Below are 48,934 nucleotides of genomic sequence, written 5' to 3'. Positions count from 1 at the left end.
AGCAAACTGTGGCCATAATGATGGTTATACAATGCAATGGTATGCAGACCAGGTAAAGAAAACAAAAGAAAAGATAATTAACAAACGAGATAAAAAGATACTCGGAATGAAGGCATTAAATATAAATGGTTTAACTGTTTTATTTGATGAATAGAGGTAGAAGAAATGGCGTATAGTGATAAAGTATTAGAACATTATGAGAACCCTCGTAATGTCGGTAAATTAGATAAAGATAGTCCTAATGTAGGTCATGGTATGGTAGGGGCACCTGCTTGTGGTGATGTATTGTCTTTAATGATAGAAGTGGACGATAACGATAAAATTATTGACGCTAAGTTTAAGACTTATGGATGTGGTTCAGCAATTGCTTCGTCAAGTGAACTCGTAGATATGCTGCTAGGTAAGACTTTAGAAGAAGCTAAAGAAATAAAAAATAAAGATATTGCTGATGCTCTAGATCTTCCTCCTATAAAGCTGCACTGCTCGGTATTAGCTGAAGAAAGTATTCATCAGGCAGTAAAGGATTACGAGTCTAAACTTTAACTTCCATTAGATTAAAAAATGTCTTCTAGTAAGCCGTTATCTTTTGATCCTAATTCATTCTCTTTAACGGATGAGGCTGTTCTTCATTTTCAAAAAAAACTTATAGATCAAGAAGATGCTATAGGAGTTAGATTCTCTGTAAAAGAGAATGATGGTTGCTCAGGTTATAGTTATGAAATGGATTATGTTAAAAAAGCGCAAGATGGAGAAGACTTTGTCTTGGATTGTAGTTCTTTTAAGGTCTTCGTAGACAATAATTCTTTTAAATATCTAATGGGCACAAAGGTTGATTTCTTAATTGAGGGAGTTAATCAAGGTATTATCTTCAATAATCCCAATGTGACAGCAGTTTGTGGTTGCGGTGAAAGCTTTGATATTTCTTAGTTCATTTCGATAAATATACATAAATGACCAAGGTTAGAATATTACCTCATAAAGAGGCATGCCCTAATGGTATGGAGTTAGAAGTTAAAGATGGAGACAGTCTATGTGAAGCATTGCTTAAAAGTGATGTACCCATAGAGCATGCTTGTGAACTCTCTTGCGCCTGTACAACTTGCCATGTAATAGTTCGTAAGGGATTTCATTCTTTAGAAGAGGCATCTGACAAGGAAGAAGACATGCTAGATAAAGCTTGGGGATTAGAACCAAATTCAAGATTAAGTTGTCAACTAATTGTAAAGGATGAAGAGCTTGAGATTGAACTTCCTAAATATACTATTAATATGGTTTCAGAAACAAACTAGAAAGATATGATTTGGACTGATATTCATGATATTGCAATTTCATTATCAGAGATTTATGAGGATGTTGACCCAAGATATATACTTTTTACAGACCTCATGCAAAAAGTACTTGAACTTGAAGACTTTGATGATGATCCAAGTCGTGTAAATGAGCAGATACTAGAAGCTATCCAAGCAGCTTGGATAGAAGAACTTGATTAACTCTTTTCTTATATTAAGTATAATGCCGCGCTATTAATAAAATAAGAGAATTAATATGTCAATACAGAAAACACTTTCAATCATTAAACCTGACGCGATATCAAAAGGCTATAGGGATGATATTTGTAAGAGAATTGAATCTAATGGACTAAATATAATAGAAAAGAAAGAAATTCTTTTAACTCAAGAACAAGCTGAAGGTTTTTATGCTGAGCACAAAGAAAGATCTTTTTTTGTTGATTTAATTAAATTTATGACTTCTGGTCCTGTGCAGGTGCAGATCCTAGAAGGAGAAGAAGCAATCTCAAATTATAGAGAACTTATGGGGAATACTAATCCTAAAGAAGCAGCAATAGGCTCAATTAGGGCTGAATTTGCTGACTCTATTGATGCAAATGCTGTCCATGGCTCTGATTCAGAAGTTTCAGCTGCTAGGGAAGTTGAATATTTTTTTCCTAATTCATAGATCTTTTAAAGCTTAACTAATTCTATGAGTGAAGGTCTTGAAAATTCTGAATCAAGCCTTTTAAGAGTAGAGAGAGAGAAACAGAACCTCAAAATTAAGGATTTGTCTAAAGAGTTAAAAATATCTGTTTCATTTTTAGAAGCCTTAGAGTCTAGAGAATATGATAGTTTACCAGGCCCAACTTACGTAAAAGGCTATCTAAGAGCGTACTGTAAAAAATTGGATCTTGATCCAGATAAGATCTTAAAATCTTACAATAATTATTTATTTTCAAAAAATATCTCGGAAAAAAAAGACGAGAATTTATCAAAAAAAGATATATTTTATAATTTAAAAAAATACAAATATTGGCTTTTTCTTTCTTTTCTTTTCATATTGTTAGCTATCTCTAACTTATTTAAATCAATGAATTTTAAAGAAAATAAGGTGGAGCAGATAGACATTGTAATCACAGATCAAGAAAAGGATATCAATACTGGCATCATATCTAAGGAGAAAACATTGATGTATGCACAGGATGAAGGATTAATTTCTTTGCAAGAAGAAGATCTTAATATTGGTGAATTTATAAGTTTAGTAGATAAATTATCAATGAACTTTATTGGCGAAAGTTGGGTAGAGGTGTCAGATGGAAATAAATCTATAGAATATAGCTTAAAAGAGAAAGGGTCTTCGCTTAATATAGAAGTAGAGCTCCCGGTAAGAGTTTTAATCGGTAATGTTAATAACGTTGATTTGTTTTTTAATGAAGAAAAAGTTGATTTAATGAAATCTTACAATAAGACAACTAATGTTGCTTGTATTGTATTACCTTCAGGAACATGTAATGAATTCACCATTTCAAGATAAGAGAAGAAAAACTAAAAAGATCATGGTAGGAAATGTGCCTGTGGGAGGAGATGCACCTATAACTGTCCAAAGCATGACAAATACCAAGACGCCTGATGTTGATTCAACCGTGCATCAAATTAAAAGATTGGAGAAGGTTGGTGCAGATATTATTAGAGTTTCAGTGCCAGATGAAGAATCTTTAGAAGGTTTTAGAGCCATCAAAAAACAAGTTTTAATTCCTTTGGTTGCAGACATTCATTTTGATTATAGCTTGGCAATTAAGTCAATTAAAGCTGGAGCAGATTGTATTAGAATTAATCCAGGAAATATCGGTAATAAGAGCAAGGTCAAGGAAATTATTTCTTGTGCTAAGGATAATAGTATTCCTTTAAGAATTGGTGTTAACGCAGGCTCATTAGAGAAGAAGCTGCAAAAGAAATATGGAGAGCCTAATCCAGACGCTTTAGTAGAGTCAGCTATGAATCATGTGGATATCCTGTCCTCCTTGAATTTTGACGATTTTAAATTAAGTATTAAAGCGTCAGATGTTTATATGACTATAGAAAGTTATAAAAAAATATCTAACTTGATAGATCAACCCCTTCATCTTGGAATAACAGAAGCAGGCGGGTTTAGGTCAGGCACTGTTAAATCATCAGTTGGTATCGGCTCATTATTAATGGAAGGTATTGGGGACACAATAAGAATTTCTTTAGCTTCTGAACCGGAAAATGAGATTAAGGTAGGATTTGATATTTTAAAAAGCTTAAGATTAAGGTCAAAGGGGATAAATTTTATTGCTTGTCCGAGCTGTTCTAGAATGAATTTTGATGTTATTGGTACAATGAATCAATTAGAAAGTAGACTTGAAGACATTCAAGAAAGTCTAGATGTGGCAGTTATAGGTTGTTATGTTAATGGGCCGGGAGAATCTAAGCATGTTTCAATTGGCGTTACTGGAGCTTCACCCAAGAATTTAATTTATATAGATGGGAAACCTGATCACAAAATAGATAGTGAGTCTTTGGTTGATCACTTCGAAAGACTAATAAGAAGAAAGATCAAAGAGCCCTCCAACAAAAAAACTGATGAGGTTATTATTAAATCAATAAAATAATTAACTATGATCAAAACTAAAACTATAAGGGGCATGCAAGATATTATTCCAGCTGAAATACAATCTTGGCAATTAATAGAAAATCAAATAAGAAATGTATTTAGTTCTTATGGGTATGAAGAAATTAGATTCCCATTATTAGAATTTACTGAATTATTTGATCGCTCTATAGGAGCACAAACTGATATTGTTTCGAAAGAAATGTATACTTTTTTGGATAGAGGAGGAGACAGCATTTCATTGAGGCCTGAGGGTACAGCAGGCTGTTTAAGGGCTTGTCTTGAAAATGATCTTATTAGAACAGATAGCCCTAGACTTTGGTATATGGGGCCAATGTTTCGACATGAAAGACCCCAAAAGGGAAGATTTCGACAATTTCATCAAGCTAGTGTTGAAGCTTATGGAATGAAGACGCCCAATATTGATGCTGAAGTAATTATGCTCTCAGCTAGACTCTGGAGGGCAATAGGGATAAACGATGGTATAAAGCTTGAAATAAATAGTCTAGGTAATGAAACTTCGAGAAAGAAATATACTTTCGAATTAAAAAGTTATTTAGATAATTTTAAATCAGATTTCAATAAAGAAATTATAACAAGAATTGAAAAAAACCCACTTAGAATTTTAGATTCAAAGTCTTCAGAAATTCAAGATATTCTTAAAGATGCTCCAAAAATATATGACTTTTTGGATTCGCAAAGTAAAAATTACTTAAGCGAAGTTTTAAATTTACTTGAAGATAGTGGTATAAAATTTGAATTGAACTCAAATTTAGTTAGAGGCTTAGATTATTATAATGATACTGTTTTTGAATGGAAAACTAATCTATTAGGATCCCAAGATTCTATTTGTGGAGGTGGAAGATATGATGGATTGGTTCAAAAAATAAGTGGAAAGGAATCTTTTGGAGTAGGTTTTTCCATAGGACTAGAAAGAGTTATACTTTTATTAGATCAAATGGATAACCAATCTACTGATAAATTTAACCAATTGGATGCATATTTTATCTGCATAGGAGATAATAGTTTTTCTGTTGCTCAAAAATTAACTGAAGAAATACGAGATTCTCTTCCTTCGTTAAAGATTAAGCTTCACTTTGGACCTGAAAAATTAGCTACGCAATTAAAGAGAGCGGATAAGGAGGGATCAAGGTTGGCATTAATACTGGGAGATAATGAACTACAGAAAAAAAAGGTTTCCATTAAAGATCTTAGAAATCAAAAAGAACAAAAAGAAGTTTCTTTTGTAAATCTAGTAAAAGAAATTAAAACTTATATAAATTAGTTATGTCTAATAATTTTTCAGAAGACGAGCAGTTAGAAAAAGCAAGAGAATGGTGGGATAAGTATAAATATCTCTTATTGACTATTTTAGTATTATTTTCAATCGGGATTCTAAGTTGGGATTATTTCAAAAATTCTTCCTTAAAAACCTCTATCAACGCTTCAAATGACTTTGAAAAATTTACTGGTTCATACATTGAAGGAGAATTGCCTTCGGATGAGATGATAGATGAGGCTCTAAGGATAAAAAATCAATATTTATCTTCTGGCTATGCAGACCTTTTAGCCCTTTATTTAGCAAAATACTATGTTGCTAAAGAAGACACTATTAGTGCTGAGAAAGAACTGAGATGGGTTCTGAACAGGGCTTCTGATACATGGTTCTCTGAAGAGAAGCCTCTTGCAGAGATATCTAGAATAAGATTGATTAAGCTATTATTAGAAGATAGGCCTCAAGAAGCAATTGACTTAGCAGAAAGTGCATCGATTATGTCTGCAGAATTATTCGAATTAAAAGGCGATGCCTTAATTAAATTAGGAGACTTAGAGGGCGCTAAAATAAATTATTTAGAGGCATTAAATCTATACCAAAGCCAACTTTTACGGAATATAATTTCTATGAAAATAGCTGATCTAAAAGATGAGAAATGAGAAATTTTAATCCCAAATTTCTTTTATTTTCTGTACTAATTATTTTGATCTCCGGATGTGCAAACTTTTCTAGTCTTTCTGGGCTTAAATTTTGGGGCGATGATGAAGAAGAGATAGAACTTCCTGCTGAATTACAGGAATTTAATAACAAGACTAAAGTTACAATCCTTTGGAAGAAGAAGATAGGTCCAGAAATAGGATTTGGTTCTAATATACCAGTCATTACTAATGATTTTATTTATTTTGCTTCTAGTGAGGGAGAAATTGTATCCTTATCTTCAACTACAGGAAAAGAAATATGGGTTAAAAAAACTCGTGATTATATTTCTGCCTCCACTGGATTTGGTTACAAGAAAATTTTCATTGGAACCTTAGATGGAGAAATTGTGGCTTTTAACTCTAAGGATGGGATTCAGTTATGGAGAACTCAATTAACAAGCGAAATTCTATCTCCTCCTGTTACAGATGGTTCTATAGTGATAGCTCAAACTTCTGATGGAAAAGTTACAGCTCTTGATTTTAAAAGTGGTGCAATTGATTGGGTTTACTCCTCTAAAGTTCCAAATCTAAGTCTAAGAGGAACTTCTACTCCGCTAATAGCAGGAGGTCAAGTAATAGCTACTTTTGCAAATGGTAAAGCAGTTATGATTTCTTCAGACTCAGGTTCGGTTAGATGGGAATTGCCGCTTTCAATTAACGAAGGTAAGTCAGAACTTGAAAGAATAGTTGATATAGATGGGCAGGCTGTCATAGATGGAAAGTTCTATGTGGCTGCAAGTTACCAAGGAAATATTACTTCTATAGATTTAACAAATGGTAGGCCTGTATGGCAAGAAAAGTTTTCAACCACAAAAGATTTAACTAATGTAAGGTCTAGAATAGTTGGTATAAACGCCAAAGATATAATTGAAGGTTTCGGTTTATCTACAGGAATAACTCTTTGGCAACAAGCTGGATTAAAATTAAGAGGATTAACGTCGCCCGTTAACTTGCAGAGTAATATTATTGTAGGAGATTCAGAAGGATATATTCATATTCTTGATTCGAAGAATGGAGATTTGATAGGTAGAAAGAAGATCTCTGGTAAGGCAATAGATCATATAGTAACTTTTTCCAATTCTATCCTTGCAACTGATAAATCGGGCTTATTAATATCACTATCAGTGAATTAATTTATTATAATCATACAAATCCATTTCGAGGTTTTGCATGTCATCAATAGTTGCCCTTATTGGCAGACCAAATGTTGGTAAATCAACAATCTTTAATCTTTTAACTAGATCTAACTCATCGGTAGTTGCTGATTATCCTGGATTAACAAGAGATAGAAAGTATGGCAAATTAAGAGATTCGTCGATTGTTTTGATTGATACAGGGGGTATAGGCGCTACTGGAAATTTAAGTCAACAGATTTTAGAGCAAACTGAATTTGCTATAGATGAAGCAGATACTTTTCTTTTAATTTTAGATGCTAAAGAAGGCCTACAACCTTTGGATACTGAAATTTCTAATAAACTAAGAAAGGCTAATAAAAAAATAATTCCGGTTGTAAATAAAATAGATTCAGTCTCTGATAATTCTGAAGTTAATGAATTTTCCATCTTAGGCTACGATGAAGTTCTATATATTTCAGCAGCACATAATAGAGGTATAGGAGATTTAGGCGATATTCTGAGGGAGTCAGATATATCTGAAGACGAAGACATAGGATCTAAAAATATGACAGTCACTATTATTGGGAGGCCAAATGTAGGTAAGTCAACTTTATTAAATAAATTATTAGGAAAGGAAAGGGCGGTAGTTTCATCTGAAGCAGGCACAACAAGAGATTCTATAGAAGATGAATTTGTATATAGAGGTAAAAAAATTTCCATAGTAGATACAGCAGGGATGAGACGAAAAAGGTCAATTCAAGAGTTTAATGAAAAGTCTTTTGTTAGAAAATCGATTTCTGCAATTAGAAATTCTCATTTAGCAATTTTATTAATTGATGGCTCTGAAAATATTGTAGATCAAGATATTACTTTAATAAGTCTGACATTAGCTATGGGAAAATCTGTAATTTTAGGTATTAATAAGGTTGATATCTTGAAAGCTGAGGATAAGAAGGATCTGGAAATTCAGATAGAAAGAAAACTTAGATTTTCTCCTTATATAAGGCGTGTTTTTATTTCAGCCAAAGAAGGAAAGGGGATAGGTAAACTCTTAAAAGTTTCCCTCGAGACTTATAAGGCAGCTAATCAAGATTTAGATACTTCTGAGATGAATTCACTATTAAGACTAGCTATAGAAAACCAGCCTCCAACTATGTCAGGTAGATTTAGACCTAAGTTGAAGTATGCCCATTTGGGAGGTAAAAACCCTTTAACTATAATTATTCATGGCAATAATACTTCTTTACTTCAAGCCTCTTACATTAAATATTTAGAGAATTTTTTTAGGGCACATCTTGATTTATCTGGAAGTCCATTATCTATCAGGATGAAAGATAGTGATAACCCTTTTAAAGATAAGAAGAATTTGCTGACCGAGAGGCAAAAGAAAAAACGTAGGCGCATTATTAAAAAAAGAAGTAAATAAAATTGAATACTTCAATAAGATATTTCTTTTTTCTGTTAGTCTTTGCATCTTCTCAGGTCTTTACTTCTTCTAGTGTAAAAGAAAATATGAAAAATACTGCTCCAAATCCAGAAAAGATCCCTTTTGTAATGCAAGCTCATGGCGTTGAAAGGATAGATAACTATCATTGGATGAGGGATGATTCTAGAAAAAGTAAGAAAATTATTAGTCATTTGAAGAAAGAAAATGTATACACAGAGAAGTGGTTTAAATCTGATCTTGATTCTAGAAAAGAATTATTTGATGAAATTGTTTCAAGGGTTCCAAGAAAGGAAGATTCGGTGCCAATTAGGATGGGCTCTTTTGAGTACTTCAGGAGATATAAGCCCGAAAAGGAACATCCAATATATGTAAGAAGAAAATCTAAGAATAGCAAGGAGAATGTAATTTTAGATGTAAATGAACTTGCATCAGGATCTGAGTTTTATCAAATAGCAAACTGGAGTATTGCACCTTCTGAAAATATTATTGCCTATGCTCAAGATGTGTCGGGCAGGAGAGAGTATGAAATATTTTTTCGTGACATTGATTCGCAAAAAGAATCTGAGATATCTCTAAAAAATACATCTGGAGATATGGCGTGGTCTGCAGATGGAAATTTCTTTTTTTATGTCCTTAGGCATCCAGAAACTTTATTACCTTATAGGTTGTACAGGCACTCTATTGGAGAAAATCAAAATCTGGATGAACTAGTCTACGAGGAGAGAGACGATACTTTTTATTTGTCGGTAGGAAACTCTAGATCAAAGAAATATATAGAATTAGATATAAGTAGTTCTAATAGTTCAGAGGTTAGGTTAATGGAGGCTGATAAGCCTCTATCAAAGCTTTTAGTAGTTTTACCAAGAGAAGATGATCATATTTACTCTATTGAAGATGATGGAGATAGATTTGTTATATTGACTAACTGGAAGGCAAAGAATTTTAGGATCATGGAGTCAAAAATTAGTGCAGTACATAAGAAAAATAAATGGAAAGAGTTAATCAAGCATAACAAAGATCAACTAATACAATCATTTTTAACTTTTCCTTCTAATTTGGTGATTAAAAGAAGAGTAAAAGGTCTTAGCCAGATATTAATTTTCGATCCTCAAGCAAAAAATCAAAAGACACTAAAGTTCAATGATCCGTCTTATAGTTTATATTTATCTGCTAATCCAGAATATGAGACAAGTAAGTTAAATATTGGATATAGCAGTCTAAGAGTACCAGATAGCATATATTCAGTTTCTTTGAAAACGGCGAGAAAAGTCCTTTTGAAAGAGGCTGAAGTAAAGGGTAATTTCGAAAAAAATAATTATCTTGTTAAGAGATTAAATATAAAAGTTCGCGATGGAACCTATGTTCCCGTGTCATTAGTGTATAGAAAAGATAAGTTTGTAAAAGGTGTGAATCCATTATTCATTTATGGTTATGGGTCCTATGGCCACTCAATTGATGCAAGCTTTAGTTCAACTCGACTTTCTTTACTAGATAGGGGATTTGTATATGCCATTTCACATGTTAGAGGTGGACAAGAGCTTGGAAGGGCATGGTATGAAGATGGTAAAATGTTCAAGAAGAAAAATACTTTCTATGATTTTATTGATACCACAAAAGAACTAATAGATTTAGGTTTTGGTTCTCCAAATAAAGTTTATGCAGGAGGAGGAAGCGCTGGTGGTTTATTAATGGGTGCCGTTATAAATATGGAACCAGAACTTTTTAAAGGCATAATTTCTAATGTTCCTTTTGTTGATGTAATAACCACTATGTCTGATCCTTCTATCCCTCTTACAACTGGAGAGTACGAAGAGTGGGGAAATCCAGAAAATAAAGATGAGTTTAATTATATGCTTAGTTACTCTCCTTATGACAATATCAAAGCATTATTTTATCCAGCTATATTCGTGACAGCCGGATTTTGGGACTCCCAAGTTCAGTATTTTGAGCCAGCAAAATATGTAGCCAAACTAAGAGATTATTCTACATCTTTGAACCCCATTATTATGAAAATGAATCTAAAGGCAGGTCATAGCGGGGTTAGTGGAAGATTTGCTAGTCTCAATGAAGTAGCAATGGAATATGCATTTCTATTGAGACTGGATAAAGAGAGTGAGTAATATAATTTCTCAAAGTCACAAAAACTCAGATAGAATTATCTGGGTTCTTATGATGGCTATTGTTTTTATAAGCATGGGCCAGTCAGTATATTGGCAAATCATGCCTATCCTGGGAAGGGAATTTGGATTTACTGAAACTCAAATAACATCAATCATCTCCACTTCTTCTTTAGTTTTTTTGGTGTTAACTCCTTCTTGGGGAAGATTGAGCGATAGAGTAGGAAGAAAAAAAGTTTTATTATTGGGTTTGATTGGGTATGTTATTACTACATTGTTGTTTTCATTTATTGTCTACCAAGGCCTTACTAAGACTTTTTCTTTTATTTTTATTTTCTCGTTAATTTTATTTGTAAGGATCTTGAATTCTTCTTTGGTAGCTGGTCAGCGCCCTGCTACTGGAGCTTATATCGCAGATATAACTTCAGAAGAAGAAAGGTCTGCAGGGATGGGTAAGTTTGGAGCAGCAAATAATTTAGGAACTATTTTAGGTCCCGTTCTGGTTGGAACTTTAGTAGGTTTTAGTTTTTTTAGTTCAGACACGCCATCATTAAGTTTACTGACTCCTATTCTAATAATGACTCTCATTACATTATTAATATTTATTGTAGTATTTATTTATTTACCTGAATCTGAATTGAAGGCAATAGATCTAGCTGGACAAGAAGATTTCAGTAAAGTACTAGATAAGAACTTAAGATTACTGATGGTAATTGGTACGCTTGTTTTTATCTCTTTTGCAATTATTCAATCAGTCACTGCTTTTTATCTTCAAGATAGATTTAACTTTGATTTCTATCAGACGGCCTCTTATTCTGCTGCATCACTTGGTTCTATGGCAGCGGCTTCTATCTTAGTACAACTAACTTTTGTTCAAAAATACATTGGACCATCGATTAATTTGTTGAAGTATTCATTACCTTTTTTTGCTGCAGGATCATTATTAATAGTTTTTTCACCTAATTTTTTGATTATCGTTTTTGGGATGTCGTCAATAGGTATTGCAATGGGTCTTGCTTCACCAGGGTATACAGCAACAGCTTCTTTGAATTCGAGTTCTAAAAATCAAGGCGCTGCTGTAGGCTTAGCCATGGTTGCTCCTGGACTTGGCTTTACTATAGGGCCTTTAAGTGGTGGTTTTTTATACGAAATTTCTAGAGACCTGCCATTTATGATGATTCTACCTATTTTAATCTTAATTTTCTTACTTTTACCAAGTTTAAATCTCGATAAATAGTCATTGCATTAACCTTTACTCAATCTATAATTAACTCCTCGTCGCGCCTAAGACCTAAAATAATTCAAAATTAATACAGTGATTGAAAAAGATACTAGACCTGTAAATTTAGATTTAACTACAATGCATTTGCCTATAAGTGGTGTTGTATCAATATTACATAGGATATGTGGAGTAGCTATCTTTTTTGGTTTTTTATCTTTTGTTTGGATTTTAGATCGTTCATTAAGCTCTAAATCAAGTTTTCAATCTCTACTTGTCCAACTTGAAACACCATTTTTAAAAGTTTTTATGATACTTATGGTGTCAGCTTTTCTCTATCATCTCCTGGCTGGCATAAAGCATCTATTAGCAGATTTTTTTGGAATAGGAGAAACTCTTCGATCTTCCCAAATACTAAGTTGGGTAACTCTTTTTTTATTTATGTGCTCTCTTTTATTATCCATAGTATTTTTATGGTAGACATGAAAGGAATATTAGGTTCAGGAACTAGAGACTATATATGGATTAGAATTTCAGCAATTATTCTTGCAGCTTATTTTCTGGTTGTAAGCTCAATTCTTATTTTGAATTCTCCTATTAGTTTTGATTTTTGGAATCAATTATATAATTCCTTCTGGATGAAAATATTTACTTCCCTTAGCACTATGGCTTTTTCTATTCATGCATGGTTAGGTACTTGGGTAGTCGGCACTGATTACTTGACTCCGCGCATGTTAGGATCATTTTCAAGATATATTTATGGAGGTTATAGATTAATTTGTGCTCTAATTATTTTAATAATCCTGATTTGGTCACTTTTTATTATTTGGTAAACAATTATGTTAGTAAACGAAACTATTACGGCTAAAGATCTTCCAGTTAAAGATTTTGATGGGATTATTATTGGAGGAGGGGGTGCGGGTATGCGAGCCTCCTTGCAGCTTGCTCAATCTGGCCTTAATACTGCCGTCTTATCTAAGGTTTTTCCTACTAGATCTCATACTGTCTCGGCACAAGGAGGCATTACTTGTGCTATAGCCAGTGATGATCCGGATGATGATTGGAGATGGCATATGTTTGATACTGTAAAAGGGTCAGACTATATAGGTGATCAAGAAGCAATTGAATATATGTGTAGCGTTGGCCCAAAGGCAATTTTTGAATTGGAGCATATGGGATTACCATTTTCAAGAACAGAAGAAGGAAGAATTTATCAGCGACCTTTTGGTGGCCAATCTAAAGATTACGGAAAAGGAGGTCAAGCATCTAGGACTTGTGCAGCTGCAGATAGAACCGGTCATTCTTTACTTCATACTTTGTATCAAGCCAATTTAAAAGCGGGAACAAGTTTTTTAAATGAGTGGTTTGTCGTTGATCTTGTTCTAAATGTCAATAAAGATGTGGTCGGAGTTGTTGCTTTTGAGATAGCAAGTGGAGAAATATGTTTTATAAGATCAAAAGCAACAGTTTTAGCTACTGGAGGAGCGGGAAGGATATATGCTTCTACAACAAATGCTTTAATTAATTCTGGAGATGGAATAGGAATGGCTTTAAGAGCAGGCTTGCCAGTACAAGACATTGAAATGTGGCAATTTCATCCTACAGGAATCTATGGAGCAGGTACTTTGGTAACTGAGGGATGCAGAGGGGAAGGCGGTATCTTGATAAATAAAGATGGTGAAAGATTCATGGAAAGATATGCCCCAAACGCAAAAGATCTAGCTGGCAGAGATGTTGTAGCAAGATCTATGGCGCTAGAAATTATAGAAGGAAGAGGTGTGGGACCAAAGGCAGATCATATATATTTAAAGTTAGATCATTTAGGACCTGAAGTGGTGCATAAGAGATTGCCAGGAGTAACTGAACTTTCTAAAACTTTTGCAGGTGTTGACCCTGCAGTCTCCCCTATCCCAGTTGTACCCACTTGTCATTATATGATGGGAGGAATCCCTACAAACTTAAATGGTGAGGTTTTAACAAGGATTAATGGAGAGGATACTCCAGTGAAAGGTCTATATGCAGCTGGTGAGGTAGCTTGTGTCTCGGTTCATGGTGGAAATCGACTAGGTGGTAACTCTTTATTAGATCTAGTTGTATTTGGAAGAGCAGCAGGAATCCATATAGAAAAATCGATGAAACAAGGTATAGAATTAGCTAAACCAAATGCTGATGACATAGAAAAAGCAGCAGAAAGACTTAATAAACTTAATGAATCTTCTCAAGGGAAGCAAGCTAGCGAATTAAAAAAAGAGATGCAGGAAAATATGCAAACGAATTTTGGTGTATTCAGACGAGAAGATCTTATGCAAGTTGGGATAAAAGAAATTGAAAATATGCATGAGGATGTAGATAATATTTTTATGCCAGATAAATCGTCAGAGTTTAATACAGCTAGAATAGAAGCATTAGAGATGCAAAATCTATTCGAAGTTGCAGAAGCAACTGCTATCACAGCAAACGAAAGAAAAGAAAGCAGAGGAGCTCACGCCAGAGATGACTTTCCTGATCGCGATGATGAGAATTGGTTAGCACACTCTATCTATTTTTCTTCAGATAAATCCGTTTCAAAAAGAGAGGTTAATTTTAGACCCAAAACAGTCCAAGCTTTTCAACCAGCAGTAAGGTCTTATTGAGATGAGCTCAACTATACCTCTAGAGTCCATTCCTTTTACGGAATATAAAACAGTCACCTTAAGCGTTTATCGTTATCAAGAAAAAGATGATAGGGATCCTTACATGCAGGAATTAGAAATAGATGTGCCTGCTGAAAAAGATATTATGGTTTTAGATCTTTTACATTTAGCGAAGGAGAAAGAACCTTCACTTGCCTATAGAAGGTCATGTAGAGAAGGAGTGTGTGGTTCAGATGGTATGAATATAAATGGAAAGAATGGATTGGCTTGCGTGACTCCTCTATCAGAAGTTTTAAGAAATAATAAAATAATTTTAAGACCTTTACCTGGCCTTCCTATAATTCGAGATTTGATTGTTGATATGAAGCAATTTTTTGATCAATTAGAAAAAGTAAAGCCATATCTAATTACAGAAACTAATGCTCCAGAACAAGAAAGAACTCAGTCTCCCGAAGAACGTGAAGAGTTAGATGGTTTGTATGAATGTATACTTTGCGGTTGTTGCACGACAGCTTGTCCTTCGTTTTGGTGGAACCCAGATAAATTTTTGGGCCCAGCTGCTTTATTACAATCTTGGAGATTTATAGCTGACACAAGAGATGAAGCTACTGAAGAAAGGTTAGATAATTTAGAGGATGCTTTTAGTGTTTATCGATGTCACGGAATTATGAATTGTACTTCTGTTTGTCCTAAAGGGTTAAATCCTACAAAGGCAATATCAGAAATTAAAAATAAATTGGTACAAAGAAAGAAAAAAGTATAAAAGGAGGAAGTATGTCCGATCACTACGATGTAATTATTGTAGGCTCAGGTCCAGGTGGTTATGTAGCTGCCATAAGATCCGCACAATTAGGACTTAATGTTCTTTGTATTGAGAAATGTGGATCTGAAGAAACAGCAATTTTAGGGGGAACTTGCCTTAATGTGGGATGTATACCTTCGAAAGCTTTGTTAGATAGTTCCTATCATTTTAGAAATGCTTCATCAGATTTTTCAATACATGGTATTGAATTAGAAAATCTAAAGATGAATATTGAATCTATGATGTCTCGGAAAGACAAGATTGTTTCTGGATTGACATCAGGAGTAGCAGGACTCTTTAAGTTAAATAAGGTCAATACCTTAATGGGAGAGGCTATTCTTCAGGATTCAAATAAGGTACTAATTAATCTAAAAGATGGCTCAGTTAAAGAGGTTTTTGGAGATAAAATTATAATAGCAACAGGATCTAAACCAATAGATTTGCCGGGATTGAATATAGATCAAGAAATAATTCTTAATTCTACTGGAGCACTAAGATTAAAGAAAGTACCAGGAAATTTAGGAGTAATTGGCGCAGGAGCAATTGGTCTTGAATTAGGAAGTGTATGGTCAAGATTAGGCTCTAATGTAGTTATACTGGAAGCTTTAGAAGAGTTTCTTCCTATGGCTGATACCCAGATAGCTTCCGAAGCAAAAAAAATATTAGAAGGTCAAGGTTTAGAAATATTATTAGGCTCTAAGGTAGAGACTGCCATTATAGAGAATAATAAAGTAAACCTTTCTTATGTAAATGCTAATGAAAAAAAATCTATTATTTTAGATAATTTAATAGTTGCTGTAGGTAGAAAACCTTCTTCTGAAAAAGTCTTAGGACCAGATTTAGGATTGGAAATTGACGAAAGAGGATTTATTAAAGTTAACGAATTTTGTGAAACTAATCTTAATGGAGTTTATGCTATTGGGGATGTGGTTAGGGGTCCCATGTTAGCTCACAAAGCAAGTGAAGAAGGTGTTATGGTAGCTGAAATTCTTGCAGGAGATGGAGGGGAAATCAATTATGGAAGAATACCTTCAGTTATTTATACTCATCCGGAAATAGCTTGGGTGGGATTAACTTCTCAAGAAGCAGAAGCTAGTGGGATTGATATAAGTTCAGGCGTTTTTCCCTTTCAGGCAAGTGGAAGAGCTCTGGCAGCAGATGAGACTCAAGGATTTGTTAAAGTTATTACCGATAAAAAAGATGATTCAATACTAGGCGTTCATGTTATTGGTCCTTCGGCTGCTGATATTGTCCAGCAAGGACTCATTTCAATGGAGTTTGACTCTACAGCCGAAGATCTGGGTTTGGTAATGTTTAGCCATCCTACTTTTTCAGAAGCTTTGCATGAGGCAGTATTAGCTTCGAGAGGTAATGCAATTCATATTGGCAATAGGAGGAGATAGCTTTGAATTTACATGAATATCAAGCTAAGGCTCTTTTTAAGGAATTTAATATCCCAGTTACAGAAAGTTATGTAGTTAATACTCCTGAAACAGCTATTGAGTTAGCCAAAGAATTAAATGGGAATAAGTGGGTGGTAAAAGTACAAGTTCATGCTGGAGGTAGAGGTAAAGCAGGAGGTGTGGAAGTAGTAGATTCTTATGAATCTATAGAAAATTTCGTTAATAAATGGATACGTAACAATATAGTTACATTTCAAACAGATGATATTGGCCAGCCAGTAAACCAGATTCTCATTGAATCTTGTTCAGATATAACTGATGAATTATATTTGGGAGCAGTTATTGATAGAGCATCTCAGAGATTAGTTGTAATGGCTTCAAGGGAAGGTGGAATGGATATTGAAGAGATTGCTTCCAAATCTCCAGAAAAAATATTTCAAGTAGCTGTTGATCCAATTGAGGGACCAAAAAGTTCTGATGCAGAAGAATTAGGAAAATCTCTTGATTTAGATTTAAAACAACTAAATCAATTTATAGATTTATATTTAGGTTTGGTAAATCTTTTTATATCAAAAGATTTAGCTTTATTAGAGATCAATCCTTTAGCAATCACTACAGAAGGTAATTTATTATGTGTGGATGCAAAAATTAATGTAGATTCCAATGCGCTTTATAGGCAAGAAGAGATTCTTGCAATGAGAGATATTACACAAGAGGATGAAAGGGAGGCAAAAGCCTCTAAATGGGATTTAAGTTATGTAGCTTTAGAAGGAAATATTGGATGCATGGTGAATGGTGCAGGATTGGCTATGGGTACCATGGATATTATCAAGATTCATGGTGGGTCTCCAGCTAATTTCTTAGATGTAGGCGGAACTGCTGATTCAAAAAGAGTTGCTGAAGCTTTCAAGATTATTTTGTCAGATAATAAAGTGCAATCTGTGCTAATAAATATTTTTGGTGGAATAGTTCGTTGCGATATCATTGCCGAAGGCATTATTTCAGCTGTTGAAGAAGTTGGTGTTGAGATTCCCGTAGTTGTTAGGTTGGAAGGTAATAATGCTAAATTAGGATCAAAACTTTTGAATGATAGTGGTTTAAATATAATAAGTGCTGGAAGCCTAGAAAAGGCTGCAGAATTAGTTGTGAATTCTTCGATATAAATTATGAGTATTTTAATAAATAAGGATACAAGAATTATTTGTCAAGGCTTTACGGGTTCTCAGGCCACAATGCATTGCCAACAATCCTTAGACTATGGCACTAACTTATTAGGTGGAGTTACACCAGGAAAAGGAGGTAAAATCCATTTAGGTTTACCTGTTTTTGATAGCGTTTTAGAAGCCATTAAAGAAACTTCAGCTACAGCCAGTCTTATATTTGTACCTGCACGATTTTGTAAAGCTTCAATCATAGAAGCTGCTGAATCAGGTATATCCTTAATAGTTTGTATTACTGAAGGTATACCAACCTTGGATATGTTGGAAGTAAAAGTTAGATGTGATCAACTGGGAGTAAGGTTAATAGGTCCAAATTGTCCAGGCATTATTACTCCTGGGGAAAGTAAGATGGGTATTATGCCTGCAGAAATACATCTACCAGGAAAAGTGGGGATCATTTCAAGATCAGGTACTTTGACTTATGAAGCGGTTAAACAAACCAGTGACTTAGGTTTCGGTCAAAGTTCTTGTGTTGGGATAGGAGGAGATCCTATTCCAGGATCAAGTTTTGTAGATATTCTTAAACTTTTTCAAGAAGATAGTCAGACGGAAGCTATAGTTATGGTTGGTGAGATTGGAGGTACAGCAGAAGAAGCAGCAGCCCTTTATATTAAAGATCATGTGACTAAGCCTGTAGTATCTTACATCGCAGGAGTCACAGCTCCTGCTGGTAAAAGAATGGGGCATGCCGGTGCAATTATCTCAGGCGGAAAGGGGACTGCAGAAGAAAAGTTTACTGCACTATTAGATGCTGGAGTTCACACTATTAAAAGTCCTGCAGATATTGGAAAAGGAGTTGCTGAGGCAACAGGTTGGAACTAAGATTTTATCTAGGTTTAGTTTCTTTTCTGATAATAAAACTAGAAAATTCTGATTTAATTTTTTTATCGATTAGGGTATGACCTAGAAAGTCACAAAATTTCATAACATCTCTCTCTGTTGAAGGATCAGTAGATAATAATTCTATCAAATCTCCCTCGTTAGATTCTTGAATACCTTTATGTAACATCATTATTGGTTCTGGGCAAATTAGTCCAGTTGCGTCTATCTTCATCTATAGTCTATTTTAACTGAGATATGTGGTGTAATCTCCAAGGCATTAATATAGATGCCACAAAAAGTCCTAAGGTCATTCCTATCCACATACCAGAAGCTCCAAATTTAAATGACCAGAAGTCTGTAACAGCTAGACTATAACCCATAGGTAGACCAACTACCCAGTATGCAATTACCATTATAAACATAGGTCCCAATGTATCTTTATAACCCCTTAAGCTTCCCATGGAACACATCGTTACTGCATCCGCTATTTGAAATAATGCTGCAAAAAGAAGAAGTACTACAGTAATTGAAATAATATTTGGATCTGAAGTGTATATAGTCATTACAATCCATTTAGAGCCAAATAAGAGTATTAAACAGGTTATTAAACCAAATATAACCCCAAGTTTAATTGCGGAAAAAGCAGAATATTTAGCACTCAAAAATTCTTTAGCTCCTACTTTATTCCCCACTCTAACAGCAGCTGCTAAACCAATACTTAGAGGTATCATAAAAGCTAAACTAGCTATATTGAGAGCTATGCCATGTGCTGCAATAACATCACTTCCTAATTTTCCTAGTATTAGGGAAGCGCCGCTAAACATGCTTAATTCAATAAAATTAGAAGCACCAACGGGAAGTCCTCCTTTTAATATTTCAGTGATTTTAGGGATTGAAGGCATATCAAAGCGTAAAAATAAACTACCTTTTTGATAAGATATATTTATCTTAATATAAATTAAAGTAATAATTAAAGCTGACCAAGTACCTATTGCTATAGATAAGCCAGCTCCTTTAGCTCCTAATTCAGGTAACCCAAAGTTTCCAAATATCAGGCAGTAGTTCCCAAAAACACTTATTACAAGTGTAATATAACTAATTAAAGTAATTGGGAGTGGTTTTTTGATTCCTTCGCTAAAGGATCTTAAAGGTTGCATTAGTAAGATAGCAGGAATAGCAAAAATTAAGCCACTTAAGTACTCTCTTGCAGATAAAATTACATCTTCGGCTACATTCATTGCGACTAGAATTTGTGGTGCTAAAGAAAGAATCATATAAATGATAAAGAATAAGGGTATGCATAACCAAAGAGCTTGTCTTATCAAAGGGCCTATCTCAAAGTCTTTATCTGCCCCATGAAGTTGAGCAACCATTGCTGTGACATAGAATATCATTCCTCCCAAACCTAAGAAGGTTGGAAACCAAATGCTATTTGCTATTAAAGCTCCAGCCAGACTCTGCGAAGAGTATAATCCTAATTGAATAATTGCTGAAAGACCCATTAACTGCCCAGCAAGATTTGAAAGGAACATTGGAACAGCTAATGAACTATAACTCTTAAATTCTACTATAAATTTATCAGGCAGCGAGAACCTAAATTTTAATTTTTTTAATTCTGTCTGTTCCATTGAGGTCGCGTATCTTATCATGTTATAAAGTAAGAAATTAGGGTAAAAAAAATTAGAAGAAACAATCAACCTTATTGGATTAAAAAGCTTACAGCTAAATCTGTAAGGTTTTATGTGGACCATTATTTAAAACCTCAATTTGAAAGTCTTGGACAAAGACCTGCTGTCATGGGAGCGCGGTATTTAGAATTATTTGGGACACAAATTAATGTAGGGAAATCAGCTACATTTGTTGCGACTAAAGATAGTAAAATAAGATTAACTACCTGGAACTTAGGTGATCATGATGGAAAGATAGAGGCTGGAGATTTTTGTCTATTTACCCCTGGCGTCAGGATAGCTGCAGCAAAGCATATCAAGATCGGTGATGGGTGTATGTTTGCTAATAGTTGTTATGTTTCTGATGCAGATTGGCATGGAATATATAACAGAGCAGAGCCTGTTGGTAATTCTAAACCTATAGAATTAAAGAATAATGTTTGGATAGGTGACAGAGCAATAGTGGGCAAAGGAGTAACTATAGGGGAGAATAGTATTGTTGCTGCAGGTTCAGTAGTTGTGAAAGATGTTCCTCCAAATGTCATAGTAGGAGGAAATCCAGCAAAAATTATTAAGGATTTAGACCCGACTGAAGAAGCATTTACTAGAATAGACTTATTTCAAGATCCAGAAGCTTTAGAAAATCTTTATGATTCCTTAGACCGTCTAGACTTAGGTAGTAATTCAAGCTGGAATTGGATAAAAAGTATCATTTGGCCTTCAAAGAAAAATTGAATTGAAAATGTTATAGTGACTTATTGTTTGTACATAATTATCATTTATATTTGATAATTTAAAAGTATTGCAAGGAAGAACATCAATGACTACTTATGGGGAGTCTACGGAGAAAGCTGTTAATGGAGGAGGACTTCAGGCACAAGGAGCAATTTATGGAGAAATTGTAAGTTGTGGCAGCACTAGGATGTATGCAGATAAAAGAGTAAGATCAAGGAATTAATAGATTCTCACTATTTAAAAAGTTGCCGCTAAATAGCGGCCTTTTTTTAAATAGCTTTCCTTATAGGTTCATCACTAATAAGAGTGTATTGTGATAAAAATTTTTAAAAATGGAGGGGAAATTTTGGAAACTCAAGTCAGGAGTTTGAGTTTAAAAGTTAAATTTGGTTATGGAGTTGGAGATACAGCTATATGCTTCTACTGGGGAGGAGTAGGTCTTTATCTCCTATACTTTTATACAGATGTTGTAGGTATTTCTCCTGCCCTTGCAGGAATTATATATGGTGTGGGGATGCTTTGGGATGCATTAACAGATCCATTTATGGGCTTCTTAGCAGAAAAGACAAGAACAAGATGGGGAGTCTATCGTCCCTACTTATTATTTGGAAATATTCCTTTGGCTTTGTCTTTTATTCTTCTTTTTTGGGTTCCTCCTTTTGATGGGTTCTTTTTATTTGTGGTATTAATTTTTATTAATATATTACATAGAACATTTTTTACTATTGTGAGTGTTCCTTTTTCATCACTGACTCCTAAAATAACTTCTGATAGTCAAGAAAGAACAAACCTAACAGGTTTTAGAATGCTTGGAGCCCAAACTGGAACTAATTTAATGGCTGGCTTAGCATTTCCAATAGTTTTTTGGGTTGGCATGGGAAATGAGGCTAAAGGGTTTTTGTTTATGGCAGCTATTGCAGGTTTTGTAGCAGTTATAATTCAATTTATTACTTTTTATACTGTTAAAGAGCCTCAAGAAACTGAGGAATTACAAAGGATAAATAGTAGTTTTATAAAGATCGTGAAGGCTATTGCAGTAAATAAACCCTTTTGGTTAGTTTTTAGTGCCACTCTCATAGTAGGCATGACAACTATATTTTTTGGGAACACTTTAGTCTATTTCACCAAATATTCTCTAGATCTCCATCAACATCAGGGAATTATCCTTTTTACAAGCGGCTTCATATCGTTTACTAGTATTCCTATTTGGTGGTTTATTTCAAATAGAATTGGTAAAAGATATACATGGATTATATCAATGTCTATGTCCTTATTAGCTTTTCTGACATTCTTTTTATATCCAATAAAAACTTTACAAGAACTATTGGTTTTAGTCTCTTTTATAGGTTTAGGAACGGGAGCTGGAGGAATACTCTTTTGGTCTATGTTACCGGACACAATAGAATATGGAGAAGTAAAAACTGGAGTTAGAAGCGAATCATCTTTATATGGTTTTATGACATTCGCTCAAAAAGGATCTATTGCAATGGCTATAATAATTCTCGGGATTGCTTTAAATTTTATTGGTTTCATACCTAATAGTATTCAAAGTCAAGAAACGATTGCATCTATGAAAGCAATGATGAGTTTAATCCCAGCTTTAGGTATATTGATAGGCATTATTATAATTTATTTTTATCCAATAGATTCTAAAATGCATAAAGAGCTTTTAAATAAATTATCTTCTGTAAGAGATGATTAACTGGGGCATATTAGGGACAGGTGTCATAGCAAAGGCATTTGCTCATTCTATAAAGGACGCTAAAGATTGTATATTGTATGGAGTTGCTAGCCGTTCAAGTTCTAATGCAAAGCAATTTGCTCAAGAATTTAAGTGTAATAGTTTTGAAGGCTATAAAAATTTAATAGAAGACCCTTCTGTTGATGCTATTTATATAGCTCTACCCCACAATTATCATTTTGAATTTACTTTAAGTGCTCTTAATCATAAAAAGTCTGTTTTATGTGAAAAGCCCATGACTATTAATTCAGAAGAAACCATGACACTGATTGATTTAGCAAGAAAGAATAAAACTCTTTTGATGGAAGCATTTATGTATAGAACGCATCCCCAAACCCTTAAAATTAAGGAGATTATTAAACAGGACTTTGCCAATGAACCTATAGAAATAGAGGCTTCTTTTGGCTTTGAAGCTAAGGTTTCTGTAGACCATAGGTTACTTAATCCAGATCTAGGAGGAGGATCTATATTAGATATAGGTTGTTATCCAATGTCGTTTGCAAGAATGATAGTAGGAATCCAGGAAGGTAAACTGTTTGCTAATCCATCTTCTATCGAAGCTAAAGGAACGCTTTCCCCTGAAGGGATTGATTTATTTTCTTCCGCAAACCTAGAATTTACTAATGGGTCTAAGGCATTTATCTCTTGTGCAATTAATCAAAATTTATCTAATTCAGTTCTAATTTCTAGTAGAAGTAAATCCCTCCAGATAAGTCAGCCATGGAATTGTGGAGAGTTTGAAGGAAGGCAATCTAATTTAATTTTTTCTAAAGATAATGAGTCAATAATAATAAAGATTAATGAAAATCTAGGGGTTTTTACTCATGAAATAAATCATTTTGTGAACCTAATAAAATCAGGCTTTTTAGAATCTTCTTTAGTATCACATGCTGATAGTTTAGGAAATATGAGCAACCTAGATAGATGGAGAGGCCAGCTAGGTGTAAGTTATAAAGAAGATCACCCGGAAAATAGAACTAGCAATCCCTTTTTAAAATTAAATGAAAACCCTGATCAAATAATGCCTACTTTAAAATTAAAAGGAATAGATGTAGAACCTTCTAGGCTTGTTTTTGGATGTGATAATCAGCTAAGTAGAAACCATGCATTTCATATGTTTGATCATTTCTTTTCCCTGGGAGGAAATATTTTTGATACAGCTTATATTTATAATGATGGAAAAAGCGATAATTATCTTGGTAATTGGATAAAACATAGGAATATAAGAAACAAAATTATTGTTTTAGGAAAAGGAGCGCATACTCCGTATTGCAATCCTGAGTCAATACGTCCTCAATTAGAGGAGTCCCTTTCTCGTCTCATGATAGATAGTATGGATATTTACTGTTTGCATAGGGATAACCTTGATGTTCCAGTCTCCGAATTTATAGATGCATTAAATGAGCTAAAAAATGAAGGTCTTATAAAACTAATAGGAGCATCTAACTGGAGTTTAAATAGGTTTAGGGACGCCTTAGATTATGCTCAAAGGTCGAAATTGGAACCATTCACAGTTTTGAGTAATAATTTTAGTTTAGCTAGAATGATAGAGCCAGTTTGGCCTGGATGTGAAAGTTCTTCTGATGAGAGCTTCAAGTCTTTTTTACAAGAAAAACAAATTTTTCTTCTTCCTTGGTCAAGCCAAGCAAGAGGTTTTTTCTTAGACTCTAAGGAGTTTGAATCCCAAGAGCATATTTCAAATCCCGATAAAAAAGAGCAAGAAAGAGTTTGGCATAATGAGAATAATTTAGAAAGAAGAAGAAGATGTTTTGTTTTAGCTGAACAAAAAGAAGTTGAACCAATTCAAATTGCTTTAGCTTTTTGCTTAGCGCAGTCATTCCCAACATTGCCTTTAGTCGGACCTAGGAATATTTTTGAGACCCAAAGTTCTTTTCAGTCCTTATTTATTAATTTATCCCAAGATGAAGTAGCCTGGCTTGACTTGTCTCTTAAAGAAATTTAATTTTTTTTTGAAGATCTGTTAATTTAAAGTTAGCTTGAAGCTATTTTTTGAGCCCAAGAATAATCAGGTTTTCCGCTGGGAGCTCTTTTAATCTCTTTTTGATAGAAGAATTCTTTTGGAAATTTATAATTTGCAATATATGTTTTACAGTGATTCTTTAAAAGATTTACGTCAATTTTATTATTATTTCTGGATTGTATGACTGCTACAACCTTTTGACCCCATTTACTATCTTGCTTTCCTACCACCAAACAATCAAAAACTTCGGGATAGGATTTTAAAGCAGCTTCTACTTCTTCAGGAAAGATTTTCTCTCCACCAGAATTAATAGAAACAGAGCCCCTTCCAAGAAGAGTTATCTGTCCATCTGTTTCAAATTTAGCAAAATCTCCTGGTATAGAATATTTTTCTCCATCTACTTTTATAAATGTCGATAATGATTTTTCAAGATCTTTATAGTAACCAATAGGGACATTACCAGAGCGAGCTAAGTAACCTATTGTTGAAGTGTCTTTTTCATCCAGCGGTTTTTTTGTTTCGGGGTCGAGAATGACTGAATGCTTAGGGCGAGCAAAACTTGGACCTCCACCAGAATCCTTTTTTTTGCTGCCTTTAGAGTAAATATTGAATCCTGTAGACCCGGTTTCACTAGAGCCTACACCATCAATTATCATTAGATTAGGAAGAAGCTCTAGAAATTGATCTTTGATGCTTGAACTAAAAACCGCAGCTGTACTGGTCAGAATTATTAGAGAATCTAGATTAAGCCCTTTCATTAAAACATTTTTTAGGGCATCAGCTAGAGGTCTACCCATAGCATCACCTGTAATGGTTAAATTCTGTACTTTTTCTTTAGAAATGAGACTCCATATATAATCAGCATCAAAAGATTTTTGATTATTAAAAATTAAATTCCAACCTGAAAAGAAGCTATTAAATGTTTGCCATTGTGCAGCGCCATGCATTAAAGGGGCTAAAGCTAAAGCCACTATAGGATCTGATAAACATTTCTTTGACATAGCCTCAGGAGACAGAAATTTTTCTCCTGTTAAATGATCAATGCCTCCTCCTAAAGTCATAATTACATCTTCTTGACGCCATATTACTCCCTTAGGCATACCAGTTGTTCCTCCAGTATAAATAACATATCTATCATCTGCTGTTCTGTTATATTTAACTCTTTCAGAAGAATAATCCTTTATAACCTTGGCATAGTCATGCGCCTGCAGATTGTCTTCATATTTCGTTGATGCATCATCAATTGCAATATAATATTTTAATTTTTTAGTCCTATTCTTAATTTTATTGAGAATTTTTCCAAAATGCTTTTGGTAAACTATTCCTTTAATATCAGCATTATCAACTAGGTAATTCAACTCTTCTTCAACATACCTATAATTTATATTAATGGGGACAGCTCCTATTTTAAAGGCTCCGATCATAGTTTCTATCCACTCAATACAATTGAATGCAAAGATCCCAATATGATCTTCTTTCTTTATTCCAACAGATTTCAACATAGCTGCAACTTGATTTGATCTTTTATCTAGTTCAGAAAATGTTAGCCTAGTGCTTCCTAATACGAGAGCTTCTCTATTAGGGATATTATCCACTACTGCTTCAAATATATCAGCTACATGAAATTCCATAATAGTTAGATCTTCTTTTCTTGCCCTTCCCAGTAAGGATCTTTAAGTTTTCTTTTGTATAACTTACCATTTGGATATCTAGGAAGTTCCTTTATATAGTCTATTGATTTAGGCAGCTTCATTTTTCCTAGATTTTTTTTACAAAAGTTCATTAGTTCTGAAGTAAAGTTTGAATCAGGAGTAATATCCTCTGCAGCCTGCACTACTGCCTTTATTTCTTCTCCCCACTCTTCATTAGGTATTCCAAAAACAGCAACATCTATTACTTTTGGATGCATAGAAAAAACATTTTCAATTTCTGCAGGATATATATTAGCTCCACCAGAAATATCATGTCATTTTTTCTATCACATAAAAATAAATAACCTTCCTTATTTAAATAGCCTATATCTCCAACTGTAAAATAATCTCCCCATCTACTTTCTTCAGTTTTAGCTTTGTCGCCTTTATATTCAAATTGCGCCGCACCCAATAGCATATATACTATTCCTTCTTCATTGAAGCCTAGTTCTTGTCCGTTTTCGCCCATTATTTTTATATCTGAACCAATCCACGCTTTGCCTACTGTTCCAGGATATTTTAGCCATTCCTCTGTGGAAACCATCGTTCCTCCTCCTTCTGTTGCGGCGTAGTACTCATAAATACTATTCCCCCACCATTTAATCATTGCGTTTTTGATATGCGGTGGGCAAGGAGCGGCCGCGTGGACCATTCTTTTTGTAGACGAACAGTCATATTTATTTTTAACAGCTTCAGGCAGCGCTAACAATCTATGAAATTGAGTTGGAACCATGTGACTTGTAGTTACTTGATATTTATCGATCATTTTCAACATTAATTCAGGATCAAATTTATCCATAAGAACAACTGTATGACCTAGGTGTAAAGAACTAGAAGACCAAAGAAGAGGAGCTGTATGATAAAGAGGTGATGCGCAAAGATGTACATTATCATTTCCAGGTTCTATTCCAAATAACCCTAGAAGCATTGTATACAGACTGGCGATTTCATCAGGGTCTCCATCTACCAATCCTCTTTTAACTCCTTTTGGTCTTCCTGTAGTTCCAGATGTGTAGTTCATAACACTTCCAGGATGCCTATTTTCAGGAATTTCACTAGATTGACCTTCTACTAGACTAGAAAAAGTGGTGAATCCTTGCAGTATTCCAATGCTTATTAGTTGCTCTTCTTTTAGTCCAGATTCAGAAGCAACGTCTAGACAAGTTTGAGCAAGATTTGCATTATCAGAAGACCCAAAGAATATCTTAGCTTCGCTATCTTTTAAAATATAGGCAATTTCTGGACCCGCTAAGTGCCAGTTGATTGGTACCATATAAATTCCTGATTGAGCACAAGCTAAGTTAATTGCATAATATTCAGCGCAATTAGGTAGCACTATAGCTATAGAATCTCCTTTTTTTATTCCTATAGATCTAAGTCCATGAACAACTTGATTTGATAGTTCATGAAGTTCTTTTCTAGTCCATTCTTTGCCTCTCGGGTCAACCAAAGCAAGTTTATCTGGTTCTTTTTTAGCAATATTCCAAAATCCTAATTCTGACATATATTTTTCATAGTTGTGAATGGTTCGATATAATCATAATTAAGAGGTAATGTACATGACTAAGGATTTGAAACCATCTGACTTATTATCAAGTTCTCAACTAAGTGAGATCAAACATAAGAAGGATTGGATAAACGTATTTTATTTAGCTTTAAATTGGCTGCAAGTTTTCTTATGCATGACTTTCTTTCATTTCTTTCCTTCAGTGATAACTTTAATTATATGTATCCTTATAATAGGCAGTCGGCAATTTGCTCTAGCAGTATTGATGCATGAAGGAGCCCATAATTTATTGTTCAGTAATAAAAAATATAATGATTGGTTCACGCAATGGTTTTGTGCTTTTCCAATTTTAAACGACAATCGTCCCTATAGGTCATATCATTTGTTGCATCATAGATATACTGAAACGGATAAAGATCCGGATCTTTCTTTAAGTGCTCCTTTTCCTATAAAACGTATAAGTTTTATAAGAAAAATAATCAGAGACTTAACTGGTTTAACTGGGATAAAAAGGTACAAAGAGACATTGAAGTCTATTTTTCTTGATCTAGACAATAAGACATTTAATTTTACAAAGAGTAGCTGGGATAAATTTAGAGGTTTTTTTATTACTAATTGTATTTTATTTATAATAATTTCATTTTTTTTTAATTGGGCAGTCTTTTTTTTACTTTGGTGGTTACCTTCTCTAACTTATTACAGTTTTATTATTAGGATTAGAAATATAGCAGAGCATGCTGCAACACAAAAAGGGAGTAATCTTACTAATACAAGGACTACTAGAGCTTCATATCTTTTAAGATATTTTATGGTTCCTTTAAATGTAAACTATCATTTAGAGCATCATTTATTTACCAATTGTCCTTGGTATAACCTTCCTAAAGCACATAATATGCTCAAAAAGAATGGATTTCTTGATAGGATGTGCGTAGAAGATTCTTATTACAGTGTTTTAAAGAAAGCAATTAGGGAATAAAAATTATGGATAAAAAAAATAAACAAGAAGATTTGGAATCCAGATTGAGCCCTCAGGAGTTTCATGTAACTCAGAATCAAGGAACTGAACAGGCTTTTACAGGTAAATACAATGATGAAAAGGCCATTGGTTCATATGAATGCATCTGCTGCGGAGAACCTCTATTTAGCTCCGACACTAAATATGACTCAGGGTCTGGTTGGCCTAGCTTTTGGGAGCCAATAAATCAATTCGTAGTAGAAACGGAGCAAGATAATTCTTTAGGTGCAATTCGTACAGAGGTCCATTGCAGTTCTTGCAAAGCTCATTTAGGGCATGTTTTTCCTGATGGCCCTCAACCAACTGGGCTAAGGTATTGTATAAATTCTGTTTCTCTTAATCTAAAAAAAGAAGGAGCAGAAGACTGAACCCAGAGCCTGCAAAAGTTTCTAAAGATAAAACATCTATTCGACTGTTAGTTAACAGTGGTCTAGTTAGTTTTTGGACCTTTATATCTAGAATATTAGGTTTAGGGAGAGACATAGTAATAACTGGATTATTAGGTACGGGAATTGCATTAGACGCATTTGTTGTAATCATGAAAATTCCTAGTGTCTTTAGAAGATTATTTGCTGAAGGAGCTTTTAATCAAGCTTTCGTTCCTGTTCTATCAGAATATAAAGAAAAAAAAGACAAAAAAGAAGTATCTGATCTAATAAATAGTGTTTTTAGCATTCTTAGTCTAACTCTTTTAATAGTTACTTCTTTAGCCTTGATAGCAGCTCCATTTTTTGTACTTATATTTGCTCCTGGTTTCTACTTTGAACCTTTGAAGAAGACATTAGCTATAGATATTTTACAGATTTCTTTTCCTTATTTATTATTTGTCTCTTTGGTGGCACTTTCTGGTTCTATTTTAAATACTTACGAACGTTTTTCGCTACCCGCTCTGACACCACTTTTTTACAATTTAGTTTTAATCGTATTTGGTGTTTGGATAGCTCCATATGAGGAGGTTCCTGTTTATGTATTAGCTTGGGGAGTTTTCTTTGCTGGTTGTATACAGGTACTAATTCAGATTGTACCTTTAACTAGAATGAAGCTCTTGCCTAAATTTACATTTCAATTAAACCATCCAGGCGCTAAAAGAGTAATGTTTTTAATGATTCCTGGAATAATTGCAGGTGGAGTAAGTCAGATAAATATGTTGGTAGATACAATATTAGCCTCTTTATTGCCAACTGGAAGTCCAAGTTGGTTGTATGTATCAGACAGATTGATGCAGTTACCTTTGGGAATATTTGCTATAGCAATTGGTACAGTTATTTTACCCAAGCTTTCTCTTTTGCATGCCATGGGAAGTGATGAGACTTTTTCTAAGACAATTGACTGGGGGATAAGGCTAGTTATTCTCGCTGGAGTTCCTGCAGTAATTGGATTGATTATCTTAGCTGAGCCCATAATACTGACTCTATTTGAGAGAGGACAATTTTCTTCTATTGATACTTCTCAAACAGCTTATAGTTTAATTGCTCTTGCGCTAGGTTTAATTGGTTTCATGTTAATTAAAATATTAATCCCTGGTTTTTTTGCACAACAGAAACCTAAGGTGCCAGTAAAGATTGCTTTTTTATCTATGATTTTAAATGCAGTTTTAGCTTGGTTTTTTGCTTTTTATTTAGGCTACAATCATGTAGGTTTAGCTGCAGCTAGTTCTTTTGCAGCGTTCTTTAGTGTTTTTAGTCTAATTCTTATGCTTAAGAGAGATAATGTATATAAAGCTAGTGCTGGTTGGTTTGTTTTCTTATCCAGGATAATTTTTGCTTCAATATCATTATTAATTTTATTAGATTATTTTACTGTTGATATTATTTTTTGGCGAGAATTAGAGGGTTACGAAAGGTTTATGAGATTAGGGTTTCTTTGTTTGAGTGGAGTCATAATTTATATAGGAGCATTATGGTTATCAGGCCTTAGAATAAAAGAACTAAGGAATTAATATGTATTTAATTAGAGGCATTAAAAATATAGAAGTATTTAGAAAGAATTTTTCTGACGCAAGAACCATAGCGACCATTGGTAATTTTGATGGATTGCATTTAGGCCATCAAAAAATTATTAAAACTATGCACAGGATTGCAGAGAAAGAAAATTTGCTAAAGTTAATTCTGTTTACAGAACCTCATGCAAGTGAATTTTTTGCTGAAGCAGCTAGAAAAGATTACTCAAAACCACCAAGAATATTTCCTTTACGACAAAAGATTGTAAAGATGAAAGAGATGGGAATTGATTTAAGTTTCTTTCTTAAATTTAATTCACAACTTAAAGATATGACTCCCAATGATTTTCTCAATGAAATTTTATTAAAATTAAAGATAAAAAAATTGATTATAGGAGATGATTTTAGATTTGGAGCAAATAGAGAGGGCGACTTTAATTTATTAAAAGAGTGGGGTAATAAAAATGATATAGAGGTTTTAAATACTGAGACTTTTAAGATTGATGGCGAAAGAGTGAGTAGTACAAGAATTAGAAAAGTATTAATGGAAGGAGACTTTGAATATGCATCAAAATTATTAGGACGTCCTTATAGTTACTCTGGAAAAGTTGTTTATGGTCAACAACTTGGCGGGACTATTGGAGTTCCAACAGCTAATGTTTGGTTACCAAAAAATAAATTGCCAATTTCCGGTGTTTATATTGTTAAAGGAAAACTTAAAGGAAAGGTGATTAATGGAATAGCTAACATGGGAACAAGACCAACTGTAGGTGGAGAAACGCCAGTTCTAGAAGTTCATCTTTTAGATTTCAGTCATCAAATTTATGGAGAAAATATAGAAGTAGAATTTCTTAAAAAAGTACGAGACGAGAAAAGGTTTAAAGATCTTGAATCTCTTAAAAAGCAAATATCAAAAGATATATCAGCAGCTAGAGATTATTTCGTATAAAGTGCACGAAATTTAATTATGAAAAAATATAAAGATACTTTAAATTTACCAAAAACAGATTTCTCTATGAAGGCAAATTTACCAAATAGAGAACCTGAAATGCTTAAATACTGGGATTCTATTAATTTACATAAAAAGCTGGAATTAAAAGGACAGAATAAGCCTGTATTTATCCTCCATGATGGCCCTCCCTATGCTAATGGAGCTATTCATTTAGGCCATTCTGTTAATAAAGTATTGAAAGATATTGTAATCAAATCTCAAACCCTTGATGGTAAATACTCTCCATATATTCCAGGTTGGGACTGTCATGGCTTACCAATTGAGTTGAATGTAGAAAAAAAATTAGGCAAAGTCGGCCATAAGGTTTCGGCTGTCGAATTTAGAGAAGCTTGCAGGTCCTATGCTTCAAAGCAAATAGAGATACAGAAGAAAGAATTTGCTAGGTTAGGTGTTTTGGCAAGGTGGGAGAATTCTTATCTTTCAATGGATTTTAAGTTTGAAGCTAATATTGTTCGATCTCTTGGTAAGATAGTAGAAAAGGGATTTCTGGAAAGAGGAGAAAAGCCAGTTCACTGGTGTTCTTCCTGTGGGTCAGCATTAGCTGAAGCAGAGGTGGAGTATCAAGATAAGATTTCTACTTCTATAGATTTTGGATTTCCTTTAGATGCTGTTGATTTAGAGCCTATCTTTAAGAAATCAATAGAAGGACCCATTCTTGCGGCAAGCTGGACTACAACTCCTTGGACTTTGCCAGGAAATGTAGCACTTTGCGTGAATGGTGAATTGGAATATTCTTTGATAAAAGTTTCAATGGAAGCTAAAGAATTGGTTTTACTGGTGGCTAAGGATTTAATAAAAGCAACTTTAGAGAGGATTGGAATCTCCAAGTTTGAAGAGTTGGCTAACTGTAGCGGTCAAAATCTTGAAGGATTAACAGCAAGACACCCTTATTTAGATAGAAAATCTAAAATTATATTAGGCGACCATGTCACAATTGATGCAGGAACGGGTATTGTACATACCGCTCCTGGGCATGGCATGGAAGATTTTATTGCAGCTAAAGATTATAACTTGTCTGTGATTAATCCAATCAAAGATAATGGAACTTTCAAGGAAGATGTAGAGCATGTGGGCGGTATGTTTGCTTTTAAGTCTAATGAAAAAATTATCGAAGTTTTAAGACATAATAATACTCTATTTTCATGCTCTAATTATGAACATAGTTATCCTCATTGCTGGAGACATAAAACTCCTTTAATGTTTAGGGCTACCCCTCAATGGTTTGTCGGAATGAAGCAAAAAGACCTCTTAAATAAAACTATTAATTCAATAGAGAAAGTAAAATGGGAGCCTACATGGGGCAAAGGCAGGATGTCAGGTATGTTAGAGGGTAGACCAGATTGGTGTATTTCTAGACAGAGAGCTTGGGGAGTTCCCATCACTCTTTTGATTCATGATGAAACCAATGAATTACATCCTAATATGTCAGATATCATTACAAAAGTTGCTTTATTAATTGAAAAAGGAGGTATTGATGCTTGGCATCAAGTGGACATTAAAGAATTAGACAGTAATGTTAAAAATTATAAAAAGGTCACAGATTGTCTAGATGTTTGGTTTGATTCAGGAGTAACTCATGAATGTGTTCTTAACGATGATAATGATTTAGAATTTCCTGCTGATCTTTATTTAGAAGGTTCGGATCAACATAGAGGATGGTTTCAATCTTCTTTATTAACCAGCATTGCTATAAACGATTCTGCGCCATACAAGTCAGTGCTAACTCATGGTTTCGTGGTTGATTCTGAAGGTAAAAAGATGTCTAAGTCAATTGGAAATGTTATATCTCCACAGCAAGTTTGGGACTCAAAAGGTGCAGATGTTCTAAGAGCCTGGATATCTGCTACAGATTATAGAAATGAAATGGTGGTATCAGAAGAAATACTCCAAAGATCCGCTGATTCTTACAGAAGAATTAGAAATACTATACGTTTTTTATTAGGAAATTTACATGATTATGATGATTCAAGGGATGCTTTAGATATCAAGGACTTAGCGGAATTAGATAAATGGATGATAACTAGGACTAAAAATCTTCAAGAAGAAATCATTGATGCTTTTTCAAATTATCAGTTTCATATAGTATTTCAAAAAATACAAAATTTCTGTACTAATGATCTTGGAGGGTTTTACCTAGATATTTTAAAAGACAGGTTATACACCTCTAAAGGTAATTCCATAGCTAGAAGATCATCTCAAACGGCTCTCTATAAAATACTTGGATTTTTACTAAGAGCAATTTCTCCTATTTTAAGCTTCACAGCAGAAGAAGCATGGAGGTCATTAAAGCCAAAATCTGATTCTATCTTTTTAGAGGAGTGGTCCAAGGATTGGCCTTCTATTAAGGAAGGTTTTATATCCAATAAGGATTGGGAATTAATATTATTGATTCGAACTGAAGTGAATAAAGTACTAGAATCTTCAAGAAATTCTGGTTTGATAGGTTCGTCATTAGATGCTGAAATCCATTTATATTGTTCGAAAGAAATAGAATCAGTTTTAGAAAAATTTGAGGAAGAATTAAGATTTATTTTTATAACCTCAGAAGCAAAGATATTTGAACTAGGTCAGCATGGTGAAGGAACAAATATGGATGGTCTAAGACTTAAAGTACTAAAATCTGAGCATGATAAATGTGAGAGATGTTGGCATAGCAGGCCTGAAGTTGGATCAGTAGAAAATCATCCTTCAATATGTAAAAGGTGCATAGAAAATATAGAAGATTTAGGTGAAATACGTAAGTATGCTTAATAGATGAGAATTCTTTATATATTAATATTTCTTATTTTAGCAGTTGGACTAGACCAAGTTTCTAAGAACTTAATTTCATCAAGCCAATTTTTGGGAGAATCAATTAATATTTTTCCTTTCCTGGATTTCACTTTAGTTCATAATTCAGGAGTAGCATTTAGTTTTTTGAGTGATGGTGGTTTACTAATGAGATGGATGTTAGTCATATTAATCTCATTAGTTATTGGATATTTTTTTTTTCTGCTTATAAGCATTAGAAAGAAGAGCTATTTTGAGACTATAGCTATGTTATTTATATTATCTGGAGGATTAGGAAATTTAATAGATAGATTTTTGTATGGATATGTGGTGGATTTTATTCATTTACATTATGCAAATTATTCCTTTTTTATATTTAACCTAGCCGATACCTGGATTACTATAGGTGCAATTCTTTATATTATTTATTTCTTTTTTATAGAAGAAGGTGTTGATGAAAATAATACTAGCCAATCCTAGAGGTTTCTGCGCTGGCGTAGACAGAGCTATAGAAATAGTAAGACAAGTTTTAAAGACTAGAGGAGCTCCTGTTTATGTTAAACATGAAGTCGTGCATAACAGAACTGTCGTTAATGAATTAAAGAAATTAGGTGCAGTCTTTATTGAAGATATAGATCAAGTTCCAGAGGGTCAAACACTTATCTATAGCGCCCATGGAGTGGCAAAATCGGTCCAGGTAAGTTCTAATAAAAGAAATCTTGAAATATTCGATGCAACTTGCCCTTTAGTAAGTAAAGTTCATGCAGAAGTCCAAATGCATTCTAAATCAGGAAAGGAATGTATCTTAATAGGGCATGCCAATCATCCAGAAGTTGAAGGGACAATGGGTCAATACAGCAAATCTCTTGGCGGTGAAATTTATCTTGTAGAGTCATTCTTAGATGCCCAATTATTAGAAATAAATAATCCTGAAGAAGTTTCTTATGTCACTCAAACTACACTCTCCGTTGACGATACAAGGGAAATAATTGCAATGCTTAAATCCAGATTTCCTTTAATTACAGGGCCTCGAAAAGATGATATCTGCTACGCAACCCAGAATAGACAAGATTCAGTTAAACAGTTAGCCTTAGAAGCAGATTTAATCCTTGTTGTTGGTTCAAAAAATAGCTCTAATTCTAATAGATTGAGAGAAATAGCAGAAAGATCAGGTGTGGAATCTTACCTTATAGATACTTTTCAAGATTTAAATCCTCAATGGTTTAAAGGTAAATCTATTATAGGTATCACTTCAGGTGCTTCTGCTCCAGAAAACTTGGTTAAAGAGGTTATAGAAGCTGTTAAGGTAGATTATAAAATAGAATATCCTTTTAGCTATGATAGAGTTGATGAAGGAGTAGCTTTTAGACTGCCAAAAGAATTAAGAAGTATTCAATAATATCTACAAAGGAGAAAAGATGAATCAGTTATCTAATTTACCAAGGTGTAAAAAAATAATATTAAAATCTAGACCTGAACAGAATCCGTCAAAAGAAAATTTTGATTTAGAGGAAGGCATAGCTCGGGCTCCTGAAGATGGAGAGGTTTTAGTTGAAGTTGACACTCTTTCCATAGATGCATTTATACGCACTACTCTTAGTGAGGATGCGTTTCATGGGACAGCAGGTTTAGGAGAGGCAGTCACGGCCCTTGGCATAGGGAAAGTGTTGATAAGTAAATCAGACAATTTTAGTGAAGGAGAAATGGTTAGCGGACCTATGGGGGCTCAAACACATGTGACTATGGCCGCTGAGGCTTTTCAAAAGGTTTCAAATCCTGAATTAGATTTACCTGTCCAGTTAGGAATTCTTGGAGTTGGAACAGGCCTGACAGCTTATTTTGGAATGCTTAAAGTTGCAGAAGTCCAATCAGGAGATGTTGTTCTTGTCTCAGCTGCAGCCGGAGCCGTTGGGAGTGTAGCCTGCCAGATTGCAAAGATAAGAGGAGCTCAAGTTATAGGCATAGCAGGTGGACCTAGCAAAAGTGATTTTATTATCAATGAATTAGGTATGGATGGAGCTATTGATTATAAAAATCAAGATGTTGACTCAGAGTTGAGCAATCTAGCACCTGAAGGAATTGATGTATTTTTTGATAATGTAGGTGGAGATATACTTGATATTGCATTGGATCATATTAAAGATAGAGCTAGAGTAATTATTTGCGGAGCTATTTCTCAATATGGAAGTTTTGAAACAGAAAAACGATATGTGCAAGGACCCAGGCTTTACTTAAGATTAGCTGAGAAATATTCACGAATGGAGGGATTTACTGTGATGCATTTTGCTGATCAGTATGATCGGGCCATAAAAGATCTTCTGAAGTTTTATAAAGAAGGTAAACTAAAAATGCCTGCCCATTACGAGAATGGGATTGAATCTTTTCCTGGTGCACTTGAAATTATGTTTAATGGCGGACATACAGGAAAACTATTGGTAAAAGTATAGTATTAAGGGATATTTTTTTGTTCAAAATCAAGAATCATTTGTTAGAGGGAGTTAAATTTATAGAGTCTCCTAATTTTTCTTTAAGACCCGTTGAAAAAGATATTACAGTTATAGTTATTCATAATATTAGCTTACCTCCTGGAGAGTTTGGTGGAGATTATGTTCAGGACTTTTTTATAAATAACTTAAATTCAACTGAACATCCTTATTTTGGAGACATAAAAGAATTAAAAGTTTCAAGTCATCTTTTTATAGATAGAAAAGGAAAGCTAACACAATTTGTTCCATTTAATAGAGCCGCTTGGCATGCTGGAATTTCTTCTTTTAAAGGTAAAGAAAATTGTAATGATTTCTCAATAGGTATTGAGTTAGAAGGTACAGATACTATAGCTTATACCAATAAACAATATTCAACTCTTGGATTAGTTTCAAAAACCCTTCTAGAAAATTATCCTCATATTTTATTAGAAAATATTGTAGGACATTCTGAAATAGCACCCGTCAGGAAAACTGATCCGGGTAAATCTTTTAATTGGAACGCTTTTAAAGCAAGTCTTGAGTAATTACTTCTTTTGAGACCAAGTAACTTCTTTAACTCTTAAGTTAATGTTAATCTTTCGAGCCAAAACAAACAAAAAATCAGAAAGTCTATTAAGATAAGCGATGCAATTTGCATCTACCTTTTCGGATTCTTGAACTTTTACAATTGATCTTTCTGCTCTTCGGCAAACCGTTCTTGTTAAATGTATTGCAGAAGAGACTTGATGACCTCCGGGTAATATAAAGTTTTCTAATTCAGGAAGGAGTTTATTGATAGTTTTAATTTTTTGGTCCATTAATAAAGTATTTGAAATATCAAAATTAGTTTTAGCGCGCATAGTTAATGAGCCACCTATATCAAAAAGACAATTCTGAATATTTTTTAAGAAGTCTGCTTCTTCTGCCAGTTCTGGTAAGGAACAAATATAACCAATCCATGAATTTAGTTCATCTATTTCACCTATAGAGCTAATTAAATTACTTGATTTATCTATTCTAGATCCATCTGCCATTCCTGTAGATCCATCATCACCTTTCTTTGTTGTGACTCTAGTAATTCTTTTTTTCAATTGAAACCTCAAAATTCATAATTTATCTTTAGCCATATTGATCTATCTTGATTCAGATAATAACCATTTGATGATGTCGCTGTAAAATATTCTTTATTATTTAAATTTTGAATCTTTAGAGCAATCATTAACTTATTAGTAATTTTTTTAGTTACTGACAAATCAATTCTTGAGTAACCAGGAATTTTTAATTTACTGAAATCTTTTTTTCTACTAAATGTAGAAAGGCTAAAATTAACCATATAGCTTGATATATCCTTATTTAGATTTAAACTTGCAGATTTTTGAGATCTCCTTAAAAGAGAATCTCCATTTTGGTCTATAGGATTCTGCTTTCTTATAATTAAACTTCCATTCAGATATCTTTTACTCCACTTATATCTTAGTTCTAAACCCTTATTTTTAGATTCTTCAATGTTTTTAAGAACATAGTCCAAAAAGTCAAATGTTATTAAATTATTTGATTTGTTATTAAAGTAAACTATCTTAAGATCATAATCTTCTTTTCTTTTTCTTAAACCTATCTCATAGCTTTTCGAATCTTCAGGAGACAAGTTTTTATTTGAACCAAATCCATATAATTCAGAGCTATTGGGAGATCTAAATGCTTTTCCAGTATTTAGATTAAGGGACCAAGAAGAATTTAAAGGTTTAAGGTATCCGATATTCCAAGAAAACTGATTTCCGTAAGTTTCATGCTCAGCCTGTCTTGCTGATAGCATTAAGTAATTCTTATTAAATGACCATCCAATAGTGCCAAAAAAAGAATTAGTAATTAATTTTTTATTAAAAAAAGATCCATAGCTAGAATAATCAACATCTTCATGTTCCTTTGAATAACCAGCACTGTAAGAAAGCGATTTAGAGTTTGATTTGTGAATTAAGACTTCATAGGAATTCCTTAGTGTTTCAGTGAAATCTAAGATGCCTAGAAAATTCAGATTATTTTGAGATATTAAATCCTTTGAAGAGTGAAGATTTATGATAATTAAGTGGTTTTTTGTTAGCAGAAGTTCAAAATCAGCGGACGAAGCCTTGTTCTCATAATCTTGAGAGACAGGGTTACCAAAAACTAGATATTCAACATTACCCTTGGAGGACCAATTAGAAATATCCATATTTAGTCTTTTAAATCTATGGCTTAAGCCTGCGATAATACTTTGATTTTCATACCCTCTATCCAAAGACGAATTACTTAGTACTGGAAATCCGTTTGTACTGTTATCTAAAATTGTAAAATCCAAAGAGGTCTCGTCAAATCTTTTGCTAGCTTGAAAGTATTTTTTTACATGATTATCAGGTCCGATACCTAAACCTAGTTTAATTTTATTAAGTAGAGTATTATTTTTGGTTGAAATATTTATTACTCCACCAATAGCTTCTGACCCATGAATAGATGAGAAGGGACCTGAACCTATCTCAATTTTGGATATCAAATTAGGGTCTAAATTATATATAGAAGCTCCTCCAGCCGTAGAGGGATTTATCTTTACTCCATTAACCTTAACGAGGACATGATTACTATTAGAGCCTCTTAGAAAAAGAGAACCAACTTGTCCTGGACCGCCATTAGAGCTTGTATCTATAGCTAAAGAAGAGCTGAGTAAGTTCAGCATATCTGTAGGTTGAGTTTCCTTTATATTTTTTTGGTCTATGACATCTATAGTGGCTGGAATTTTATAGTCCTCAGTTGGAATCTTGGTTGCAACTGTGATTATCTCATCATATTGACTAGTTGAAAGGGTGCAAGAAGCATAGAGAAGAAAAACTAAAATAAAGTTTTTTTTAATCATAGAATTACCCATCGTAATTAGTAAAATTTAAAATTTTCTGGCCGGTATCCGGGCTTAAGAAGTTTTTGTTTTGACAAAATGTTTATACCGCCTTCCCACTTTATTAAAAGCAGTGGCTTAGAGCATAAAATCTTCTATTACCGTTGCGAGGGCAGCACTGGATTAAAGTAATATTTTTCACCAGTTTCCCGTTTATCCAAATTTAATTGGCACCAGAACATAATTATAATACAGCAACTCATTAAATTTTATTAAAAAAATCTTTTTTTGCTAGTCACTACAAACTAAACTAAATGCTTAAAAATATGCAGGAGCTTGTTATGCCTTCTTTCGATATACAATCTGAACTAGATAAACATGAAGTAACGAACGCAATTGATCAGGCTCAAAGAGTTATCGACAACAGGTTTGATTTTAAAGGAACTGAATCAAGTTTTCAGTTATTAGAGGAAGAAATTTTTTTAACTGCAAAAGAAGAATTCCAAGTCCAACAGATGCTACCCATTTTGCATGATAATTTGTCAAAAAGAAAAATAGATTTGAAATGTCTTGCTGAGGAGAAAACTGAAATTTCTACAGGTAAAGCTACTAAGAAAATAATGCTAAGAGAAGGAATTGATAGAGATCTAGCAAAGGATATAACAATGCTTATTAAAAAATCTAAAAATAAAATCCAAGCTTCGATACAAGGAAACTCTGTTAGAGTTTCTGGAAAAAAAAGGGATGACCTGCAGTCTATTATAGAAGAGATAAAAGAAGCTGGGTTTGATATGCCTTTGCAGTTTGTTAATTTTAGAGATTAGTTATAAATGGTTCATTCTTGGAAACAAGCTCTTTTAAATTATTTTCAGCCTAAACTAATTCTCATACTTTTATTGGGGTTTTCGTCTGGTTTACCTTACGGAATGTTGATAGACCCTTTAAATTTTTGGTTATCTGAATCAGAAATCAGCAGAGCAGCAATTGGTTTGCTGTCTTTAATTACTTTAACCTATTCTTTTAAGGCAATCTGGGCTCCATTCGTTGATAGGCTCCAGATTCCTTTTATTTATTTATTGGGTCAAAGGAAGAGCTGGCTAGTATTTAGTCAACTATTCATATCTTTAACTCTTTTTGGAATGGCTTTAACTGACCCTTCTCAATCTTTACTGCCTCTAGTTATTTTTGCTCTGGCTACTGGTTTTGCTTCTGCTACTCAAGATATTTGTGTTGATGCACTTAGAATAGAAATGGTACAAGAAAAAGAGTTAGGCGAAGCAACTGCAATGTATCAAGCTGGATGGAGAGGAGCCTTTTTAGTATCACAAGTAGTTTCTTTTTTTGTAGCTAGTTTCTTTGATTGGTCCACTGCTTATATACTTGCAGCTCTTATCATCATAGTAATTTCAATAATCTTATTTTTTACTCTTTCAGAACCTGAAAGAGTAATCAAACCCTATATATCTGTATTTTCAGATCCAATCGGATGGTTTCTAGACTCTTATATTTCTCCTTTTAATGACTTTATCTCGCGTTATAAAAATAATTTCATTTTAATTATATTGATCGTGATTTTTTATAGGTTTAGTGACATTATACTTGGTCCTATGGCTATGCCCTTCTACAGAGAAGCAGGTTTCAGTAAAGAAGAAGTAGCTACTATAACCAATGCTTTTGGTATATTAGTTACTATATTTGGGGCATTTGCAGGGGGACTTTTAATTTACAGAAACGGCATTAAAAAAATATTAATAGTAGGCGCACTATTAGTCTGCATAACAAATTTAATGTTTGCTTTCTTAGAAACCAGAGGTCATGATCTATTATTCTTATCCTTAACCATAGCCCTTGATAATTTTAGTCAAGGAGTTGCTTCCACGGTTCTTATAGCTTATCTTTCTTCTATAACCAGCCAAACTTTTACCGCTACCCAGTATTCTCTTCTATTTTTATTAGCTACAGTACCAGCAAAATTAATTTCAGCATTTTCTGGATTTGTGGTTGATGAAGTAGGATATTTTAATTTCTTTCTTTATGCATCTTTGATGGGATTACCAGCAATATTTTTATCTTTAAAGATTTCATCTTCTAAAGAGTAGTATTTCATTTGATAACTTTATTTAGATTATTATTATTTCTCAGTTTTATTTTAGTAAGTTATTTGGCCATTCAGCCTTCAGTAAATAGTTCAGGAATATTATATTTAGACAAAGTATTCCACTTTTTTTCTTTTTTTATTTTAAGCTGGTTGTCCGACTTCTCTACAAAAAAGAATTACTATTTATTGATAACTTTTTTATTAATATTTTATGGATTAGGAATAGAAGTGGCACAAAGTTATATTCCATCTAGATCATCAGAAATTCTAGATTTCGTTGCAGATCTTTTAGGAATACTTGTTTATTTTTATTTAGCCCTTAAATTTAAAGAATAAATTATGAAATTCTTATTACCTATATTCATTATATTGCCGATCATAGAAATGTATTTTTTAATTCAAGTAGGATCATTTATAGGTGCTATAAGCACAATATCATTGGTTATTTTGACAGCAATTATAGGCCTCATGGTTATAAAAGCACAAGGATTTCAAGCCTTAATGAAGGCGAAGGTTAAAGTTAGAAATGGAGAAATGCCCACAGAAGAAATATCTACAGGATTTTTTTTAATTATTTCAGGCTTATTCTTGCTTACACCTGGGTTTTTTACTGACTCAATTGGTTTTTTGTTTTTAGTACCGCAAGTAAGATTAGTAATAAGAAACCTTATGATGTTTTTTCTTCCTAATTTATTTGTAAATCCTATCTCTTCTAAAAAGAATCCCACTTCTATTGATGATGACTGGATAGAAGGTGAGTTCAAAAAAGAAGATTAAATTATTTAAAATATCTTGAAATAAATCAAAAAGACCCCAAATACTTTTCAGGTTAGAAGTTAATTCTTAATAAGAATCCTCTAAAAGCATTGACTAGTATGGTTTCTGCTTTAGAATGGCGCTTCTTTTTAGACTTTGAGTAATTAAAGTCTTATTTAACAATGATTAGTGGAGATAACTAGAATGAAATTGAGACCATTAGGAGATAGAGTCGTAGTTAGACGCAGTGATGACGAGCAAACCTCGGAAGGGGGCATTGTTCTTCCCGGATCAGCAGCCGAGAAACCTTCTCAAGGAGAAGTTATTTCTGTAGGCCCTGGTAAAACCTTGGATAATGGCGATGTACAAGCTTTAGCTGTTAAAGAGGGAGATTCTGTAGTATTCGGGCAGTATGCGGGAAATAATACAGTAAAAGTGGATGGCGAAGAGTTAGTTGTTCTTAATGAGAGCGACATTCTTGGTATTCTTGAAAAATAATTTAAACACATAAGAGGAAAAGAGATGGCTAAAGAAGTCAATTTTGGAGATTCAGCAAGACAAAAAATGCTAAGTGGCGTTAATGTTTTAGCGGATGCAGTAAAAGTTACATTAGGTCCCAAAGGCAGAAATGTGATTTTAGATAAGTCTTTTGGAGCACCTACAGTAACTAAAGATGGAGTTTCTGTGGCTAAAGAAATAGAGCTCGCCGATAAGTTTGAAAATATGGGGGCGCAAATGGTCAAATCAGTAGCATCTCAGACATCTGATGAAGCTGGTGATGGAACTACTACTGCTACCGTTCTTGCTCAGGCAATAGTCAATGAGGGCCTTAAGTCTGTTCAGGCTGGTTTTAATCCTATGGATTTAAAGAGGGGAATTGATAAGGCTGTAACAGAAGCTGTAGAAAAGATTAAAGCAGCAGCTGAACCGTGTTCAGATAATAATGCTATAGCTCAGGTAGGTACTATTTCTGCAAATAGTGATACTTCTGTTGGTGAGATTATTGCGGAAGCTATGGAAAAGGTAGGCAAGGAAGGAGTGATCACTGTTGAAGAAGGTAGTGGCATTGATAACGAATTAGAAGTTGTGGAGGGCATGCAATTTGATCGAGGTTATTTATCTCCTTATTTCATTAATAATCAAGACAAGATGACTGCTGAATTAGAGAGCCCATATATTCTTTTACATGACAAAAAAATATCTAATATTAGAGACTTGCTTCCATTGCTAGAATCGGTAGCTAAAGCTGGAAAACCTCTATTAGTTATTGCGGAAGATGTTGAGGGAGAAGCTTTGGCAACTTTAGTTGTTAACAACATGAGAGGAGTAGTTAAAGTATCTGCTTGTAAGGCTCCTGGCTTCGGTGATAGAAGAAAAGCTATGCTAGAAGATATAGCAATTCTTACAGGTGCTACAGTCATTTCTGAAGAAGTAGGACTTTCTTTAGAAGGAGCTACTATCGAAGATTTAGGACAAGCTAAAAGAGTTGAGCTGAATAAAGAAGATACTACTGTAATTGATGGTGCTGGAGATGCTAAAGCGATAGAAGGAAGAGTGAATCAGATAAGAGCACAAATAGAAGATACTTCATCTGACTACGATAGAGAGAAATTGCAAGAAAGAGTAGCTAAGCTAGCCGGTGGAGTAGCTGTTATAAAAGTAGGAGCTGGATCTGAAGTTGAAATGAAAGAAAAGAAAGCCCGTGTAGAGGATGCACTTCATTCAACAAGAGCAGCTGTTGAAGAAGGAGTAGTTGCAGGTGGTGGAGTAGCTTTAATTAGAGCACTTCAATCCATTGAAAACTTAACTGGCGATAATGAAGATCAAAATGTAGGTATAGGAATCGCTTTAAGAGCTATGGAAATGCCCATGAGACAAATAGCGACTAATGCTGGTGAAGAGGCTTCTGTTATTTTAGATAAAGTAAAAAATCAAACAGATAATAATGGCTTTAATGCAGGTACTGGAGAATATGGCGACATGATTAAGATGGGTATTTTAGACCCTGCCAAAGTTACTAGAACTGCCTTACAGGCAGCTGGTTCTGTTGCGGGCCTTATGCTAACTACTGAAGCTATGATTGCTGACGCACCTGAAGAAGGTGGTGGAGCAGCTGGAGGAATGCCTGGAGGAATGCCTGATATGGGAGGCATGGGTGGAATGCCTGGTATGATGTAAAGAAAAAGCCCCGAAAGGGGCTTTTTTATTTCTCTTTTAATTATAAAAATATTTCTATTGTGATAAAGTTAAGCAAATAAGGAGGGTATATGGAAGATCTTTTAAATATGATGTTTCGTTGGTGGCATATTTTATTTGGCATTACTTGGATTGGTTTACTTTATTATTTCAATTTTATTCAAACTGAATACTTTAAAGAAGCTGAAGAATCAGCTAGGAAAGATGCAGTTTCTAAGTTAGCACCTAGAGCTCTTTGGTGGTTCAGATGGGCTGCATTTTTAACTTTCCTAACCGGTTTAGTTTTATTGCATTTTGTTACTATGAGAATAACAACAGATATTATATTAGGGGTCGTAATGGGCACTTTTATGATGTTAAATGTCTGGGGCATTATTTGGCCTAACCAAAAGATAGTAATTGGATTAAAAGAAGGAGATGCTTCCACAGCAGGACCCAAAGCAGCGTTAGCTTCAAGAACAAATACTCTTTTTTCTGTGGCTATGCTTTATTTTATGGTTTCTTCAGCACATTATCCCCACGGAGGTTATTTATTTGGCGGAACAATGAGTGCATCTGGTTTGTATCTGGGTTTAGCAATCATTCTTGCAATCGAAGCAAATGCTATATGGGGTAAGATGATTCCAGTTATAACATCAGTTAGGGCTGTTATAGTTTCTAGCTTTATACTAGCTTTAGGCTTGTCATCTATAGCTTACTATCTATAGTATTTAATTAAAAAAAAGGAGCATTTAGCTCCTTTTTTATATATAAAGAATTCATTCCTCTGAGTTATCCATATACACAGTCCTGCTTGGAAAAGCAAAATCAGAATTATTTCTTTTTACTATATCCATTATTTCAAAAATTAGATTTTGTTTTACTTGTGAGAAGTTAGTGAAATCCATTGGCTCTGCATAGCAAAGAATTGTTATATCAATAGAACTTGATCCTAGTTCTGTTACTTTGACAAAGTTTTCTTGATTTGGATTTTCAGAAAAATCTTCACAATCTTTTATGAAGAGTTCTGTTTCGTGACAGATGTCTTTCAATTCTTGGACAGAGGTGCTGTACAAAACATTAATTGTCCAATTTATCCTTCGATAGCTCATATTCTGATGATTGATTAATTGAGCATCAGATAGGTCTGTATTAGGTACAAAAACAGGGGATGTATCTAATAACCTTACTTCTGTTGATCTAAATCCTATGTTTTCAACAATTCCATGAAGATCATCACCTACTCTAATTCTGTCTCCATGCTGGAATCTTTTCTCACTAATGATAAAAATACCAGCTATGATATTTTTAAACATATCTTGAGCACCTAAAGCCACTGCTACTGAAAATAGACCTAGACCAGCAATTATAGGGCCTATTTCAATGCCCCATACATCTAACATCATTGTAATTCCTATAATCCAAATGATGACTTTAGCAACTCTATTTAACCATAAGGACATAGCTTGAGTTAACCAAGTACTTTCTCCTAATAGAGAAAAGAATGGCTTAGTAATATTAGAGAGTGCGCTAAAAATTGTATAAATTACTACCATAACTACTAGGTTGGTAATTATTAAATCTAAGGATCCAGTTAAAGGAAGAAAAATGGTAATTAAATACAAAGCAAATGCAATGGGGATCATTCCTATTGGAGCTCTCAGAGATTCTACTATTTCATCATCGAATCCTGATTCCGTATATTTTGTAAGATTAGCCAATTTATCCACTAATTTTGTGCTTATAAGTGATCTTGTTATCAATCCACCAAATATAATTAATAGACATATTATTAGTTGATCAATGCCAATACCCCTAATACCTGTTTGCCAAGTTGCTTGAATAAGATTCCAAAATTCATTAATCATCGTCTGTACTTTCCTCTTTTTTTATTTCTATTTTATGAGCCTTTGCCATTTTAACTACATTATCTTTTATCAAAATAGTCTCAAAACTATAGTTATCAATCTTTAGACCTACATTATTTACTGGAATAGCTTGAGCCGTTTCTAAAATAAGTCCACTTATTGTTTTTGGCCCTTCCACTGGTAAATCCCAATCTAATCTTTTATTAACCTCGCGAATAGTAAGATTACCATTTATGATAAATGCTCCATCAGGTTGAGGCATAATATTTAAATCTTCTTTAGTATCGGACGTAAGTTTCCCTACAATCTCTTCCAAGATAGCTTTCCTAGTGATCATTCCTTGAATATCTCCATATTCATCAACTACAGTACCTACTAATCTTTTTTCATTTTGAAAATTAAGTAATTGCGTATGGAGGGGAGTATTTTCAGGAATATATTGTAAGCCTTGCATACACTCTAATAAGTTTTCTTTATTTTTGTTTTGAATAAGAAAGTTTGCTGCTCCCTCAAGTGTTAAAATTCCTTTTAAATTATCTAAGTTTTCATCATATATTGGTAGATTATCAAACTCATTTTTTTCAAGCACTTTAAGCACATCTTTAATGTCTTTAGAAATATCTATTCCTTTTAATTGAGTCTTTGGAATCATTACATCATTTACTTTTAAATTATCCATATCAAATATACCAACTAGCATCTGAAGTTGTCTATTTGGCACCCCAGAAGATTGAAGGATAGTTTTTAATTCTTCACTACTTAATTCATCTTTAATGGGCTCTTCAGCATTCACTCCTAGCAATTTAGTAATATTATTCGAGATAAGACTCACAAAAGTTACTAATGGACTTAAAATTTTTGATAATGGTTTTAAGACATAAGAGGCTGGAAATGCGATGCTTTCAGGTTTTAAAGCTGCAATAGTTTTAGGCATAACTTCAGCAAATATTATCATTATAATAGTCATTAATACTGTTACTGCTAAAACAGCACTATCATCCCAAACCCTAATAGCAACTATTGTTGCTATTGCTGTAGCTAGTGTGTGGGTAAAATTGTTACCAATTAAAATGACCCCCAAAAGTCTATCTGTCCTTTCAAGTAATTTAGTAACTCTCTTAGCAGGTTTATATTTTTCTTTAACAAGGTGTTTTAGACGATAGCGATTTATAGCCATCATACTTGTTTCAGAACCAGAAAAAAAAGCAGACATAAGAACAAGTAAGACTATAAAGGTAAGTAGAATCCAAAGAGATATTTCGTTCAAGGTAGGTTAGCTATTGCTATAAGATATAAATGTAATGGTTAATGAGATTAATTTTTGTCTATTAAGTAGTTACAAATTATATCATTTTTTACAAAGTAACAAAAAATCTTCAAATAAATTTAAGAATAGTTTGTTAATAAAGCATATTTTAGTTGAAAGGTGCTCATTTTCACTTAGAATACTCCTTTTTCAGATTCAAAGTCATTTTTTAAAATATGTTAACAATAAGATTATCCCGTGCAGGTGCTAAGAAACGTCCTTTTTTCCATATACATGTAGCAGATTCCCGAAAACCAAGAGATGGAAGATTCATAGAAAGAATAGGTTTCTTTAATCCTACAGAAGATGATATTAAAATTGACATCGAAAGAATGAATCATTGGGTGTCTCAAGGAGCTCAATTAAGCCAAAGAGTAAGTAAATTAGTAGACATATCTAAAGAAACAGAAGATCAGACTAAAGTAAGGTTAGAAAAGAAAGAAAAAAAGAAGGCAAAGTTAATTGCTAAAAAAGCTGAGCTAAAATTACAAGAAGAAGGGCCAGCTGAAGCGGCAGAAGAAGCCCCAGCTGAAGAAGCCCCAGCTGAAGCTGTAGAAGAAGCCCCAGCTGAAGCGGCAGAAGAAGCATCAGTAGAAGCGGTAGAAGAGGCACCAGCTGAAGAAGCCCCAGCTGAAGAAGCGGCAGAAGAAGCATCAGTAGAAGCGGTAGAAGAGGCACCAGCTGAAGAAGC

General features: G+C 33.7%; 49 protein-coding genes, 1 pseudogene and 1 riboswitch. Of the genes and pseudogenes, 41 read left to right on the top strand and 9 right to left on the bottom strand.

The features are described 5' to 3' along the window. The first annotated feature begins 165 nt into the window (after positions 1 to 165). The 20 genes from iscU (at position 166) to sucD (ending at position 18,655) form a co-directional block, all read left to right on the top strand. Positions 166 to 543, top strand: coding sequence for a Fe-S cluster assembly scaffold IscU (gene iscU, locus P8J93_06620; protein MDG2061469.1), 378 nt, complete (start codon positions 166 to 168; stop codon positions 541 to 543). An 18-nt stretch (positions 544 to 561) separates the two neighbouring features. Next, positions 562 to 927 (top strand): iron-sulfur cluster assembly accessory protein, encoded by a 366-nt coding sequence (locus tag P8J93_06615; protein ID MDG2061468.1) that lies wholly within the window; start codon positions 562 to 564, stop codon positions 925 to 927. A 23-nt stretch (positions 928 to 950) separates the two neighbouring features. After that, entirely contained in the window at positions 951 to 1,289 is a 339-nt protein-coding gene (fdx, locus tag P8J93_06610) for an ISC system 2Fe-2S type ferredoxin (GenBank protein ID MDG2061467.1), read from the top strand. 6 nt (positions 1,290 to 1,295) lie between these two features. Then, positions 1,296 to 1,490, top strand: coding sequence for a Fe-S cluster assembly protein IscX (iscX, locus tag P8J93_06605; GenBank protein ID MDG2061466.1), 195 nt, complete (start codon positions 1,296 to 1,298; stop codon positions 1,488 to 1,490). A 55-nt stretch (positions 1,491 to 1,545) separates the two neighbouring features. Next, positions 1,546 to 1,956, top strand: a complete 411-nt coding sequence (gene ndk, locus P8J93_06600) for a nucleoside-diphosphate kinase (protein MDG2061465.1) — start codon at positions 1,546 to 1,548, stop codon at positions 1,954 to 1,956. 24 nt (positions 1,957 to 1,980) lie between these two features. After that, positions 1,981 to 2,805: a helix-turn-helix domain-containing protein gene (locus P8J93_06595; GenBank protein ID MDG2061464.1), complete on the top strand. Its 825-nt coding sequence runs from the start codon at positions 1,981 to 1,983 to the stop codon at positions 2,803 to 2,805. Then, positions 2,783 to 3,904 (top strand): flavodoxin-dependent (E)-4-hydroxy-3-methylbut-2-enyl-diphosphate synthase, encoded by a 1,122-nt coding sequence (ispG, locus tag P8J93_06590; protein MDG2061463.1) that lies wholly within the window; start codon positions 2,783 to 2,785, stop codon positions 3,902 to 3,904. Before P8J93_06595 ends, ispG begins: the two co-directional genes overlap by 23 nt. Positions 3,905 to 3,910: 6 nt before the next feature. After that, positions 3,911 to 5,188 (top strand): histidine--tRNA ligase, encoded by a 1,278-nt coding sequence (gene hisS, locus P8J93_06585; GenBank protein MDG2061462.1) that lies wholly within the window; start codon positions 3,911 to 3,913, stop codon positions 5,186 to 5,188. A gap of 2 nt (positions 5,189 to 5,190) precedes the next feature. Further along, complete coding sequence (locus P8J93_06580; GenBank protein ID MDG2061461.1) at positions 5,191 to 5,838, top strand: tetratricopeptide repeat protein; 648 nt, start codon at positions 5,191 to 5,193, stop codon at positions 5,836 to 5,838. Then, positions 5,835 to 7,010 carry an outer membrane protein assembly factor BamB gene (bamB, locus tag P8J93_06575; GenBank protein ID MDG2061460.1) on the top strand — a complete coding sequence of 392 codons (1,176 nt, stop codon included), beginning with the start codon at positions 5,835 to 5,837 and terminating at the stop codon, positions 7,008 to 7,010. The genes P8J93_06580 and bamB overlap by 4 nt, the downstream gene beginning before the upstream one ends. Before the next feature lie 37 nt (positions 7,011 to 7,047). Beyond that, entirely contained in the window at positions 7,048 to 8,418 is a 1,371-nt protein-coding gene (gene der / locus P8J93_06570; protein MDG2061459.1) for a ribosome biogenesis GTPase Der, read from the top strand. 2 nt (positions 8,419 to 8,420) lie between these two features. Continuing rightward, entirely contained in the window at positions 8,421 to 10,559 is a 2,139-nt protein-coding gene (locus P8J93_06565; protein ID MDG2061458.1) for a S9 family peptidase, read from the top strand. Beyond that, complete coding sequence (locus tag P8J93_06560) at positions 10,552 to 11,793, top strand: MFS transporter (protein ID MDG2061457.1); 1,242 nt, start codon at positions 10,552 to 10,554, stop codon at positions 11,791 to 11,793. The genes P8J93_06565 and P8J93_06560 overlap by 8 nt, the downstream gene beginning before the upstream one ends. Before the next feature lie 78 nt (positions 11,794 to 11,871). Continuing rightward, the gene (gene sdhC / locus P8J93_06555) at positions 11,872 to 12,255 is read left to right on the top strand and encodes a succinate dehydrogenase, cytochrome b556 subunit (protein ID MDG2061456.1); all 384 of its coding nucleotides are present in this window, start codon (positions 11,872 to 11,874) and stop codon (positions 12,253 to 12,255) included. Positions 12,256 to 12,257: 2 nt separating this feature from the next. Then, positions 12,258 to 12,608: a succinate dehydrogenase, hydrophobic membrane anchor protein gene (gene sdhD, locus P8J93_06550; GenBank protein ID MDG2061455.1), complete on the top strand. Its 351-nt coding sequence runs from the start codon at positions 12,258 to 12,260 to the stop codon at positions 12,606 to 12,608. A 6-nt stretch (positions 12,609 to 12,614) separates the two neighbouring features. After that, positions 12,615 to 14,408, top strand: coding sequence for a succinate dehydrogenase flavoprotein subunit (gene sdhA, locus P8J93_06545; protein MDG2061454.1), 1,794 nt, complete (start codon positions 12,615 to 12,617; stop codon positions 14,406 to 14,408). 1 nt (position 14,409) lies between these two features. Continuing rightward, a complete protein-coding gene (locus P8J93_06540; protein ID MDG2061453.1) occupies positions 14,410 to 15,171 on the top strand; it encodes a succinate dehydrogenase iron-sulfur subunit in 762 nt (253 codons plus the stop codon). Between the two features lie 11 nt (positions 15,172 to 15,182). Next, the gene (lpdA, locus tag P8J93_06535; protein MDG2061452.1) at positions 15,183 to 16,613 is read left to right on the top strand and encodes a dihydrolipoyl dehydrogenase; all 1,431 of its coding nucleotides are present in this window, start codon (positions 15,183 to 15,185) and stop codon (positions 16,611 to 16,613) included. 2 nt (positions 16,614 to 16,615) lie between these two features. Next, positions 16,616 to 17,776: an ADP-forming succinate--CoA ligase subunit beta gene (gene sucC / locus P8J93_06530; GenBank protein ID MDG2061451.1), complete on the top strand. Its 1,161-nt coding sequence runs from the start codon at positions 16,616 to 16,618 to the stop codon at positions 17,774 to 17,776. A 3-nt stretch (positions 17,777 to 17,779) separates the two neighbouring features. Further along, positions 17,780 to 18,655, top strand: coding sequence for a succinate--CoA ligase subunit alpha (gene sucD, locus P8J93_06525; protein MDG2061450.1), 876 nt, complete (start codon positions 17,780 to 17,782; stop codon positions 18,653 to 18,655). A 4-nt stretch (positions 18,656 to 18,659) separates the two neighbouring features. Here the strand turns inward: sucD and tusA are convergent, their stop codons facing one another. Together tusA and P8J93_06515 are read right to left on the bottom strand one after the other, a co-directional pair. Beyond that, positions 18,660 to 18,887: a sulfurtransferase TusA gene (tusA, locus tag P8J93_06520; protein ID MDG2061449.1), complete on the bottom strand. Its 228-nt coding sequence runs from the start codon at positions 18,885 to 18,887 to the stop codon at positions 18,660 to 18,662. A 7-nt stretch (positions 18,888 to 18,894) separates the two neighbouring features. Continuing rightward, positions 18,895 to 20,283, bottom strand: coding sequence for an MATE family efflux transporter (locus P8J93_06515; protein MDG2061448.1), 1,389 nt, complete (start codon positions 20,281 to 20,283; stop codon positions 18,895 to 18,897). A gap of 114 nt (positions 20,284 to 20,397) precedes the next feature. On the opposite strand from P8J93_06515, the gene P8J93_06510 reads away from it, so the two are divergent. The 4 genes from P8J93_06510 (at position 20,398) to P8J93_06495 (ending at position 24,761) form a co-directional block, all read left to right on the top strand. Next, the gene (locus P8J93_06510) at positions 20,398 to 21,057 is read left to right on the top strand and encodes an acyltransferase (GenBank protein ID MDG2061447.1); all 660 of its coding nucleotides are present in this window, start codon (positions 20,398 to 20,400) and stop codon (positions 21,055 to 21,057) included. 85 nt (positions 21,058 to 21,142) lie between these two features. Beyond that, a complete protein-coding gene (locus tag P8J93_06505) occupies positions 21,143 to 21,280 on the top strand; it encodes a hypothetical protein (GenBank protein MDG2061446.1) in 138 nt (45 codons plus the stop codon). Positions 21,281 to 21,370: 90 nt separating this feature from the next. Then, positions 21,371 to 22,759, top strand: a complete 1,389-nt coding sequence (locus P8J93_06500; GenBank protein MDG2061445.1) for a glycoside-pentoside-hexuronide (GPH):cation symporter — start codon at positions 21,371 to 21,373, stop codon at positions 22,757 to 22,759. Next, complete coding sequence (locus P8J93_06495; GenBank protein MDG2061444.1) at positions 22,752 to 24,761, top strand: aldo/keto reductase; 2,010 nt, start codon at positions 22,752 to 22,754, stop codon at positions 24,759 to 24,761. Before P8J93_06500 ends, P8J93_06495 begins: the two co-directional genes overlap by 8 nt. Before the next feature lie 29 nt (positions 24,762 to 24,790). Here the strand turns inward: P8J93_06495 and P8J93_06490 are convergent, their stop codons facing one another. Beyond that, positions 24,791 to 26,410, bottom strand: a complete 1,620-nt coding sequence (locus tag P8J93_06490; protein MDG2061443.1) for an acyl-CoA synthetase — start codon at positions 26,408 to 26,410, stop codon at positions 24,791 to 24,793. 5 nt (positions 26,411 to 26,415) lie between these two features. Further along, positions 26,416 to 27,974: pseudogene (locus P8J93_06485) on the bottom strand (acyl-CoA synthetase). 55 nt (positions 27,975 to 28,029) lie between these two features. On the opposite strand from P8J93_06485, the gene P8J93_06480 reads away from it, so the two are divergent. After that, complete coding sequence (locus P8J93_06480) at positions 28,030 to 28,953, top strand: fatty acid desaturase family protein (GenBank protein MDG2061442.1); 924 nt, start codon at positions 28,030 to 28,032, stop codon at positions 28,951 to 28,953. Positions 28,954 to 28,958: 5 nt separating this feature from the next. Beyond that, positions 28,959 to 29,360 (top strand): peptide-methionine (R)-S-oxide reductase MsrB, encoded by a 402-nt coding sequence (gene msrB / locus P8J93_06475; protein ID MDG2061441.1) that lies wholly within the window; start codon positions 28,959 to 28,961, stop codon positions 29,358 to 29,360. Here msrB and P8J93_06470 read toward each other — a convergent pair. After that, positions 29,329 to 29,532, bottom strand: a complete 204-nt coding sequence (locus P8J93_06470) for a hypothetical protein (protein MDG2061440.1) — start codon at positions 29,530 to 29,532, stop codon at positions 29,329 to 29,331. The genes msrB and P8J93_06470 overlap by 32 nt on opposite strands. Here P8J93_06470 and murJ point away from each other — a divergent pair. The 7 genes from murJ to ampD are packed head-to-tail and all read left to right on the top strand — an operon-like array spanning position 29,453 to position 37,722. Further along, positions 29,453 to 30,931, top strand: a complete 1,479-nt coding sequence (gene murJ, locus P8J93_06465) for a murein biosynthesis integral membrane protein MurJ (protein ID MDG2061439.1) — start codon at positions 29,453 to 29,455, stop codon at positions 30,929 to 30,931. The two genes, P8J93_06470 and murJ, sit on opposite strands and share 80 nt — an antisense overlap. 1 nt (position 30,932) lies before the next feature. After that, complete coding sequence (gene ribF / locus P8J93_06460; protein MDG2061438.1) at positions 30,933 to 31,880, top strand: bifunctional riboflavin kinase/FAD synthetase; 948 nt, start codon at positions 30,933 to 30,935, stop codon at positions 31,878 to 31,880. 18 nt (positions 31,881 to 31,898) lie between these two features. Then, positions 31,899 to 34,694 (top strand): isoleucine--tRNA ligase, encoded by a 2,796-nt coding sequence (gene ileS / locus P8J93_06455; protein MDG2061437.1) that lies wholly within the window; start codon positions 31,899 to 31,901, stop codon positions 34,692 to 34,694. A gap of 3 nt (positions 34,695 to 34,697) precedes the next feature. Further along, positions 34,698 to 35,192, top strand: a complete 495-nt coding sequence (gene lspA / locus P8J93_06450) for a signal peptidase II (protein MDG2061436.1) — start codon at positions 34,698 to 34,700, stop codon at positions 35,190 to 35,192. Continuing rightward, complete coding sequence (gene ispH / locus P8J93_06445) at positions 35,167 to 36,111, top strand: 4-hydroxy-3-methylbut-2-enyl diphosphate reductase (protein MDG2061435.1); 945 nt, start codon at positions 35,167 to 35,169, stop codon at positions 36,109 to 36,111. Before lspA ends, ispH begins: the two co-directional genes overlap by 26 nt. Positions 36,112 to 36,130: 19 nt before the next feature. Further along, complete coding sequence (locus tag P8J93_06440; GenBank protein ID MDG2061434.1) at positions 36,131 to 37,159, top strand: NADP-dependent oxidoreductase; 1,029 nt, start codon at positions 36,131 to 36,133, stop codon at positions 37,157 to 37,159. Between the two features lie 17 nt (positions 37,160 to 37,176). After that, positions 37,177 to 37,722: a 1,6-anhydro-N-acetylmuramyl-L-alanine amidase AmpD gene (gene ampD / locus P8J93_06435; GenBank protein MDG2061433.1), complete on the top strand. Its 546-nt coding sequence runs from the start codon at positions 37,177 to 37,179 to the stop codon at positions 37,720 to 37,722. On the opposite strand, the gene P8J93_06430 is transcribed toward ampD, so the two are convergent. Further along, positions 37,723 to 38,268 (bottom strand): cob(I)yrinic acid a,c-diamide adenosyltransferase, encoded by a 546-nt coding sequence (locus P8J93_06430; GenBank protein MDG2061432.1) that lies wholly within the window; start codon positions 38,266 to 38,268, stop codon positions 37,723 to 37,725. An 8-nt stretch (positions 38,269 to 38,276) separates the two neighbouring features. Beyond that, on the bottom strand, positions 38,277 to 40,061 hold the full coding sequence (locus tag P8J93_06425) for a TonB-dependent receptor (GenBank protein ID MDG2061431.1): 1,785 nt from the start codon (positions 40,059 to 40,061) through the stop codon (positions 38,277 to 38,279). Positions 40,062 to 40,082: 21 nt separating this feature from the next. Beyond that, a riboswitch (cobalamin riboswitch) is annotated at positions 40,083 to 40,293 on the bottom strand. Positions 40,294 to 40,381: 88 nt separating this feature from the next. Between P8J93_06425 and P8J93_06420 the strand changes: the two genes are divergently transcribed. The 7 genes from P8J93_06420 (at position 40,382) to P8J93_06390 (ending at position 45,797) form a co-directional block, all read left to right on the top strand. Next, on the top strand, positions 40,382 to 40,864 hold the full coding sequence (locus P8J93_06420; protein MDG2061430.1) for a YajQ family cyclic di-GMP-binding protein: 483 nt from the start codon (positions 40,382 to 40,384) through the stop codon (positions 40,862 to 40,864). 6 nt (positions 40,865 to 40,870) lie between these two features. Continuing rightward, positions 40,871 to 42,139 carry an MFS transporter gene (locus P8J93_06415; GenBank protein ID MDG2061429.1) on the top strand — a complete coding sequence of 423 codons (1,269 nt, stop codon included), beginning with the start codon at positions 40,871 to 40,873 and terminating at the stop codon, positions 42,137 to 42,139. Positions 42,140 to 42,201: 62 nt separating this feature from the next. Beyond that, complete coding sequence (locus P8J93_06410) at positions 42,202 to 42,474, top strand: VanZ family protein (GenBank protein MDG2061428.1); 273 nt, start codon at positions 42,202 to 42,204, stop codon at positions 42,472 to 42,474. Between the two features lie 3 nt (positions 42,475 to 42,477). After that, the gene (locus P8J93_06405) at positions 42,478 to 42,915 is read left to right on the top strand and encodes an FxsA family protein (protein MDG2061427.1); all 438 of its coding nucleotides are present in this window, start codon (positions 42,478 to 42,480) and stop codon (positions 42,913 to 42,915) included. Between the two features lie 183 nt (positions 42,916 to 43,098). Beyond that, positions 43,099 to 43,392, top strand: a complete 294-nt coding sequence (locus P8J93_06400) for a co-chaperone GroES (protein MDG2061426.1) — start codon at positions 43,099 to 43,101, stop codon at positions 43,390 to 43,392. Between the two features lie 24 nt (positions 43,393 to 43,416). Beyond that, positions 43,417 to 45,072: a chaperonin GroEL gene (groL, locus tag P8J93_06395; GenBank protein ID MDG2061425.1), complete on the top strand. Its 1,656-nt coding sequence runs from the start codon at positions 43,417 to 43,419 to the stop codon at positions 45,070 to 45,072. Positions 45,073 to 45,161: 89 nt separating this feature from the next. After that, complete coding sequence (locus P8J93_06390) at positions 45,162 to 45,797, top strand: urate hydroxylase PuuD (protein ID MDG2061424.1); 636 nt, start codon at positions 45,162 to 45,164, stop codon at positions 45,795 to 45,797. A gap of 51 nt (positions 45,798 to 45,848) precedes the next feature. Here P8J93_06390 and P8J93_06385 read toward each other — a convergent pair whose 3' ends face one another. Both P8J93_06385 and P8J93_06380 read right to left on the bottom strand, forming a co-directional pair. Continuing rightward, positions 45,849 to 46,937 (bottom strand): mechanosensitive ion channel family protein, encoded by a 1,089-nt coding sequence (locus P8J93_06385; GenBank protein MDG2061423.1) that lies wholly within the window; start codon positions 46,935 to 46,937, stop codon positions 45,849 to 45,851. After that, the gene (locus P8J93_06380) at positions 46,930 to 48,204 is read right to left on the bottom strand and encodes a CNNM domain-containing protein (GenBank protein ID MDG2061422.1); all 1,275 of its coding nucleotides are present in this window, start codon (positions 48,202 to 48,204) and stop codon (positions 46,930 to 46,932) included. Before P8J93_06380 ends, P8J93_06385 begins: the two co-directional genes overlap by 8 nt. A gap of 215 nt (positions 48,205 to 48,419) precedes the next feature. Between P8J93_06380 and rpsP the strand changes: the two genes are divergently transcribed. Beyond that, on the top strand, positions 48,420 to 48,934 hold a 515-nt coding region (gene rpsP, locus P8J93_06375; protein MDG2061421.1), incomplete at its 3' end, for a 30S ribosomal protein S16.

It is taken from the genome of SAR86 cluster bacterium, from assembly GCA_029268615.1.
GTDB lineage: Bacteria > Pseudomonadota > Gammaproteobacteria > Magnimaribacterales > Magnimaribacteraceae > JAQWNM01.
The sequence above is the reverse complement of the archived record's forward strand: the minus strand, read 5'-3'. Positions and strand labels throughout refer to the sequence as shown.

Excerpts from the sequence above, each read along its gene's own strand:
- iscU (MDG2061469.1), top strand. The coding sequence starts at position 166 with ATGGCGTATAGTGATAAAGTATTAGAACATTATGAGAACCCTCGTAAT.
- P8J93_06615 (MDG2061468.1), top strand. The coding sequence starts at position 562 with ATGTCTTCTAGTAAGCCGTTATCTTTTGATCCTAATTCATTCTCTTTA.
- fdx (MDG2061467.1), top strand. The coding sequence starts at position 951 with ATGACCAAGGTTAGAATATTACCTCATAAAGAGGCATGCCCTAATGGT.
- iscX (MDG2061466.1), top strand. The coding sequence starts at position 1,296 with ATGATTTGGACTGATATTCATGATATTGCAATTTCATTATCAGAGATT.
- ndk (MDG2061465.1), top strand. The coding sequence starts at position 1,546 with ATGTCAATACAGAAAACACTTTCAATCATTAAACCTGACGCGATATCA.
- P8J93_06595 (MDG2061464.1), top strand. The coding sequence starts at position 1,981 with ATGAGTGAAGGTCTTGAAAATTCTGAATCAAGCCTTTTAAGAGTAGAG.
- ispG (MDG2061463.1), top strand. The coding sequence starts at position 2,783 with ATGAATTCACCATTTCAAGATAAGAGAAGAAAAACTAAAAAGATCATG.
- hisS (MDG2061462.1), top strand. The coding sequence starts at position 3,911 with ATGATCAAAACTAAAACTATAAGGGGCATGCAAGATATTATTCCAGCT.
- P8J93_06580 (MDG2061461.1), top strand. The coding sequence starts at position 5,191 with ATGTCTAATAATTTTTCAGAAGACGAGCAGTTAGAAAAAGCAAGAGAA.
- bamB (MDG2061460.1), top strand. The coding sequence starts at position 5,835 with ATGAGAAATTTTAATCCCAAATTTCTTTTATTTTCTGTACTAATTATT.
- der (MDG2061459.1), top strand. The coding sequence starts at position 7,048 with ATGTCATCAATAGTTGCCCTTATTGGCAGACCAAATGTTGGTAAATCA.
- sdhD (MDG2061455.1), top strand. The coding sequence starts at position 12,258 with ATGAAAGGAATATTAGGTTCAGGAACTAGAGACTATATATGGATTAGA.
- sdhA (MDG2061454.1), top strand. The coding sequence starts at position 12,615 with ATGTTAGTAAACGAAACTATTACGGCTAAAGATCTTCCAGTTAAAGAT.
- P8J93_06540 (MDG2061453.1), top strand. The coding sequence starts at position 14,410 with ATGAGCTCAACTATACCTCTAGAGTCCATTCCTTTTACGGAATATAAA.
- lpdA (MDG2061452.1), top strand. The coding sequence starts at position 15,183 with ATGTCCGATCACTACGATGTAATTATTGTAGGCTCAGGTCCAGGTGGT.
- sucD (MDG2061450.1), top strand. The coding sequence starts at position 17,780 with ATGAGTATTTTAATAAATAAGGATACAAGAATTATTTGTCAAGGCTTT.
- tusA (MDG2061449.1), bottom strand. The coding sequence starts at position 18,887 with ATGAAGATAGACGCAACTGGACTAATTTGCCCAGAACCAATAATGATG.
- P8J93_06515 (MDG2061448.1), bottom strand. The coding sequence starts at position 20,283 with ATGGAACAGACAGAATTAAAAAAATTAAAATTTAGGTTCTCGCTGCCT.
- P8J93_06505 (MDG2061446.1), top strand. The coding sequence starts at position 21,143 with ATGACTACTTATGGGGAGTCTACGGAGAAAGCTGTTAATGGAGGAGGA.
- P8J93_06495 (MDG2061444.1), top strand. The coding sequence starts at position 22,752 with ATGATTAACTGGGGCATATTAGGGACAGGTGTCATAGCAAAGGCATTT.
- P8J93_06490 (MDG2061443.1), bottom strand. The coding sequence starts at position 26,410 with ATGGAATTTCATGTAGCTGATATATTTGAAGCAGTAGTGGATAATATC.
- P8J93_06480 (MDG2061442.1), top strand. The coding sequence starts at position 28,030 with ATGACTAAGGATTTGAAACCATCTGACTTATTATCAAGTTCTCAACTA.
- msrB (MDG2061441.1), top strand. The coding sequence starts at position 28,959 with ATGGATAAAAAAAATAAACAAGAAGATTTGGAATCCAGATTGAGCCCT.
- P8J93_06470 (MDG2061440.1), bottom strand. The coding sequence starts at position 29,532 with ATGATTACAACAAATGCGTCTAATGCAATTCCCGTACCTAATAATCCA.
- ribF (MDG2061438.1), top strand. The coding sequence starts at position 30,933 with ATGTATTTAATTAGAGGCATTAAAAATATAGAAGTATTTAGAAAGAAT.
- ileS (MDG2061437.1), top strand. The coding sequence starts at position 31,899 with ATGAAAAAATATAAAGATACTTTAAATTTACCAAAAACAGATTTCTCT.
- lspA (MDG2061436.1), top strand. The coding sequence starts at position 34,698 with ATGAGAATTCTTTATATATTAATATTTCTTATTTTAGCAGTTGGACTA.
- ispH (MDG2061435.1), top strand. The coding sequence starts at position 35,167 with ATGAAAATAATACTAGCCAATCCTAGAGGTTTCTGCGCTGGCGTAGAC.
- P8J93_06440 (MDG2061434.1), top strand. The coding sequence starts at position 36,131 with ATGAATCAGTTATCTAATTTACCAAGGTGTAAAAAAATAATATTAAAA.
- P8J93_06425 (MDG2061431.1), bottom strand. The coding sequence starts at position 40,061 with ATGATTAAAAAAAACTTTATTTTAGTTTTTCTTCTCTATGCTTCTTGC.
- P8J93_06420 (MDG2061430.1), top strand. The coding sequence starts at position 40,382 with ATGCCTTCTTTCGATATACAATCTGAACTAGATAAACATGAAGTAACG.
- P8J93_06415 (MDG2061429.1), top strand. The coding sequence starts at position 40,871 with ATGGTTCATTCTTGGAAACAAGCTCTTTTAAATTATTTTCAGCCTAAA.
- P8J93_06405 (MDG2061427.1), top strand. The coding sequence starts at position 42,478 with ATGAAATTCTTATTACCTATATTCATTATATTGCCGATCATAGAAATG.
- P8J93_06400 (MDG2061426.1), top strand. The coding sequence starts at position 43,099 with ATGAAATTGAGACCATTAGGAGATAGAGTCGTAGTTAGACGCAGTGAT.
- groL (MDG2061425.1), top strand. The coding sequence starts at position 43,417 with ATGGCTAAAGAAGTCAATTTTGGAGATTCAGCAAGACAAAAAATGCTA.
- P8J93_06390 (MDG2061424.1), top strand. The coding sequence starts at position 45,162 with ATGGAAGATCTTTTAAATATGATGTTTCGTTGGTGGCATATTTTATTT.
- P8J93_06385 (MDG2061423.1), bottom strand. The coding sequence starts at position 46,937 with ATGATTAATGAATTTTGGAATCTTATTCAAGCAACTTGGCAAACAGGT.